A 57671-nucleotide genomic window follows, 5' to 3' on the forward strand; every position below is an offset into this window, starting at 1 on the left:
CTCAACGCGGACCGAGGGGTGCCGCTGGCGCTGCTCCTGCTGCTCGGCTTCGTGATCGGGTTCGACCTCGTGCTCCGGCGGACCCGGTTCGGGCGGTACGTCTTCGCGGTGGGCGGCAACGCGGAGGCGGCGCGGCGGGCGGGGATCCGCGTGGACGCGATCCGCGTGGCCGTGTTCACGCTGTGCGGGGCGCTGGCGGCCGCGGGGGGGATCCTGGCGACCTCGCGGCTGCTCGCGGTCCATCCGTCGTCCGGCGGTGGGGACGTGCTCCTCAACGCGATCGCCGCGGCCGTGATCGGGGACGAGCCTGTTCGGGGGCCGGGGGACCGTGTGGTCGGCCCTGACGGGGGCGCTGCTGATCGGGTCGATCTCGAACGGGATGGATCTGCGGGCGCTCCCGTCGTCGGTGAAGTTCATGGTGACGGGCGCGGCGCTGCTCGCGGCCGTGACGATCGACGCGCTCGCGAGGTCCGGCCGGCAGCCGGCTGGGCGGTCGTGAGGGCGGCTTGCCGGAGGGGCCGCGGGCGCGTCATGCGGCGCGCTCGGGCTGCGAGGCCTCGAGGCGCGCCTTTTCGGCGAGCAGCAGCTCGGTGAACGCTGCGGTGAACAAGCGCCCGGCGAGCGCGCCGAGGAAGTTGCCGACGAGCGGCACCGGGACCTCGAAGCGCGATGTCCAGTCGACCTCGGTGCCGTCGCCGCGCGGGGTGAAGCGGAGACGCGAGCCGTGGTGCCGGAGCGGCTGGCTGCTCTCGAGGATGTGGTAGTCGAACGAGGAGGGGCGCTCGAAGGCGGTGATCTCCTCGACGTAGCGGATGCGCTTCCCGACGCGCACCTCGCGGAGGGCGCCGAGGCCGTTGCGCTCGGTGAGCCCCGGCCGGACGAGCTTCGTGCGGGTGCCGTCCCCGGAGCGAAGGAAGCTTTCGTGGTCGGCCACCGCGTCGAAGACGCGCTCGAGCGGGGCGTGGATGTAGACGTTGACGTGGACCTCTGCCATGCGGCGACCATCGCACGGATCACGCGGAGCAAGCACGCAGGGAGGGCGGGCGGGAGGGGGCTGGGGAGAGGGAGAGAGAGCTTGCGAGGGGGGTGGCTCCGTCCTTGACGGGAGTTGGGGGGACGAGCTCGGACGGGCTCAACCTGGGACGGGCTCAACCTGGGACGGGCTCAACCTGGGACGGGCTCAACCTGGGACGGGCTCAACCTGGGACGGGCCCAACCTGGGACGGGCTCAACCTGGGACGGGCTCAACCGGGTCGGTCGGCAGGGTCGGTCGGCAGAGCTCAACCTGGGTCGGTCGGCAGAGCTCAACCTGGGTCGGCTGGCAGAGTGCAACCTGGGTCGGTGGGCAGAGCGCAACCTGGGTCGGTGGGCAGAGCGCAACCCGGGTCGGTCGGCAGGGTCGGTCGGCAGAGCGCAACCTGGGTCGGCCGGCAGACCTCAACCCGGGCAGCTCAACCCCGTCTGTCAGCGCCCCCGATGTGGCGACGGTCGCCTTGCCAACCCGCTCGCCCTGCCTTAAGTGAGTGAGTACTCACTCACCATTGGAGGCGCATCATGGCGGGAGCACTGGACGCGCTGGTGGTCGGCGGAGGGCCGACCGGGTTGACGATGGCCGGGGAGCTCGCCCGGCGGGGGCTCACCGTGCGGATCGTGGACAAGGCACCGGAGCCGCCCTCGGATCACTCGCGAGCGCTCGCAGTTCAGACACGGACGATGGAGCTCTTCCGCAGGATGGGGATCGTCGATCTCGCCATGGAGCGCGCCATGCGCGTGGGCGGCATCAACGTCCTCCTCTCCGACGGGCAGCGCGCCCGGCTGCCGATCTTCGACTTCCCGGAGCTGTCCACGCCGATCCCGGGCATCTTCATCCTGCAGCAGTTCGACACCGAGCGCGTCCTGGCCTCCCGGCTCTCCGGGCTGGGCGTGACGCTCGAGCGCGGCGTCGAGCTCGCCTCCTACACGCAGGACAGCGCCGGCGTCGCGTGCACGCTCCGCCGAGCCGACGGGAGCAGCGAAGAGGTGCGCGCCCGATGGCTGCTCGGCTGCGACGGCGCGCACAGCGCCGTTCGCAAGGGCGCCGACATCGCCTTCGAGGGCGATACCTACGACGATCACTGCATGCTCGGCGACCTCATCGTCGATTGGCCGCTGCCCGACGGCGACATCTACATCAGCCCCTCGCGCCGGGGCGTCGCCGCAGCGTTTCCTGTGCCCGGCAGCCACCGGTTCCGGGTCATCCTCATCCGCCCCGAACCGCCGCCGACGCACGGCGCACAGGTCTCGCTCGCGGAGTTCGAGGCCGCGATGCGCGAGATGATCCCGGTACCCTTCAGGGTCCAGCAAGCGATCGTCCTCTCGCGCTACCGGCTCCACCACCGCGTGGCCGCGCGGCTGCGCAAAGGACGCGTGTTCCTCGCCGGCGACGCGGCGCATATCCACAGCCCGGCCGGCGGGCAGGGCATGAACACCGGAATCCAGGACGCCTACAACCTGGCGTGGAAGCTCGCGGCCGTCGAGCAGGGCCGGATGCCCGCGTGGCTGCTGGACACCTACGAGGTGGAGCGGCTCCCCGTGGCGCGCAAGCTGATCGACTTCACAGACCGCCTCTTCGGCCTCATGGCCGGACACGGTCCGGTGGGCCGGACGCTGCGCGCGATCGCGCCGCGCCTCGCGTCCCGCGCCCTCGGCATCTCCGCCGTGCAGCGCCGGATCCTGGGATTCCTCTCGCAGATCAAGATCCGCTACCGGAAGAGCCCGCTGTCCGTGCAGATCGGGAACCCGCCGGAGCACGGGCCTCGCGCGGGGGATCGCGCGCCGGACGCCGTGGTCCGCAGCGCGGCGGGAGAGCAGGTCCACCTCTTCGACCTGATGCGCGACGCCGAGTTCTCGCTGCTGCTCTTCACCGGCCCGCAGGCGGACGGAGGGGCGCGCGAGCACGCCCGAAAGCTCGCAGCGCAGCTCGGCAGCCCAGACCTCAAGGTCCTGGTCATCGGCGCGCTCGAGGGCGGAGGCTTCGCGGATCCCGACGGGCACGCCCACGCGGCGTACGGCGTCGCGTCGTCGGCCGCCGTCCTCGTCCGGCCGGACGGCTACGTCGGCGTGCGCAGCGACCCGCTCGACGAGGGCGAGCTCCGGCAGGCCCTCAGCCGGCTCTTCACGCGCAGGGCCGAAGCCGCCTAGCGCGCCGGCCGCTCGCGGCGCGCCGGGCGCCAGGGCGACGCGACGAGGCGCGCGACGCTGGAGAGCGCAGCGCCTCGCGCGCGGCGGCGGGCGCCGCTCGCGGTCCGCCCCGCGGCGGCGGCCGAAATCCGTCGGGATCGCGGGCGGGCGGTACTAGAGGTGAGCCGAGGGAACGCCGATGAGCCGACGACCGCGCTCGAACGACACCTTGACCGAGGCGCAACGAAAGATCGTCGAGGCCGCGGTGGCTGCCTTCGCAGAGCATGGCTTCCGCGGGACCGCGACCAGGGACATCGCCCGGCGCGCAGGGGTCGCAGAGGCGACGATCTTCAAGTACTTCCCCACCAAGAGGGATCTCCTCCTCGGGGTGATCGGTCCCGTCATGGAGCAGCTCGTGGGGCCCGCGTTGACGCGCTCCATGGACCCGCTCTTCAACGCGACGTACCCGACCTTCGAGGCCTTCCTGCGGGCGCTCCTCGCCGAGCGCACCGCGTTCGTGCGCGCCCACCCGCAGCTCGTGCGCATCCTCGCGCAGGAGCTGCCGTTCGACGCCGAGCTGCGGATCGGCATCGCCGGCCGGGTGTTCGCGCCGTTCCTCGCGAAGGGGATCGCCCAGATCGAGCACTTCCAGCGCGAGGGGCAGATCGTCGGCTGGCCGCCCGCCCTCGTCCTCCGCTGCATCGCCTCGACGTTCGCGGGGTACATCCTCCACCGCGTGTTCGTCGCCCCGGACGCGGCGTGGGACGACGAGGCCGAGATCGAGCGGGTCATCGCCTTCGTGCACCGCGGCCTCTCGCCCGACCAGCCAGCGTGATCTCGCGCGGCCCGGCGCGCCGGCCGCGCGCCGCGGGCGGCGATCAGCTCGTCGTCAACAGCGAGCGGAGCTGCGACGGCGACACCTGGTAGTCCTTGCCGCAGTAGTCGCAGCGGATGTCGAGGACCTTCCCGTCCTCGACCATCTCCTCGATGTCGGTCCGCGGCAGGCTCGCCAGCGTGGTCATGACCCGGAGCTCGCTGCAGCGACAGCTGAAGCTGAGCGGCGAGTCGTCGAGCCGCGAGAACGGCATGCCGTAGAGCAGCTCCTCGAGCAGCAGGTCCGCCGAGGCGCCTTCATGCGCGAGCACGTCGTCGAGGCGCTCGAAATCCTTGAGCCGCTCGGTCATCACCATGAGCGGGCCGCGCTCGACCTCCGGGAGCAGCTGCACCAGATATCCGCCCGAGGCGCCGACGCCGTTCTCGTTGATCAGCGTGGCCACCGCGATCATCGAGACGACCTGCTCCGACTCCTGCATGTACGTCATCAGGCCGCCGGAGATGCCGCCCTCGGCCGGGACCTCGACGACGCCTTGGTGGAGCATGCCGCTCGGCAGCGTGCGCATGACCTGCAGCAGCGATCCTTCGCCGATCTCCACCGCGCTCTTCTCGGCGGCGCCCTTGCCGAGGTTGACCAGGCCGCGGCTCGTGCCGTCCGGGTGCGAGTCGGCCACGAGGGTGCCGTGGCCGGTCGCGCCCTTGACGATCGCCTGCACGCGCAGGTTCGGCGCCATCGCCTCGCGCACGAGGATGGCGCCGGTGATCAGCTCTCCCAGCCGCTGAGCGGTCGCGCCGGTGGCCGACTGCACCGCGATGGCTCCGCGCACGGTGTCGGTGGTCAGCGCCGTGATGACACGAAAAGCGCCATCCATCGTGATAGCGCGGACGACGGAATCAGAAGGTCGGAGCAAGATGGACTCTCCCGTGAGGAAATATCGTTAAGCCACGGACGGCAGATGGCAACCCGCGACGCATGCGACCCGGACGGGGAGGTGGCGATCGGACCTGCTGGCCCCGTCGGCAGCCTGCCGATCCGACGCAACATGGGTCGGGTCCGCGGGGGGCCGCGGGGCGGGCGGCCGCAACCTGGGTCGGGTCGCGGGGCGGGGCGCGCGGGCGGCCGCAACCTGGGTCGGGTCGCGGGGCGGGGCGCGCGGGCGGCCGCAACCTGGGTCGGGCGCGCGCGCGGCCGCGGCCGCAACCTGGGTGAGGTCGCGAGGTCGCGGATCAGGGGACGGGCGGGCGGGCGCGACATTGTTCGGGCGGGCTGGCGCAACCTGGGTCGGGCGCGCGGCCGCAACCTGGGTCGGTCCGCGGGCGGGGCGGCCGCAGCCTGGGTCGGGTCAGGTCAGGCGGGCAGCCGCAACCTGGGTTGGACGGGCTGGCGCAACCTGGGTCGGGGCGCGCGGCCGCAACCTGGGTCGGTCCGCGGGCGGGGCGGCCGCAGCCTGGGTCGGGACAGGTCAGGCGGGCAGCCGCAACCTGGGTCGGGGGGGTGGCCCGCAACCTGGGTCGGGGGGGTGGCCGCAACCTGAGTCGGGCCGGGGGGCGGGGTCGGGTCGGCGGGTCGGCGGTCGCAACCTGGGTCGGGTCGGGCGGGGGGGGGGGCGGGCAGCCCCAACCTGGGTTGGGTCGGCGCGGGCAGGTAGGCCGGGCCCGTCGTCACAACCTGGGTCAGGCCGGCCGCCGGCCGCCGCAACCTGGGTCGGATCCGCTCCACCTGCTCGGGCGGGCGCGCCGTCGCGGAGGGGCTCAGCCGCGCCGACGGCGTCGGTGCAGCGCGGCCGCGCAGGTGCCGACCGCGAGCAAGGCCCACGGCACCGAGGGGCTGCCGTGATCGTCCGCGCCTGCCGTGCAGGCGCAGCCGCCGCCTTGCACCACGATCCCGTCGCCGGGCGGCGCCGTGGGGCACGGAACGATGCTGTTGTCCTCGTTGCGGCAACCCGGGACGCACTGCTTCGTCGCCTCATCGCACACCATGCCGGCGCCGCAATCGCTGTCCTGCTCGCACGTCATGGGCCGGTCGTCCGCAGGATCGTTCGGATCGCGCTCGCCCGCGTCGACCACGCCGTCGCGATCCTCGTCCTCCTCGCCGTCGGTGGCGCCGCCGCCGTCGGTGTCCGCCTTCGTCGGATCCGTCGTCGTGTCCCCCTCGTCGCCATCGGGCACGCAGGTCTCCGCGTCGGCCTCGGTGTCCGCATGCGAGCAGTCCTTGCCCAGCTCGGTCCCATCAAAGAGCCCGTCGTCGTCGCTGTCGGGATCGAGCGCGTTGATCTTCCCGTCGTCGTCCGTGTCGGCGCCAGGCTCGCGCTCCTCGCCGTCGATCACCCCGTCGTCGTCGCTGTCCGCGTCGTCCGGATCGGTGCCGAGCGCCGTCTCCTCGGCGTTCGAGAGGCCGTCGCCGTCACGGTCGCCGCGGTCATCCCCGGAGTCGTTCGGATCGGTCTCGTCGCTCCCCTCGTCGACCATGCCGTTGTGGTTCCGGTCCTCCTCGCCATCGCTCGCGCCGCCCCGATCGGTGTCGGGATCCACCACGCTCGTCGTCGTGGCCCCGCCATCGGCGTCCGGCGTGCAAGTCCCGGCATCGCCGGCGGTGTCTTCGTCCGCGCAGTCCTTCCCCGCCTCGGTGCCGTCGAAGAGCCCGTCGCCGTCGCTGTCCGCATCCAGGACGCCCGGCTGCCCGTCGCCGTCGCCGTCGTCGCTGGGGTTCGGCTCCTCGCCGTCGAACAGACCGTCGTCGTCGCTGTCGCGATCTCCGGGATCCGATCCGAGGAACGCCTCGAGGTCGTCGCCCAGCCCATCGCCGTCGCTGTCGACGTTCTGGTCGTCGTCGTCGCCGTGGCCCGCGGTCGGGTCGGTCTCGCCGGCCTCGATCGCGCCGTTCAGGTTCGCGTCCTCGGAGCCGTCGCTCGCGCCACCCCGATCGCTGTCACGGCGCACCGCCGACGTCGTCGTCGCCCCGCCGTCGGCGTCCTCCGTGCAGTGCCCAGCCTCCGCGTCGGTGCCGAGTCCGTCGCAGGCGAGGCCGAGCTCCGTGCCGTCGAAGAGCCCGTCGTCGTCGCTGTCCACGTCGCGCACGTTGATGAGCCGGTCGCCGTCCGTGTCGTCCGAAGGGTTCGGCTCCCGCCCGTCCTGCACGCCGTCGTCGTCCGAGTCCGCGTCGCCAGGATCCGTGCCCAGCGTCTCCTCGAGATCGTCGCTCAGCCCGTCGTCGTCGGCGTCGTCGTTCTCGCTGTCGTCGTCGCCGTGCCCGCGGGTCGGGTTGCTCTCGCCGTTGTCCGCGACCCCGTTCAGGTTCGCGTCCTCGGAGCCATCGCTCACGCCGCCGTTGTCCGTGTCCGCGTCGAGCGGCGACGTCTTCGTCGCGCCGGCATCCGCGTCCGGGGTGCAGCGCCGCGACGGCGCGTCCGTGCCGGGGCCGTCGCAGTCGAGGCCGAGCTCGGTCCCGTCGAAGAGGCCGTCGTCGTCGCTGTCGACGTCGAGCGCGTTGATGAGCCCGTCGCCGTCGGTGTCGTCCGCCGGGTTCGGCTCGAGCCCGTCGCGCACGCCGTCGCCGTCGGTGTCGGCGTCGTCCGGATCGGTGCCGAGCGTCGCCTCGAGATCGTCGCTCAGCCCGTCGTCGTCGCCGTCGGTGTTCTGCCGATCGTCGGCTCCCTGGCCGGCCTGAGGAGCGGTCTCGCCCGCGTCGACCGCGCCGTCCAGATCCGCGTCCTCGGAGCCGTCGGTCACGCCGCCGCGATCGGTGTCCGCGTCGAGCGGCGACGTCCGGGTGGCGCCCGCGTCGCCGTCGGGGGTGCAGTTGCCCGCCGCCGCCTCGGTGCCGGGACCGTCGCAGCCGAGGCCGAGCTCGGTCCCGTCGAAGAGGCCGTCGTTGTCGCTGTCGATGTCGAGCGCGTTGATGAGCCCGTCGCCGTCGTGATCGTCCGTCGGGTTCGGCTCATGCCCGTCGCGCACGCCGTCGTCGTCCGAGTCGGCGTCGCCCGGATCGGTGCCGACATGCCCCTCGAGGGCGTCGCCGAGCCCGTCGCCGTCGGTGTCGGCGACCTGCCTGTCGTCCGCGCCGTGCCCCGTCGTGGGATCCGTCTCGCCCTCGTCGAGCACGCCGTCCAGATCCGCGTCCTCGGAGCCGTCGAGCGCGCCGCCGTTGTCGGTGTCGGCGTCCAGCGGATCGGTCGTCGTCGCCCCCGCGTCGCCGTCGGGCACGCAGTGCCCCGCGAGCGCGTCCGTCCCCGGGCCGTTGCACTCCGTCAGCCCGAGCTCCGTCGCGTCGAACAGGCCGTCGTTGTCGCTGTCGACGTCGCGCGCGTTGACGAGCCCGTCGCCGTCGGTGTCGCGATCCCAGAGCTCCTCGTCGCCGTCGCTGATGCCGTCGTCGTCGGTGTCGGCGTCGTTCGGGTCCGTGCCGGCGGCGATCTCGTCGCCGTCGCTCAGCCCGTCGCTGTCGCTGTCGACGAGGATCGACGTCGGCGGCGCGCCCGGCTGGTCCGTGCCGTTGCCGTCCGTCGGGTAGTTCTGGGCGGATCCGCCCGCCGGGCTCTGCGCGGCGACGATCGCCTGGTTCGCGATCTCGCCGTTCGTGCCCGGGTCGATGGTGACGCGGAACCGCACCGTCGTGGTCTCGTCGACGCCGAGCGACCCGCCCTGGGCCGCGTCGGCGTCGCTGCCGAGCCGGATGCGGACCGTCCTCGTGCCGGCGACGTACTCGCCCTCGTCGTCGCCGGCCGCGTCGGTCACGCCGCCCATGTTCGGGCCCGCGGTGATCTCGAGCGAGCCCGGCACGTAGGTGACCCCGGGCGGCAGCGGATCGCTCAGCACGACGTTCGCGGCGCTGTCGTCCCCGGTGTTCCTGACGATGATCGTGTATTCGAGCGTGTCGCCCGGCGCGACGCCGCCGCCGTTGAGGTCCAGGACCGACTTTGTCGACTCGGCCAGATCGGGCAGGCGCGTCGGCACCGACGTGATGAGGCCGCCGAGCAGGTAGCTGTCGTTGCCCAGGACCACCGCCCCGACCTCCGCCGACGTGTCGCCCGGCCTGAGCAGGGCGGACGGGACCTGGACCACGTCGATGTCGATGCCGCTCATGCTCATCGGCCCGCCGGTGAGCCGCGGCAGATCGCCCGCCGCCGACGCCGGCGCGCCGAGGAACGACCGGGAGCTGTTGAAGAAGTCGTCCACCGGGTTCACCGCGTCGAAGAGCCCGGTCCCGTTCCACTCGATGCCGTCGCCGGTCGTGCTGTCGCCGTCGTAGCCGATGACGCCGAGCTTCGCGAGGCCCGCGCCCGAGGGGACGACGAACCCCGAGATCGTCCACTCGACCGCCTCGCCGTCGAACACCATGTCGAGCCCGTCGAAGACGGCGAGGTTGCGGGCGGGCGCGGTGGTCAGCTCGTAGAGCACGACCATCCACCAGCCGGCGAACACGAAGGACTTGTTCACGTCGCTGAGGGCGATCGCGTTGGAGATGCCGCCCAGGCGGTAGGCGCCCGCGCCGCGCGCCCGCACGATCTCGGTGACGTCGGCCACCGCCTGGGCGTGGATGTCGCTGGAGGACAGCTCGCCGGAGAGCGTGCCGGTCACGCTGTTGCTGAAGGTGCCGGGCCGCTCCAGGGTCACGGTGAGATCGGCCGAGCCCGTGGCGCGGCTCGCCGCCCAGTAGAGATAGGCGTGGGTCACCCGCGCGCCCGCGGGGAGGTTGAGGACCGCGGTGGTTCGAGCCGCCGAGGGCGCTACCGTGGGGCTCGCCTCGGCCTGCCCCGCGAGCGGGCTGTCGGCCCGCCAGTAGACGTCGGGCGCCGAGTCCACGAGCGTCGCCTCCGCGCCGCAGTTCGCGGCGACCGTGCCCACCGTGGGCGTGACCTCGGACGGCCCGCACTCGTGCGCGAGCGTGTTGCCGATGAGGACGAAGTCGCCGCGCTGCGCCACCTGGATCCGGCGCACCGGATCCGCGCCCGCGGTCCCCGAGAGCGCCCCGAGCAGCGCGGCGCCGGTCAGCCCCGTGATTGCCAATCGCTTTGCCATCGACGCCTCCAGCCCTATGGCTGCTTCTTTGCCTTCTCGATGATGTTGAACTGGACGCGCCGGTTCTTCTGGCGCCCCGCCTCGGTCTTGTTGTCCGCGATCGGGACGTCGGGGCCGTAGCCCTTCGCCTGCATGCGGTCGGGCGCGATGCCGCGCTCGACGAGCGCCATCAGCACCGACTCCGCGCGCGCCTGGCTCAGCTTCGTGTTGAACTGGCGCGCTCCGCGGTCGTCCGTGTGGCCCTGGACCTCGATCTTGAGGATCTCCGGGTGGTCCTTGAGCACGCCGGCGACCTCCTCGAGCAGCTCGTGGCTGACCGGCCGGATGGTCGCCTTGCCGATGTCGAACTGCACCTGCTGCAGGATGACGATCTCGGTCTCGGTCACCCGGACCGCGGCCGGGCACCCGTGCTGCTTCGGATCCTCGTTCGGCTTGCCCTTCTCGTTCGGGCAGGCGTCCTGGTCGTCGCGGATGCCGTCCCCGTCGGTGTCGCCCGGGCAGCCGTTCGTCGCGGGGTCGGTCGTGGCGATGCCGGGCAGCTCCGGGCACGCGTCCGACGGATCGGGGATCTTGTCGCTGTCGCGATCGGGCGGCGGCGGGCAGCCGTGCTTCTTCGGGTCCTCGTTGCTCGGGCCGGCCTGGTCCGGACACGCGTCGACGTCGTCGGTGATGCCGTCCTTGTCGTGGTCCCCGGGCGGCGGGCAGCCGTTCTTCTTCGGGTCCGGCGAGGCGACGCCGGCCACGGCGGGGCAGGCGTCGACCGCGTCGAGGATGCCGTCGCGATCCGCGTCCTTGGGCGGCGGACACCCGTTCTTCGCGTGGTCCGCGCTCCCCACGCCGGCGACGTCCGGGCACGCGTCCGCGTCGTCGGGGATGCCGTCGCCGTCCCGGTCCTTCACGGGCGGCTTCACCTCGGGCGAGTAGGCGACCATGGCCACCGCGCGGAACGAGGGCGTGCCGACGCCGGCCGTGAGGCCGGGGCCCACGCCGAGCCCGGCCTCGAAGTCGCCGGCGAAGCGGTAGCGCCCGCCGAGCAGGGCCTCCAGGTTGGTCGTGCGCTGCTGGACGTCGGAGATCGTGATCGAGCCGGTGATCTCCGGTCCGATCTGCAGCCGCCGCTCGTCGTCGAGCAGCAGGCCGACGCCGGCGCCCCAGTGCACCATCATCCCCTGCTCGACGTTGGCGAACTGCCGGGTCGACCGGAACTCCGGCCCCGCGGCGAGCGACCACACCGCGCGATCCAGGTGGCCGCCGAGGATGAGCTGCGGGCTGCCGCGCACGTCGCCGTCGCCGGAGTACGCCTCGGGGTCGCCGGTCGGCAGCCACACGTAGCCGCCGAGGGCGATCTGGAACGGATCGAAGTAGTCGCCGAAGAGGGTCGCGCGCGCGCCGAGCCGGAGGTCCCCGAGCGCGCTCGTGGCCGGCTGCGGGAGCACGGCCCCCGAGGCGACCCCGCCGTCGCCGGACTGGAACGCGAGCGGCAGATCGACGTTCACCGTGAGGTGCTTCCAGAGCGAGAGCGAGGCGCTCAGGTGGAGCAGGAGCTGGCTGCCGACGACCTTGCCGTCGCCGATATCCTCGTTCCCCCGGAGCCTCCGCAACACGAGCGGGTCCTGGGCGTAATCGCCGAGGATCATGATGTGGGGCGACGCGTCGCCTGCTGCGTAGGCGGACTGGACACCGAACATCCGGTCGCCGGCCGGCGCGGGCTGGAACCTGTCGAGCGCGAAGCCCTCGGGTCTCGCGGGCTCCTGCGCTTCGGCGTGAGCCGCTGCCCCGAGCAGGCACAGCGCCGCCGCGAGCGCGGCCGTCGGATGGGTCCCCTGTGTACGAGCCGGCATGAACGAGGTCGCCTCCTTGCGCGAAGGAACAGCAAGCCCCCGGAGTATCGACCGAAACGCCCGCGGCGTTCAACGTTTCACGAGGTTTTTCCCGGCGCGGCGGGCCATCGGGCCGGCTCGAGGGAGGCGCTGTGCGCGCGGCGGCGCGGGCCTGGTCGCGGCGGTTCCGACGCGCATTCACGGTGCGCCTCGCGCGCCTGTACGGAGTTTCCTGCAAGGGCGGTCGGGTCTGGGGCAGGTCCGCTTGCGCCGTGACGTCGCGCCGTGGCGCCTCGAACGCCAGGGTTGCTACCGGAGGGCGGCAGCGGTAGAGCGGCGACCTGACCCCGCGGCACGCGTTGCTCGCGGCACTCGTTAGGAGGCACCATGGCCCGCGAACCGAAGAACTTCGACAATCTCCTCGGCGGCAACGCCAAGGGCTTGAGTGATTTGCAGCTCAAGGCGCATTTCACGCTGTACCAGGGCTACGTGAAGAAGCTCAACGAGATCTGGGAGCAGCTCGGTAAGGCGGATCGCAGCGCGCCCAACTACTCGTACAACGCGTACAGCGAGCTCAAGCGCCGCGAGCCTGTCGCGTTCAATGGCACGGTGCTGCACGAGCTGTACTTCGAGAACATCGGCAACGGCTCGACGCAGCCGAGCGCCCAGTCGAAGAAGATCATCGAGGCCTCCTTTGGCAGCTTCGACAACTGGCTGGCGGACGCCAAGGCGGCGCTCCTGAGCGCGCACGGCTGGACGGTGCTCGTGTACGACTATCAGGAGAAGAAGCTCTTCAACAACCTCATCCGGACCGAGCACGATGTCGGCCTGTTCGCGAACACGCATATCATGGTCGCGATCGACGCCTGGGAGCACGCGTACTTCGCGGACTACCAGACCAAGAAGGCGGACTACGTGGCCAACGTGCTCTCCGGCCTGAACTGGGACGTGATCAACGCGCGCCTCCAGCAGATCGGCCCGCAGGCCGGGGTGTAGTCCAAGGCCGAAGGCAGCCGCCTGCGGCCTCGCGGCGGGGGCAGCGCGCCCTCGCCGCCCCACCACCACGCGCGACGAACCCCCTCGCCTCGGGCCGGGCCCTTCTGCAGGCCCCCTCCCTCGCATCCCCGCGCTCACGCCCTCACCAGCCCTGCGCCCCCCGGAGGAGCGAACCTCGCGCTCGCCGCGATGTGCCCGCTCCGCGTTCGTCCTGTAGACTGGGCGCGACAATGACCAAGGCCGAGTCGAGCTCCCCCGGCGCCGGGGAGGAGAGCCTCATCTACGTCCGCCGGATCCACCGCCGCGACCTGAACCGAGTTTGGGAATTTCTCAAAAAGGTGTTCCGCGACGTGAACCGGGAAACGGTCGAGTACCAGCGTCCTCGCTCGAAGAAGCGGTTCCTGGAGGTCTACGAAGAGGAAGGCGTCGAGCAGCTCCTCTTCGAGGTCCGCCAGGGAGATGGGCAGGAGATCGTCGGCTACGCGGAGTGCGCGTTCGAGATCACCGGGACCGACAACTGGATGAACGAGCGGTACTTCACGAAGCACGACATGCGCCCGCTCTTCGTCGAGGAGCTCGCGGTCCACCCCGATTACCAGGGTCGCGGCGTCGGCGCCTTCATGCTCGAGCAGCTCGAGCACCTCGCGCGCATCCACGGCTGCACCCACCTCGTGCTGGAGGTGGCCGAGAACAACATCGGCGCCCTCAAGTTCTACCGGAAGCGCAGCTTTTACCGGCTCGACGCCGCGATCTTCATGGCGAAGAAGGTCGCTGTCGACTCGGAGCTCCTGCCGCCCCGGGCGCTCAAGAAGCCGCGCCCTCCGGAGGCGTCCGGCGCGCCCGCCAAGCCGAAGCGCTCGCCGCGGCGATCGCCGAAGGCGCGCGCCGCCGAGAAGCGGACGAGCGCCCCGCCGCCGGCGGAGCCGCTCCTGCCGGACGCCGCGGCCGACCGGGAGCGCGCGCCCCCCGCGCGGGCGGACGCCGACGGTGACGACGACCCGCTGTGAGCCCGGACCGAGGCGCGACCCGCCGCGAGCCCGGGCGCGGCGCGGCGGCGGCGCGCCGGGCTCGGCGGCGCGCGGTCAGAGCTCGGCCGTGCCGTGGTGGCGCAGGGTCGCCGGCAGCGACAGCGCGTGATCGATGCAGGCGCGGATGTCGTCGAAGCTGGACAGGCCGTACCAGAACACCGTCCAGTTCTCGTTGCGGTAGCTGCCCTCGGCCTGCTGGAAATACCAGGGGTTGATCTCGTTGCCGTTCCGGGCGCGCCAGAACAGCTTCGGGTTCTCGTTCTTCATCCGCGTCCAGAGCGAGCCGCCGATCCCCACGCCCTGCGCCTCCGTGGTCACCGCGAACTTGTCGAGGTACGGCGTCAAGGGCGCCTTGTCGCCCGAGTCGAGCGTGAGGATCGCCGTCGCCCGGTACGAGTCGGACAGGTAGATGCGGTAGAACGGCTTCTTGTCGAAGTAGTGCTCGTCGAGCTTCCGCTGGAAGCACGCCTCGAGCAGATCGCGCAGCCGGCCGCGATCGATGCCGTCGAGCGTGTCGTGCCGCAGGATGCGCTCGCCGCGTCGGACGAGCGTGCCAGACCCGGTGTGCGTGAACAGCTCCTTCGCCAGGTGATCCGGCGCCGTGATCGACACCGAGGAGGTCGGCGGCAGCCCGTCGAGCAGGAGCTTGATCTCCTGCAGCTTGAGCCGCATGCCCCCGGTCAGCCAGGGCTGGGCGATGAGGCCCGCGTAGTCCTCCTCGAGGTTGATGGCCGAGATGATGCGCCCGTGCTCGTCGAGGAGGCCGCCCGCGCTCGTGAGGAAGATCATCTTGAACGGCTGCGTCGCGAGCGCGAGCTCGCGCGCGGCCACGTCGGCGTTGATGTTGACGATCTGCCCGCCCGGCGTCTCGCCGAGGCAGGCGAGGATCGGCAGGTGCCCCGCGCGCAGGCTGGACCTCACCGCGTCGACGTGGACGCGCTCCACCCTGCCGACCAGCCCGAGGCGGCCCTCGTCCATCAGCGACGCCTCGAAGACGCCCGCGGTGATCGGCCGCGTGCGCGTGCCCATCTCCTCGAGCGCCTCGACGAGCCGCAGGTTCTCGCGCAGGAAGACGCGGCGGGCGATCTCCAGGACGCGGGGCGTCGTGACGCGCAGCCCGTTGACGCGCTCGGTCTGGATGCCCGCCTCGGCGAGCGCCCGATCGAGCTGCGGCCCGGCGCCGTGGATCACGATGGGATACAGGCCGACCTGGTTCAGGAACACGAGCGAGGTCGCGAGCGCCTCCAGGTCCTCGTCGAGGATGGCGCCGCCGACCTTGATGACGGCGAACTTCTGCTGATCGACGGCCGCGTACTGCTTCAGGTACTGCTCGACCTCCTTGCGGCTGCCGAGGTTCCTGAGCAGGCGGACGATGACGTCTTGTGTCGAGCCCATCGCGGTCACCACCCGTTGGCCAGCACGTCCATCACGGCCTTCTGAACATGCAACCGATTCTCGGCCTCGTCGATGACCATGGAGGCCGGCGAGTCGATCACCGCGTCCGTGACCTTCACGTTGCGCCGGACCGGCAGGCAGTGGGAGAAGAGCCCACCCGCGGTGAGCGCCATCTTCTGCTCGTCGACGATGAAGTGCTTGTGCCGGTCGCGGATGGGCTTCTCCTGCTCCCAGCGCCCGAAGTAGGGAATCGCGCCCCAGCTCTTCGCGTACACGACGTGGGCGCCCCGGTAGGCGGACTCGATGTCGTAGGTGATCGAGAGCTTCCGCCCGTTGTCGGCCGCGCTCTTCCTGGCGGCGTCGAGGTAGCGCTCGTCGAGGTGGTACTCCTCGTTGGGGCAGAGGAGGGTGACGTCCATGCCGAGCTTGGAGGCGATGAGAACGGCCGAGTTGGCGACCGCGGTGTTGAGCGGGCGCGGGTGGTACGTCCAGGTGAGCACGAACTTCTTGCCGTCGAGGCGGCCGAGGCGCTCCTTCATGGCGAGGGCGAGGGCGAGCTCCTGGCAAGGGTGGGTGATGGTCTCGAGGTTCACCACCGGCACGGTCGCGTGGCGGGCGAACCCCTGGAGCACCTTGTCCTGGCGATCCTCCTCCCAGCGCTGGAACTTGGGGAAGGCGCGCACGCCGATGAGGTCGGCGTAGCGCGAGAGCACGCGAGCGACCTCCTGGATGTGCTCCTCCGGCTCGCCGTCCATCACGGCGCCTTCCTCGAACTCGATGGGCCAGGCGCCCCGGCCGGGCTCCAGGACCACGGCGTGTCCGCCGAGCTCCCGGATGCCGACGTCGAAGGAGGTGCGCGTCCGCAGCGAGGGGTTGAAGAACACGAGCGCGATGGTGCGATCCTTGAGGCGCGGCTCGATCGGCCGGCGCTTGAAGCGCTGCGCGCGCTCGAGGAGGCCCTCGATCTCGGCGCGGGTATAGTCCATCGTGGTCAGAAAGTGCCGCATCGAATGCCTCCTCGTTGGATCAGCGCGGAGCGGGCGCTCGCATTGGAGCAATCCTGGCGGCGATGTCAACGATGCACGCAGGCCGGCGCGGCGCGCTCCGTCGGGCGGAGTCGAGCGGCCGCTCCGCGCGCGGCGGCCGCGCCCCCTGGCGCGGCGGCGACGGTGGCTGCCGCGGCGTCAAGCGACGTGGCCCCCCGTGGCCTCAAGCGACGTGGTTGCCGCGGCGTCAAGCGATGTGGTCCCCGCGGCCTCAAGCCGTGATGCGCGCGACCATCTGCTCGCGCCCGAGGAGGCGGCGGAGCCCGCCGTCGTCGAGCATCTCGCTCCGGTCGGCGGTCGGCGGCGTCAGGTGTGGCGCCGCACCGCCTCCATCGCCAGCAGCGACCGGAGGATGTCAGGATTGCACGCGCCGGTTTCAGGATCGAAAGGGGTACGCAGTCCCCTTAAGGAAAATGCGCGGAAAACCAGGGTACCGCGCTTGGTCCGCATCCTGCTAAACCTGGAGGCAGAGCGCCCGTGACGGTTTCCCCCCCCACCGTCGAATGGGCGCTCTTTTTTTTTGTGCTTCTGCGGCGGCGTGGCGTGGACGAGGGGACGTTCCGGTGACGCTGGTCGTGATCCTCACGGTGCGATGCGAGGCGCTCGACGCATTCCGCGCGTACGAGAGGAAGGCCGCGGCCGTGATGGCCCGGTACGGCGGCGCGATCGAGCGAACCGTGGTGACGGCGCCCGACAGCGCTGGGCTGAGCCTGAAGGAGATTCACATCGTCACCTTTCCCGACGAACACGCCTTCTCGGCGTACCGTGGCGACGGTGAGCTCGGAGCGGTGGCGCACCTGCGGGACGCATCGGTCGTTCAGACCGAGATCCTGCGCGGGGAAGAGGGGCCGGACTATCACGCCGTCTCCGGCTGACCCCTCTGTGGCGTCGATGGCTCGGTGAGGCCGATCTCGCCGGCCTCGCACCGGTCACGGGGCGAGGTCCTCGGCGCGCTCCGCCGGCTCGGGCGGCTCGGCGATGCACGCGGTGGCGACGCGCCGGAATCCGACCCGTTCGTAGACGCGCGCGACGTCGTCGTTCTGCGCAGACAGGAACACGGTGCGCATCCCGGCGTCCAGGGCGTGCCGGGCCAGGACCGCGGTGACGGCGGCGGCGAGGCCCCGGCGCCGGGCCGCAGGCAGCGTCCCGACGCCCACGATCTCGGCGACGTCCAGCGCGTGCTGGTAGCTGCCCACGCAGAGCGGCCCGGTGAGCGCGCCGCCGCGGCCCCGGGCAGCGGCGTGCACCATCGTTCCCTCGATCAGCGACGCGTGCCAGGCCGCCGCGAGCCCGGCCGGGAGCGTCGCTGCGGCGGCGTCGCGCTCCGCCGAGCCAGCAGGGCCCGCCGCGGTGCTGAGCGCGCCGAAGGCGACGTGCGCGACGGCCTGCACGGCGGCGAGATCCGGGTCGTGCGCGGCGACGATCGAGAGCGCGATGTCCTCGGGCAAGGCGGCCGGGACGGGCTCGCCGCGGAGCACGAGCAGCGGGCAGCGGCGGACGTGCAGGCCCGCCGCCTCGGCGACCGCGTCGAGCCCGGGGGTCGTCTCCAGCACCCACTCGAACGCCTCCGGGATCGAGAGCTGCCGCTGACGCGCGCGCACCGCGGCCACGTCCTCGGCCGACACGGGGCCTCGACCACGGAGGGTGGGGCGGGCGTAGTAGGGCCAGCCGTCGCCGCGGCGAACGAAGAGGGTCAGCGGTCCGTGGTCCTCGGCGTCGGCACGACGGCGAGGGACGGCGTCGTAGAACCGCTCGAGCTCGGCGAGGAGGGTGCTCATGGGCCGGAGGATCCTACCGCGGCTGCCGGGGTGGACGCCTCCGCGGCGGCACCTCTCGGCGGCGCGGCGCCGAGGGCGGCGAGCTTCGACGAGGGCGGGCGCGCCTCGTCCATGACGACGGCTGGGGCCGGCGCGGCGCCGGCCATGGAGGGCGGCGACGGTGTCGAGCGGGACATCGCGTTGCTCAGGGAGCCCCCGTCGGCGTCGGTGGGGCGCTGGATGCGTCGTCGGGGCCGCTGGCAGGGCTCGGACTGGCTGCGTGGCAGTCGCTCGGACAGTTGCAGTCGTTTTCGCCCGCGCCGCAGGCGCCGTCGCCGCACTTCGCGCAGAGGTGCGCGCCGAGCCCCATGGTCACGCACTTGCCATCGACGCGCTCCATCAGGGGAATGCGCGCGAGCTCCGGACAGCAGACGGTGAACGACTTGCTGGACGCCATCGCTCCCTCTCCCGAGCAGTGCGTGGCGAGCTCCGCGCACGAGCCATTGGCTTGCTGGACGTAGCCAGGCAGGCAATCGCACTGCGGCTGTCGCGGGCGCAGCACCGGCACGGTGCCGGCCGGACCTCTCGGCCCGAGCTCGACCCCGGTCTCCACCGGGGATCGCGCCGGCGCGGCGCCGCTCGGGGGTGCCGGTGCGGCGTCGCCCGGGCGCGTCGGCGGTGGGGGAGGGGACGCGATCTTGCCGTCGGGGGTCTGGGATTCGATCGGGATCCAGTCGATGACCTGTCCGCTCGGCGTGACCGTCGTGGCCACGATGTTCCGGCGGGGAGGCCGCGGCGTTCCGCCCGGCGCGCAGGGGTTGTCGGCCCCCGCGTGAGCGGGAGCCGCGGGGGCCGGCTCGCCGGCGACACAGCCCATCACGGAGAGCAGCAGCGGGCAGAGGAGCAGGGCAGGTGCGTTCATGGGGGCATGGACCACGGGAGGCCGCAGCATCTTACGGCGCCGCGCCGCTTGCCGTCATCCGTCCTGCCAGGTGTCGATGACGTGGGCGACGGCTCGTTCGACGCCCCTCGCGACATCGACCGGACAGACTGACGTACGCGCGCTGCATCACCTTGCGGGGGACCGGCGCTCCACGGTCCGGGGCGCCGGCGCGGCCGTGGCGTCGGCGCCCGCATCGGCGCTGCCGGCGCCGGACGGCATCGGCGCCCGCCGCGCTCCCTTCACGCCGGCAGCGGCGGCCGCCTCCGGCGCAGGCTCCGTCGCGTCCGCTTCCTGCTCGTCGGTCGCGCCGGGGAGCATCTCCACCCCCAGATCCAGCCCCTGCTCTGCAAGCTTCCCGGCCATGTCTTCGGTGGCGCTGCCGGGCTGCGCCTCGAGCACCTTCGGCGCGTGCGCGCCATCGCCCGCGTGCGCCGCGGCGCGCGCAGGATCGCCGAGGGGCGCCTTGCCCGCGCCGAGCAGGGCGTCGTCGCCGACGGCCGCCTTGCCCGCGCCGAGCAGGGCGTCGTCGCCGACGGCCGCCTTGCCCGCGCCGAGCAGGGCGTCGTCGCCGACGGCCGCCGCCTTGCCCGCGCCGAGCAGCGCATCCCCCGCGCCCACGGCCGCTGGCGCGGCATGCCCCGCCGCCCCGAGGCCCTTGAACCCAAGGCGCCCGCAGTCGTCGGCGCCGCGCGCCACCATCATTCCGATGGCCGCAATGGCGGTACCGATGACCCCCAGCTTCTTCCCACCCTCGTCGCTCGTCCCCATGCCGGCCTCCGCGCCAGCGCGCATCGTACCAGGGACGATCGCCTCCTCGCGGACATCGCCGCTTCTCGACGTCGCTCTGCCGAGGGCGCGGCGATGGCCATCGCTCCGCCGAGGGCGCGCGATGGCTCCTCCGGCGTGTCGCCGCCGAGCGCGCGCCTCGATGTCCCCGGGAGCAACCCAGGGGACGCCTCAGCTGTGGACGATCGAGATCCGGGGATCCGAGAGCAGCCAGAAGTACGTGCCCACCTGAGCCGCGGCGAAGGCGAGCGCCACCGCGAGCCCGATGGGCCCGACCTCCTTGAAGACGTCGCGCCCCACCGCGGCGATGAGCCCGATGCCGATCATGGAATAAGACTGAAATCGCTGCACTTTCTGCGCATGCTCGACGAGCGCGTCCCGGGCCAGGTAGGGGATCACGAACCCGAGCGCGACGCCGGGCACGGTGGGCCAGTAGGACTGCGCGTACGCGGTGAGTATCACGGCGCCCGTGAGCGCGAGGGCGAGCGCCACGACGGTGCGCACCACACCCCACTTCCCTGCGTTGGTACGGAATTGCCGCCATCGGTCGAGCATGGCGCCATCCTAGCGCAACGGCGCCGGAAGGACGTGTCCCGGCGCCCGCACCTGCTGCTCCGCGCGATGTGCCTGGCGCCGGCGGCGCCGCGTCACGTCGCCCGGCGTCACGCCGCCGTGTGGATGTCGAGCTCGAGCCGGGCTACCCAGTCGATCGTCTTGCTCGCCTCGCCCTGGACACGCAGCTCGAGGTTGTTGCCGCTGGGCGCCACGCCGAACGTGACGTCCCAGCCCGAGACGTCCTCCCCTTCCGCGCCGATCTTCTGCGATGCTCCCAGGAGCGCCGCAGGGTCGTCGTCGTGCCGCTTGGCGCCGACCGCGCACCGGTAGACGGCGCACTGGTCCGCCGCGGTGTTGCGCGCGACCACCACCGCGGTCGCGTGCACGACCGACTTCTCCGGGAGCGCGTAGCTGGCCACGATCGCCTCCGCGGCCGTGGTCGTCTGGACATGGCCGCCGAGCGAAGCCGTCCAGTTGTCCTTCGCCCACCCCTGGGTCTTCCGGTACACGGCGCCGTTCGACGTGTCCCGGTACACCGAGCCCGTCGGCGCATAGAGGAAGCCCGCCGGCGACCGCGGGTACGCGAGCTCGTAGTGGCCCGTCTGCGGGACGCTCTGCGGGACGCCCTGGTTGACGTTCAGATCGACGATCGGCGAGCTGGTGGTCGAGGTGTACCCGGTGAGATCGATCCCGAGCAGCTTGATGTCGGTCGATCTCCCGCCCGTGGACGTCGTGTCGAACGCGATGGCGATATTCTGAAGCCCGCTCGATGTGCGGGAGAACCTCGTGTTCTGGACCGTGACGTTGTTCACCGACCGCAGCCTCAGTCCGACGACTGTGTTGTCATAGATCGCGCTGTCGCTGATCGTGATCCGGTTGGTCTGATGGTCGACCGGCAGGTCGCCGGGCTTGTTTCCGGGAGTGACGTCCGTCAATTTGACCCCATCCCCGTTGCCGCGGAAGATGCACCCCTGCACGAGCACGTCCTCCGCGGAGGCCACGGAGAGGCCAACCGTATTCTTTTCGCAGAGCACCCCGGAGATCACGACGTCCCTGCCGATGGCTCCCGATTTCTTGGTTCCCAATGTGATCCCGGTCGGATTGCCCGCCGATGAGCCGCCGATGATCTTGACGTTTCGAAACGGCACGAAGTTGGCGTAAACGGTTCCGTTTCCTACGCTCCCACTCGGGTTGTGAACGGCGAGCGTCTGGTCCGGCGCCTTGCTCAGCGTCACGGACCACGAGGTGCCACCTCCGAGATCGGTCAGAGAGGCGACCTGGAGCGGCTCGATGCGCTTCTTGACTTCGTCCCAGGCGCCCAGGAGCTTCATGACCTGCTCGGTCCGTACCGTCGGCATCTGGACGGTGAAGCTGGTCTGCGATGCCACCGCCGTGATGGTGCCTGTATACGACTCGGGGAACCCTGATGTGCTGAGCTGGATGCCGTCGCCGGTACAGTTATACGCGTGACAATCGAGCAGGGTGAGGTCGTGACCGCCTGCGATGTTGAACCCGCCACCGTTGTCCGCGGCGCCTGACACGGTGCATTTGACGTTCTTCACCACGCACCCCACCACGGTGACGTGTTCGGCCCAGCCCAGGTAGATGCCAGGCTTGCTCACGCCGTCGACCACGCATCCGGAGATGATGCCGTCGCGCGAGCGGTAGGAGACGTTGATCCCGTTGGTCTTGGACCCGCTCATGCCGGCCCCATCCCCGACGACGGTGACCCGCTCGCAGAACCAGTCGACGCAGCCGTTGAAATGGAGCGCTCCATCGCTGTCCGGACCGCCCGCCTTGAATGCGATCGTGAGGTCTCGCACGCCCACGTTCCTCAGGTCCTCGAAGCCGTCGCCCTTCTGGAGGAGCACCGGCTTGAAGGAAGTGCTCCCGGCAGGCCAGTACAGGATGACGCTATGGCGCCCCTCGCCCTCCAGGATCACGCCGTCCGAGGAGACCTGGATCGGCGACTGGATCCGGTAGACGCCGCGGGGGAAGTAGACGACGCCGCCGCCCGCTGCCTCGGCGGCGGCGATGGCGTCATGAATCGCCTGCTTGTTGTCCGTATTGGCGATGTCCGGATAATCGTTGCCATATTCGTAGTTGTTGAGGTTGTCGCTGACGCGGGTGAGCGCGACTGCGCCATAGTCCAAAATATTGTAAATCGTGGGCTCTCCTCGGTTGCTCTATGCTCGGGCTGCCTGGTGCGCCCGCGCGCAAGGGGCGTTCTTCCCTGTGCTCCGTGCTCGCGAGAGCGGGCGGGTCATGGCCGAATCGATGCGTGGATGCTCGCATGGGGGCCATCGCTCGCCGCCTGCTTCGCCCTCGCGCCCAGAGTCAGTATCATCGCACGGGCTGGCTGTGCTTACCAGGCGAGTACATGCTCTCTGGATGAGAGGAGATCCGCGTGCGGCGTCACGCGCTGATCCCGCCGTCGACCCTCGCGCTCGCGGATCGAGGAGCGGTGATTCCATCGCTCGATCGACACGTCGTCCGCGAGGTGGCACGGCGCTGCGGGCGTGAGCCGGGCCGTGAAGCCGCGTCGATGTGCTCACGTCCGCGGCTCAGCGTGGCTGCTCGACTCGCATGCTCCCGCGCTCCGCGGCCATCCGGGGGCGCGGCGTCATACCGAGCCTCGCGCGCCGCCGGTCCTCGCTCGCTGGCTTTCCGAGCGGCGTCCGGCGGCGCCCTTCACACCCGGAGCACGACCCCTCTCGCCCGCTCGCCCGTCGCCTCGGCGATCGCCTGCACGTAGAGCCGCACCTGCGCCTCCTGGGCCGCGTGCGCCGTGCCCGCGTCCGAGCCGGTCTTGAAGTCGACCACGGTCCAGACGCCCACGTCGCCCACGCTCTCCCGGAACGAGAGATCGACCACGCCCTCGGCGATCGTCCCGTCCTCGAGCCGCAGCAGCAGCGGCGTCTCCCGCTCGCACGCGCCGCGCGCCGCGCTCTCCGCCGCGCGCCGGAGCAGCGGGTGCTCGAGCGCCGCGAGCGCCGCCGCGACCGCCGCGTCGACCTCCTCGGCCGGCGCTCCCAGGAGCCGCGCCTGCGCCGCGGCCACCGTCCTCACCTCGTCCTCGCCCGCCCGGAGATCCACCTCGGCGAGCACGGCGTGCACCAGCGTCCCGAACCGCTTGCCGTAGGGCCGGCCCTCGCGCGCGATCGCGGTCTGCTCGAACGAGATCACCGGCAACGCGTCCGCGCGCGGCGCGCCGGCCGCGCCGCTCCGCTGCTGGGCCGGCCCCGCCGCGCCGGCCGCCGCCGCTTCCGCCGCTGCCGCCGCCGCCTCATGGCTGATCTGCGTCGCCGTCTTCACGCGGATCGCCGCCACCGCGCCGTCCCGGATCGCCCGCTGCCGCGCCTCCAGCCACACCTCGTACCCGCGCTGCCCGATCTCCCCCGCCGCCGCGCCGGCGCCCGCGCCCGCCGTCGCGCCGACGTCCGCCGTCGCGCCCGCGCCCACGCCCGCCGCGGCGCCCGCGCCCACGCCCGCCGCGGCGCCCGCGCCCACCGCCGCGCCCGCCGTCGCGCCGGCCCCGCTCGCGTCCGCCTGCAGGATCCGCTGCTGCCGGAGCCCCGCCTCCGGCTCGCGATCCAGGTCGAGCGTGCTCGGATCCCACCACACCACCCGGTGCGACCCCGCCATCGGCGTGTGCTCCCCGGGCGCCACCGCGTCGCGCTCGTCGGCCTCGCAGCGCGCCGGGCGCTCCAGCACCGTGTCGGTCCCGAACGGCGGGCAACCGAGGTCCTCGCAGCGCCGCGCGCTGCGCCGGTCGCGCGGCGCCGGGTAGAGCACCGGGTGCAGCACGTCCAGCCAGCCGTCGCTCGATCCGTCCCCCGGGCGCGCGTCGCCCACCGCCGGCACCACGAGCAGCTCGCGCGCCCGCGTCGCCGCCACGTACGCGAGCCGCACCGCCTCCTCGCGATCGCGCCGCAGCACCTCGTCGCGGCGCTCGACGAGCTCCGCGGGCACGCAGCCCGCCAGCGGCTCCGCCCACAGCCCGAGCTCCGGATCCACGTGACGCGACGGGTGCTGGTGCACCGCCGGCGACGCCGGATCCGCCAGGATCACCACCGGGAACTCGAGCCCCTTGGCCCGGTGCACCGTCATGATCCGCACCCCCTCCGTCCCCTCCTCGACGACCGGCGCCTCCGCGACCTCGCCCCGCTCCGCGTCCGCCTCGAGCCGCTCCACGAACGCGCGGAACGACGTCGCGCCGCCCGCCTCGAACCGCCGCCCGAGATCCATCACCCGCAGCACGTTCGCGAGCGCCTGCTCCCCCGTCGGCCAGATCGCGATGCCGGCGTGCGCGCGCGTCTCGTCGAGCAGCCCGCCGATCGTGTCCGCGATCGGCCGCCGGTTGCGCTCGCGGTGCAGCCGCCCGAGCACCGCGAGCGCCTCCGCGACCTCCCAGAGCGGCCGCGCACCCCCCTCGACCGCGAGATCGAGCGCCCCGCCGTCGGGCTGAGCCAGCGGGTGCAGGCGCTGGAACCGGTCGCGGTACAGGAGGAGCACGTCGTCCGTCAGCGCGAAGAGCGGCCCGCGCAGCGTCGCGTAGACGCTGAGCTCGTCGTCCGGCCACTCGATCGCGAGCAGCGCGCTCCGCACCGCCATCACCTCCTCGCGATCGTGGAACGACCGCCCGCCCACGAGCACGTGCGGGATCCGCCGCGCCTCGAGCGCCCGCACGTAAGCGCGGGTCGCGTCCTCGCCGAACGTCTGGAACCGCTTGAACAAAAGGCAGATGTGCCGCGCCTCGAGCGGCACCCGCTGGCCCGGGCGCTCGCGCTCGGTCACCGTCCACCGCCGCCCGCCCGCCGCGCCCCGGCCGCCGTGGATGAGGTGGTGGACGAAGGCGCCCACCGCGTCCGGGATCGACTGCCGCACCCGGAAATCGGAGATCTTCCCGAAGTCGGCGTAAGGCCGCGGCACCGGCAGCGCGATCACCGTCGGCTGCCCGACGGGGTCGTCCCGGAACGGCTCGAGCGCGACGTACCGCGCCTGGCTCGCCGCGCCCTCGCCCGACCCCCCCTGCATCAGCGGCGCGAACGCCGCGTTGACGGCCTCCTGGATCGACGGGGCGCTGCGGAAGCTCGTCGACAGGTACAGCACGCTCGCGCCGCACGCGACGAGCCGGGCCTTCGTCGCCTCGTAGAGCGCGACCTCGGCGCGGCGGAAGCGGTAGATCGACTGCTTCGGATCGCCGACGACGAAGAGCTTGCCGGGCACCGGGCGCGCCCGCGTCCAGTCGATCTCGGCCGGGTCGTCGGCCGCGAGCAGGAGCAGGATCTCCGCCTGGAGCGGGTCGGTGTCCTGGAACTCGTCGACGAAGAGGTGCGAGAAGCGGAGGTTCAGCTCCTCGCGGACGGCGCGGCTCGAGCGGAGGAGGTTCCGGGCGCAGAGGAGCAGGTCGAGGAAGTCGAGCTTGCCGGCGCGCGCCTTGAGCGCGTCGTACGCCTCGATCGGCGGCCGGAGCTCGCGCGAGAGGCAGGCCGCGAGGTCGGCGCTCGCGGCCGTGAGCACCGCGTCGAGCTCGACCTTCACCCGGTCGCGCTGCGCGAGCACCTCGGCGCGCGAGAGGTCCGCGCCGAACGCCTTGCCCGAGCCCTTCCAGCGCCACTCCTTCCAGCGCGCGAGCTCGCCGAGCTCGGCCTCGAGCCCGTCGTGATCGCGCCCGCCCGTGACCTCCTCGCGGCGGCGGAGCTCCGCGAGGTACCGGTCGATGTTCCGGAGGCTCTGCGCGAGGTAGTCGCCCTCCCGGTCGGCCTCGGCGCCGAGGTCGGCGAGGGCCGCGAGGCGGTCCAGGAGCTCGTCGATGGCGCGCTCGCGATCGAACGGATCGCGGCGCCAGGGGCGCGTGAAGTCGCGGTGCTCGGCGAGCCGCCACGCCGCGCTCCGGAGCAGGTCGCGCGGGCCCTGGGCGCCGTCGCGCGGGCGCCGGCGGAGGATCCGGCGCACGCCCTCGGGCGGGTCGTTCAGGGTGCGCTGGAACCAGGCGTCGAAGGCCTGGTCGAAGAGCGCCTCGGCCTGGTCCGCGGCGGCGACCTGGAACAGCGGGTCGACGCGCGCCTCGACCGGCCACTCGCGCAGGAGGTCGGCGCAGAACGAGTGGATGGTGCCGATGCGCGCCGCCTCGAGGTGCGCGAGCGCCTCGTCGAGCCGCGCGCGCTCCGCCGGGCCGGACGCCGCGTCGCCGCGCGCCCGCTCGATCTCGGCGCGGAGGCGCAGCTTCATCTCGCCGGCCGCCTTCTCCGTGAAGGTCACCGCGACGATGCGGTCGAGCGTGCCGCCGCCCTCCTCGGGCGCCTTCCGCAGCACGGCGACGATCCGCGACACGAGCGCGGTCGTCTTGCCGGTGCCCGCGGCCGCCTCGACGACGAGCGTCGTCCGGAGGTCCTCGCGGATGCGGCGGCGGGCGGGCTCGTCCGCGAGCTCCCGCGCGCCGCGCGCCCGGGCCGCGTCGGCGCTCACGGGCGCCTCCGCCGGGGATCCGGGCGCTCGCCGGGGTCGCGCCGGAGGGGGGCGCCGGCCGGGATCGAGGAGGGGGGCGAGGGGGAGGCGACGCGCCGCGCGGCGGCGCCGCCCTCGGACCGGAGAGGTCGCCCATGAAAGCGGGAAAGCATGAAAATCATTGGACTTTCTTCGTGTCTTCCCGCCTTCGCGCCGATCGCCGCGCGAGGTCGTGCGGCGAGGCCGCCGGGGCATAAGGTGGCTCAGATCGGCGTGGAAGGAAACGCCGCACGGCGCGCGGCCGACACGCCGCGGCGTTGCCTCGGCGCGCCCGAGCGGCGAGCGTGCCGAACGCGCGCGATCTCGTGGGGCCCATGAGCGCGCATGTTCTTGTGCTAGCAGCAGAAAGAGCTGAGCCATGCGCGTCGAATCGATGAGCCCTGGAGCGCGGTGGTGGTACGCGCTCAAGCCCGCGAGCTGGCCCAAGGTGCTCGTCCCGGCCGTATGCGGGCAGGCCGTGGGCGCGGCCGTCGCGGGCCGGCTGTCGGCGGGCGCGCTCGCCTTCGGCGCGCTGTGGATGGTCGCGGACGTCGCGTTCGTCGTGCTCCTGAACGACTGGGGCGATCGCGAGGTCGACGCCCTCAAGCGGCGCATGTTCCCGGAGGGCTGCTCGCCGAAGACCATCCCGGACGGCATCCTCCCGGCGCGCGCCCTGCTCCTCGCCGGCCTCGGCGCCGGCGCCGCCGCGCTGCTCGTCGCCTGGGGGGCCGGCGACGCGCTCGATCGCCCGCTGCTGCTCCCCCTGGCCGCGCTCGGCCTGCTCGTCTTCGCCGCGTACACGCTGCCGCCGCTCCGGCTGAACTACCGCGGCGGCGGCGAGCTCCTGGAGATGATCGGCGTGGGCGGCGTGCTCCCCGTGATGCACGCGTATGCCCAGTGCGGCGCGTGGGCGCCGGCGTGGCTCGCGGCGCTCCTGCCGGGCCTGCTCGCGCTCGCGCTGGCGAGCGCCCTGGCCAGCGGGCTCTCCGACGAGCAGAGCGATCGCGCCGGCGGAAAGCGCACCGTGACCGCGCTGTTCGGCAACGCGATCACGCGTCGGGCCACGGAGGCCCTCGCCGGCCTCGGCCCGCTCCTCTGGCTCGCGGCGCCGCTCCTCGCCGCGGGCGCCCCGCCGATCGGGTCGGTCGCGCCGGCGGCGGCCGTCGCGCTCTACTTCCGGGCGCGGCTCGTCGAGAAGAGCGCGGGCGCGGTGACGAACGCCTTCGCCGCGCAGGCGGCCTACAAGCTCGAGCTGCACCGCGCGATCTGGTGGGGGACGGCCGTCCTGTCGGCGGGCGTGCTCGTCGCCGGGCTCTGCGCCGGCGGGGGGCCGAGGTGACCGACGACCCGGCCGCCTGCGCGATCCCCGCCGAGGCGCGCGACGAGCTCGCGCAGCTCACGCCGCTGCTCGGCGCGCGTGCCTCGGTCGCGCCGGGTCGGCCGAGCGCGCCCGCCCCGGTCGCGCTGGTCGAGCAGATCGTGGGCGGCAGCGAGGACGCCGAGCGCGCGCAGGCGTTCGCCCGCGGGCTCTGCGAGGTGATCCGCGCGATCGCGGACAACTTCCCCGACAACATCTTCTGGGACCTCGATTACCTGGCGTGCTGCCTGTGGCAGGCCGGGAGCGCGCCCGCGATCGATGGCTTCGCGGGCCGCGTGGTGTCGCTCTGCGTGGGCTTCGGCAACAAGTCGAAGCTGCGCTTCCGCTACGCGCACGACTTCCTCTACGGCTACGACTGGGCCCGCTGGGTGACGCGCAAGCCGGACGAGCGCTCGGGCGTCGGGCCGTTCGATCTCGCGTTCTTCGACTACCTCGACGGCCGGCAGAAGGCGCTCGTCGACCTCGTGGCCAGCAACGATCGCAAGTACTCGCAGCTGAACGGCCGGGAGTACCGCAACCCGTTCAGCTTCATCCGCGAGCCGCGGGAGGAGTCGCAGCTGCATTATCTGCTCGCCCAGGTGGACCTCATCCCGCTCAAGGCGTGGCGCCTCGACGGCGAGCGCCGCTGGGACCTCCCGTTCACCGACCTGCGCGCCAAGCTGGCCGAGCGCCTCGGCCTGTCGCGGGGCGGCGGGCGATGAGCGCCCGGCCGGGGGCGCTCCGGGCCTGGGTCGCGGCGTCGCGGCTCGCGTCGCAGCCGACGATCGCGCTCCCGCTGCTGCTCGGGCAGCTGCTCGGCGCGCGGGCGGCGGGCCGCCCGCTCGATCTCGGGGCGCTCGCGGCGGTCCAGCTCTTCGGCCTCCTCGACCAGCTCTTCATCGTCTACGCGAACGACGTCGCGGACCAGGAGACCGACCGCCGCAACCGGACCGCCACGCCGTTCTCGGGCGGCTCGCGCGTGCTTGTGGAGCGGCGCCTCTCGCCCCGGGCGCTCGGCGCCGCGGCCGTGGCCTGCGCCGCGGCGCTCGTGGCCGTCTCGGCGGCGCTCGCCGCGGCGGTCGGCGCGCCGCTCCTCGTGCTCCTCGCCATCGCGGCGCTCGCGCTCCTCTGGGCCTACAGCTACCCGCCGCTCCGCCTCTCGTACCGCGGGGGCGGGGCGCTGCTCCAGATGGTCGGGGTCGGCGTGGTCCTGCCGCTCTACGGGTATCTGGCGCAGGGGGGCGACCTGGGGCGGTTCCCCGTTGCGCTGCTCGCGTTCTTGCTGCCGAGCCACCTCGGCTGCGCGATCGCCACCGCGCTCCCCGACGAGCCGTCGGACCGGGAGAGCGAGAAGCGGACGCTGCCCGTGCGCGTGGGTGGAGAGCGGGCCGCGCTGTGCGTGGCGCTCCTGAACGGGCTCTCGCTGCTGCTCGCGCCGGTCGGCCTGGGCGCGGTGGGCCTGCGGCCGGCGCCGGGCCTGCTCGTGCCGGCGGCGGCGACGCTCGTCGTGCTGCTGGCGCGTCCAGCGCCGCCGGGCTCGCGCCTGCTCCTGGTCCGGGTCGCGGCCGCGGGGGCGGCGACGCTGTCGCTTGTGGCCGTAACCACCGTCGCGCTCGCCGCGCGCTGAGGAGGAGGGCGGGGCGGTGACCCACGAGTTCCTGCTGCTCTCGGTCCTCTTTCTCCTGCCGGGGATGGCCATCTGGGTGGCGCGCCCGGATCTGCGCGCGCTGATGAAGCGCGCGGCGGTCGCGTCGCTGCCGTTCGCGGCGACCGAGCGGCTGTTTTATCCGACGTACTGGACGCCCAAGTTCCTGTTCGACCTGGCCGATCGGGTCGGGTTCGGCGTCGAGGACTTGCTGTTCCTCGTCGGGCTCAGCGCCTTTTCGTCCACCGCGTACGCCGTGGTGTTCCGCCGCGCGCTGGTGCCCTGCGCCGCACGGACCCGATCGGGGTTGGCGGAGCGGACCCGACCGGGGTTGCGGGCGGTGCGGACCCGACCGGGGTTGGCGGCGCGGACCCGACCGGGGTTGCGGGCGGTGCGGACCCGACCGGGGTTGCGGGCGGTGCGGACCCGACCGGGGTTGCGGGTGGCGCGGACCCGACCGGGGTTGCGGGTGGCGCGGACCCGACCGTGGTTGGCGGTGCGGACCCGACCGGGGTTGCGGGTGGCGCGAACCCGACCGTGGTTGCGGGCGCGGACCCGACCGTGGTTGCGGGCGGCGGCGCGACCGTGGTTGCGGGTGGCGGCGCGACCGTGGTTGCGGGCGGCGGCGGGGGTCGCGCTCGCGCTCGCGACGGCCGGGGCGCTCCTCGCGGCCGGGGTGCCCGTCCTCTACGCCGCGGTGGCGGCGATGATCGCCGTCACCGCGGCGCTCGTCGGGGCGCGCCGCGATCTGCTCGTGCCGGGCTTGCTCGGAGCTCTCCTGTCGGCCGCCCTCTACCTCGGCCTGTGCCTCGTCTTCGCGGCGCTCGTGCCCGGCGTGTTCGAGCGCACCTGGCGGCCCAGCGTGCTGCTGCCGGGCCGGACACTCCTCGGCGTGCCGGTCGACGAGATCCTCTACGGGCTCGGCGCGGGCCTCGCGGCCACGGTATTCCCGGCGTGGGCCTTCGAGCTCAGGTACACAAAGGTGCCGCGCGCCGACCGACGCGCGGGCTGACCCGGAGACGCGCCCCTCCGCGCCGCGGGCGGCTCAATCGATGGCTTCGACGCACTCGATGTTGAGCGCGGTCTCCAGCAGGAAAACCGAGGCCTCGAAGTTTCGCTCGGCGTAGAAGACCTTGAGCTTGTGGGACGACCCGGGCTTCAGGTGGAGCGCATCGGCCCACGCGTCCAGACGGACGATTCCCCCGTTCACCCCGTCGCGCACGGAGTGCTTGGCCACGATCGTGTCGTCGACGGATATCCAGACGTCGTCGCTCGATTCGTAGGAGAACGAGCTCCCCTGCTCGTAGGTGAACGGCACCTCGAACTCGACGGTGAAGCCGAAGTTGTGCGCGTAACCCTCGTTGCCGAACCCGCGGCCGTCGACGTAATAGAAGCTCCGGTCGCCCAGCTGTCCGCGGCCGTTCCGGATATCGAGGTGGATGAGCTGGTGGAGCGTCCTGTTGACGGCCGGATCGTCCTGGAACCATTCGTCGAAGCTGTCGCCCGCGCTGGCGCCTTCCTCGGGCGGGCTCTCGACGACCGGTTTGCCGTTCTGGAGCTCGGTCTCGGGCTCGAATTTCTTCCCGCCGGTGGTCTGAGAAGGGCCGAAATCTTGATGTTTTTCGGAGAAGTCGCGCACGGTCATGGGAAAGCTCGCCGTGCAGAGGCTCGCGTCGGGGAGAGGAGGTTTGGCCGAGGCGCTGCCGCCGTCGGCGTCGTCGAGGAAGGCGTCGGCACCGGCGCTGCCGCCGCCGCCGCCGTCGTCGTCGTCGTCCTCGGGCGGACCTCCGCCGACGTTCGGTGTCTCGCTGCCGATCTCCTGGCCCGCTGGATCGGGCGCCTCGACGCGCGATGCCTCCTCGTTGCGACGGCCGATGGAGGCGGGCTGGAGGGGGCACCCCGCGAGCGGCAGCGCCGCGCACGAGAGGAGCACCAGGGCCAGAGGCCGTCGATAGGCCGGGCAGAAAGATGCTTCTGGGTGGGCCAGGGTCATGGAGCTGCCTCCTGCTCCCCTGGATGCGGTTGGGCCTGGTTGCCCTTCTCGAAATCGTACCGGCCGGCGTCATTCCAGGAGGGCGCGGCCGCGCCAGGCCGCCGCGGCGCCCTCTTGGACCGCTGATACGCCAAAAGCGTCGCAGGGGTGGAATCCCCCACGGCGCTGTTGGCGCTTTTCTTTCACCGGAGCGATGACGCTCCCGGGTAGCGGGCGATGCTGACGCGTTCCCGACATCCCCCGTGGCCGCGAGGGAGCGCTCGCGCTCGCCGCGTCACGGCAGCATCAGGACACACTCGGTCCGGCAGACCGGTGGTGAGCCGCCGTCGGCCGGCTCCTCGCAGATGGTCCGCTTGATCGCCTCGGGGGGGCAGATGGAGCCCTCCACGCACTCGGTCCAGCACTCGCCGGGGTACGCGGCATCGTCCATGCCTGCGCCGGTGCTGCCTGCGCCGGAGCAGATCTTCTGCTCGAGGGTGCCCGGCGGGCAGTAGGGCTCCACCGGGATGCATTCGGTCCGGCAGCCGCCGCCGGGGTACGGGCTGGCGCCGCCGCCGTAGCCGGTGCCGGTGCTGCCGTTCGTGCCGGGGACGCTGTCCTCGCAGACGGTCTGCGGGATGGTGTCCGGCGGGCAGTAGGGCTCCACGGGCACGCACTCGATGAAGCAGCCGCCCCAGGCGCCGCCGCTGCCGTAACCCGTGCCGGCGCTGACGGTCGTCTCGGGGATGCCGTCGTAGCAGATCTCCTGCGCCTGCGTGCCCGGCGGGCAGTAGGGCTCGACGGGCACGCACTCGGTCCTGCAATCGCCGGGGTTCGGCGGGGTTGTGACCCCGCCGGACCCGCCGGTGCCCGCCCACGCGCCAGCGCCGCCGGAGCCGCCGGCGCCGGAGCCAGCGTCGCCGCCGGAGCCGCCGACGCCGACGCTGCTGCTGACGGCGACGGTGGTGCCACCGCAGACGGTCTGCACCTTCGTGCCCGGCGGGCAGTAGGGCTCGACGGGCACGCATTCGGTCCAGCAGCCAGGAGGGGGCGGCGGGACCGCGACCCCGCCGGTCCCGCCGGTGCCCTCCCACGCGCCAGCGTCGCCGGAGCCGGCATAGCCGCCGGAGCCGCCGACGCCGACGCTGCTGCTGACGGCGACGGTGGTGCCACCGCAGACGGTCTGCGGCTTCGTGCCCGGCAGGCAGTGGGGCTCGACGGGCACGCACTCGGTCCAGCACTCACCGGGAGGCATCGGCATGGCGGCGCCGGCGTCCATGCCGCCGGCGCCGCCGACACCGACGCTGCTGCCGGTCCAGCCGCCGGAGCCGACGGTGGCGGTCGTGGTGGTGATGCCGCCGCTGCACGCGATCTGCTCGATGGTGCCCGGCGGGCAGAACGGCTGCGGCGGCACGCACTCGGTCCAGCACTCCTCGGGAGGCATCGGCATGGCGACGTCGCCGTCCATGCCGCCCTGGCCCGCGGAGGTGGTGACGCTGGTGCTGCTGCCGCCGCAGAAGGTCTGCTGGATCCATCCAGGAGAACAGACTTTATCGGGCACACACTGCTCTTCGCACATCTCGCCGATCTCGCACGGGGAACAGACCGTCTCCCAGTGGAAGCCAGGCCCACAGTCGGGCTCGGGCGTCGTCGTTGGCACGTCCGCGGAGCCACAGCCCTGCCCCTTGGCGCCGGTGAGCACCACGAGCGCGGAGAGCGCGACGAGCCCCTGGAGCGAGGAGCGAGCGGTCGACGAACGCAAGATAAGAGAAGAGAAGAATGCGAGTCGCATGGGGGTACTCCGTCCTGCGCGTCCGTGAGAGACACGCGATCAAGGAACGATGGCGCTGCGCCGCGGCATGCGGAGCGCTGCTGCTCCGCGCCTCCTCAGCGCCAGTCCGAGAGCTCGCGGGGAGACAAAGCACTGGATATGCCACGCCCGTTCGGCCGCTCGGCGACACCTCCTGCCGGCCAGCGCGCGGCGTGAGGCGGAGAGTTTTGGGGTGGGAGAGGGATGGGCTGGCTCGTGTGTCAACGGCGAGCGCGGAAGGGGCCACAGTGTGACGGACGAAGCTGGTCGCGTGCCAGGTTGGGCCATGTGCAGCGGCGACCCGACCCAGGTTGGGGCGACCCGACCCCGGGCGACCCGACCCGACCGGCGACCCGGCGACCCGACCCAGGTTGAGGCACGGCGGCGACCCGACCCAGGTTGAGGCACGGAGCAGCGACCCGACCCAGGTTGAGGCACGGAGCCGACAGCCGACCCAGGTTGAGGTGCCCGACCCAGGTTGAGGTGCCCGGCCCAGGTTGAGGTGCCCGGCCCAGGTTGAGGTGCCCGACCCAGGTTGAGGTGCCCGACCCAGGTTGAGGTGCCCGACCCAGGTTGAGGTGCCCGACCCAGGTTGAGGTGCCCGGCCCAGGTTGAGGTGCCCGACCCAGGTTGAGGTGCCCGGCCCAGGTTGAGGTGCCCGAGGGCGCTAGCAGCGACCAGCGACCCGACCCAGGTTGGGGCGACCCGACCCAGGTTGAGGCACGGAGCCGTCAGCCGACCCAGGTTGAGGTGCCCGACCCAGGTTGAGGTGCCCGACCCAGGTTGAGGTGCCCGGAGGTGCCCGAGGGCGCTAGCAGGGTGCCAATTTGAGCCAGTTGGCGCACCCGGGACGCCCAGAGATGGCCGACCCAGGTTGAGGTGCTCGACCCAGGTTGAGGTGCTCGACCTGCTTTCAGATGGAGGTGCTTTGCCGGCGAGCCGCCAGCGCGGCTACACCGGCCGAGCGCGGGCTACTGCGCGGTGGTGCGCTGCACGTACGGCAGCCGCGCCGCCACCTTCTGGACCTCCTCGGCCCCCTCGAGCAGCTGCGCGATCGGATCCCACGTGCCCCGCAGCAGCGACTCGCGCGCCCCCGGCTTGATGGTGAACGGCACCGCGAGATCGCTCCCCGCCCGCACGACCTGCTCCCGCAGGTCCACCGTGACGACCGTCGACGGATCGGCGTTCACGCGCGCCACGAGCGCGGCGCGGTGCTCGCGGCTCACCGACACACAGGGGATGCCCAGCGTCGTCGAGTTGCCGAAGAAGATCTCGGCGAAGCTCTCGGCGACGACCGCCTTGAACCCCGCCTTGGCGATCGACTGCGGCGCGTGCTCGCGCGACGACCCGCAGCCGAAGTTGCGATCCGCGATCAGGATCGTCGCCCCCGCGAACCGCGGGTCGTTCAGCGGGTGCTCCCGCTTCTCGCCGCGCTCGTCGAAGCGCACGTCCCGGAAGAGGTGCTCGCCGATGCCGTCGAAGGTGACGCACTTGAGAAAGCGCGCCGGGATGATGCGGTCCGTATCGATGTCGTCCCCCGGAACATGAACGGCGCGACCGGTGACGGTTTGGATCAAGTCGAGTGCCATGGAAATCTCCCTCGGGTGCGAGCGTCGTCAGATTCCGAACACGTCACGAGCATCCGCGATCTCGCCGCGGACCGCAGCGGCGGCCACCATCACCGGGCTCATGAGCACGGTGCGGCCCGTGGGGCTCCCCTGCCTGCCCTTGAAATTGCGGTTCGACGAGGACGCGCACAGCTCATCGCCGATGAGCTTGTCCGGGTTCATCGCCAGGCACATCGAGCAGCCCGGCTCGCGCCACTCGAAGCCCGCCTCGCGGAAGATCCGATCCAGCCCCTCGGCCTCGGCCGCCCGCGCCACATCCATCGACCCGGGGACCGCCAGCGCGCGCACGTGCGGCGCGACCTTGTGCCCCTTCAGGCGCTGCGCCACCTCCCGGAAATCCGAGAGCCGGCCGTTCGTGCAGCTGCCGATGAACGCCACGTTGATCTTCGTCCCCTCGATCGGCTTGCCCCCCTCGAGCCGCATGTACTCGAGCGCCTCGCGGATCAACGCCCGCTCCGACTCGTTCGCCACGTCCTCCGCCGCCGGCACCTTCTCCTTCACCGAGATCGCCTGGCCCGGCGTGATGCCCCACGTGACCGTCGGCGCGATCGCGCTCGCGTCGATCCGCACGACATCGTCGTACCGCGCGTCCTCGTCCGACGCGATCGAGCGCCAGTACTCGAGCGCCTCCTCCCACGCCTCGCCCTTCGGCGCGTACGGACGGCCCTTGATGTAATCGAACGTCGTCTGGTCCGGGTTGACGTACCCGACCCGGGCGCCGCCCTCGATCGACATGTTGCACAGGGTCATCCGCTCCTCCATCGAGAACCCCTCGATGGTCGAGCCGCCGTACTCATACGCGTAGCCCGTGCCGCCCGACACGCCGAGCCGGCGGATGATCTCGAGGATGATGTCCTTGGCGTAGACGCCCGGGCCGAGCTTGCCCTCGACCTGGATGCGCCGGACCTTCAGCCGCTGGAGGCTCAGCGTCTGCGTGGCGAGGACGTCGCGCACCTGCGTCGTCCCGATCCCGAACGCGATCGCGCCGAACGCGCCGTGCGTCGACGTGTGCGAGTCGCCGCACGCGATCGTCATGCCAGGCTGGGTCAGGCCGAGCTCGGGGCCGATGATGTGCACGATGCCCTGCCGCCCGGACTCGAGATCGAAGAAGGTGACCCCCTGCTCGGTGCACGCCTTCTTGAGCGCGTCGACCATCCCCTCGGCCAGCGAGTCCTTGAACGGCCGCTTGCGGTTGTCGGTGGGGACGATGTGATCGAGCGTCGCGAACGTCCGATCGGGCATGCGCACGCGCAGGCCAAGATCGCGGAGCATCCCGAACGCCTGCGGGCTCGTCACCTCGTGGATCAGGTGAAGGCCGATGAAGAGCTGATCCTCGCCGTTCGGCAACGTGCGGACTTTGTGGAGGTCCCAAACCTTGTCATAGAGACTCTTACCCATGATGGCCTCTCGCGGTGCAACTGAACGCGGCTGAAGGGGACGGCGTGCGAAGCGGACCGGCCCGAGCGCCGGGGCGCGACAGCTGGCTCCAGGGAGGCGGCCGGCGCGCCCCCGATCCGGCGGTCCGGCGTCGGGCGGGCGTCATGACTATGCGGGCCCGCGAGCATTAAGTCGAATGAAACTTTTTTCACGATGGGTTAAGTAACGCTACATGGATGCGTCGCTCCTCCCCGCGCTCGAGGATGTCCTCCTGGTGGCCCGGTCGGGCTCGGTCGCCGAGGCGGCGCGGCGGCTGCACAAGACGCCGTCGGCGATCAGCCAGCAGGTGCGCCGGGTGGAGGAGCACTTCGGCGTGGCGCTGTTCGAGCGCGACGGGCGCGGCGTGCGGCTCAGCCCGGCCGGCGAGGCGGCGCTCGGCGCGATCACGCGGCTGTTCGACCAGGCGGAAGGGGTGTTCGAGCTGCTCTCGGAGCTGGCGGGGGAGCCGTCGACGACGCTGCGCCTCGCGGCGAGCGACTACCTCGGCAAGGGGCTGCTCGTGCCGGTCATCCGGCAGATGCTCGAGCAGCGCGCGCCGGTGCGGTTCGCGATCACGACGGCGAACTCGATCGACGCCGCGCGGTGGGTCGAGCGCGGGGAGGTGGACCTGGGCCTCGCGTCGGCGTCCTCGGCGGGCGGCGACCTCGTGAAGCAGCCGCTGTTCGTGCAGCCGTTCCTCTGGGTGGGGCCGCGGCTCAAGGGCAAGGCGCCGGCGCTGCGCGAGCGGCTCCGGCACGAGCCGCTGCTCCGGCTGGCGCCCGGCAGCGTGGGGCGGCGGCTGCTCGACGCCTACCTGGATCGCGAGCGGATCCGGCCGATCTCGACGATCGACGTGTCGAGCGTGTCGCTCCTCGTCTCGTACGTCTCGGGTGGGCTCGGCATCGGCCTCGCGCCGGCGCTCGCGCTGACCGAGGTCGCGCGCTCGCGGCTGGACGTCGAGGTCGCCGAGGAGGTCGAGCCGCTGCCCGTCGAGCTGATGATGCGCGAGAACTTCCGACGCAATCCGATCATCGAGCGCTTCATCGAGCGCCTGGCCGCCGAGGGGCGCCGCGCGGAGCAGCGGACGCGGGCGCTCCTCCGGGCGTAGTATCTTCCTCGGAGAGGCCGGCGCGGCCGGCCTCCGGGGCTCAGGCCTCGCGCGGGTTGCTGCGCGTGTCCTTCAGCATCACGTCGTGGACGCCGCCCTCGTGGATGCTGACCGCCGAGGCGACGGTCAGGCGCGCGCGCATGTACAGGTCGCGCAGCGAGATGGCGCCGCAGTTGCACATCGTCGAGCGCACCTTGGCGAGCGTGATGTCGAGGTTGTCCTTGAGCTTGCCGGCATACGGAACGTAGCTGTCGACCCCCTCCTCGAACTCGAGCTGGTCCTTCTTCTTGCTGGCGTCGCCGTGATCGTAGCGTTGCCAGTTGCGGGCGCGGTTGCTCCCTTCGCCCCAGTACTCCTTCATGAACTGGTTGTTCACGCGGACCTTGCGCCCGGGCGCCTCGTCGAAGCGCGCGAAGTAGCGGCCCATCATCACGAAGTCGGCGCCCATCGCGAGCGCGATCGTGATGTGGTAGTCCTGGCTGATGCCGCCGTCGGAGCAGATCGGCACGTAGACGCCGGTGCGCTGGAAGTACTCGTCGCGCGCCTTGGCCACCTCGATCACGGCGGACGCCTGGCCCCGGCCGATCCCCTTCTGCTCGCGCGTGATGCAGATCGAGCCGCCGCCGATGCCGACCTTGACGAAGTCGGCGCCGGACTCGACGAGGTAGAGGAACCCCTCGCGATCGACGACGTTGCCGGCGCCGATGTAGAGCGGCCTGCCCTGCGACTTCACGAAGGCGATGGTGTCGCGCTGCCACTCCGAGTAGCCGTCCGACGAGTCGATGCAGAGCACGTCGGCGCCCGCCTCCACCAGCGCCGGCACGCGGTCCCGGAAGTCGCGCGAGTTGATGCCGGCCCCGACGATCAGCCGCTTCTCGTGGTCGACGTTCTCGAGCGGGTGCGCCTGGTGCGACTCGTAGTCCTTCCGAAACACCAGGTATTGCAGGTGCTGCCGCTCGTCGATGACCGGGAGGGTGTTGAGCTTGTGGCGCCAGATGAGCTCGTTCGCCTCCTGGAGATCGATGCCGACCTTGCCGCAGTGGATCGACTTGAACGGCGTCATGATCTCGCGGACCGGCGTGCTGAGCGGCGTCTTGCCGAGCCGGTAGTCGCGGCTCGTGATGATGCCGACGAACCGACCCGTGGGGGTGCCGTCCTCGGTGATCGCGATCGTGGAGTGGCCCGTGCGATCGGTCAGCGCGAGGACGTCGCCCAGCGTGGCCTCGGGGCGCAGGTTCGAGTCGCTCACGACGAACCCGGCCTTGTAGTTCTTCACGCGCCGCACCATGGCGGCTTCCTCCTCGATGCCCTGCGAGCCGTACACGAACGACAGGCCGCCGCAGCGCGCGAGCGCGATCGCGAGCTCGGCGCCCGAGACCGACTGCATCATCGCGCTGGTGATGGGCACGTTGATCGTGAGCGGCGCGAGCCTCGGGTCCGGCGGCCCCGCGCTCCGGTCGGCCTTGAACCGGGCAACGGGGGCCGTGAGGTCGACGTTCGCAGGGACGCAGTCCTTCGTCGTCAGATTCGGGACGAGCAGGTACTCGCCAAAGGTCCTGCTCGGCTCATCGTAGATGAATGCCATGTCGGCTCGTAGTGCACGCGTTTCGCGCTGTCAAATGCGGCCGGGGCGGGGACTGAGGGAAATGTGAGCAAAGTCGGGTAGTTATGGGTGCGCGGAGGGGGCGGCGGGGCCCCGACCGGGCAGAGCCGGGGGCGCCCGCGCCCGGCGCGTGGCGCGGCGCAGAGGTCCGGCCAGGGGGCGCCGGGCGTCGGGCGAGCACAGCTAGAGCGGGCGCACGGGCAGGCAGAGCTCGCAGCGGTAGGTGTTGGTCTTGGGATCGTGGAACTCGCCCTGGTAGAGCTCGAAGCAGGGCCGGTGGTCGGGCTGATAGCCGCTCTGCGGGAGCCACTCGGCGAAGAGACGGTCCCACGCGGCGCCGATCGTGTGCGCCTCGTCGACGAACAGGCTCGCAGCGTACTTTCCGCCGGCGATGTCGGTCACGTTGACCTCGCCGTCCGCCTGGAAGCCGTCCGGGATCACGATCGAGGCGTCGTGGCGGCACTTGGACGGGTCGGTGACCTTGGGGTTGTCGTGCGCGATGCCGAGGCAGATGCGGTCCGGGGTCCACAGATCGCGCGCGCTCGCCCAGCGGATGAGGCGCTGCCAGGCCTCGGCGACGCTCCTTCCGGGGCCGTAGGGGCCGACGCTCCTGACGTAGGCCACGTGGTAGCTCGGCAGCGTCTTCACGGTCACGTTCATGATCTTCTCCTCGTCTTGGCGGGCGTCCGTGCCCGACGAGGCGTCATCTTGGGCGACCGCGCACGCCGCTGCTTTGCCGGGGTTGCGATCGACTTCACCCGGCTTGCGATCCGCTTGCCGCGCCTTGCGCGCGGCCGCGGCGCCGCCGTTGCGCCAGGCGGAGGCGCTCATGCCGAAGCGCTCCTTGAACGCGCGGGCGAAGGCGCTCGCCGAGCTGAAGCCGTTCTCGAGCGCGATCTCGAGGACGTCGGCGCGCGGCCGCAACGTGAGATGGTTGGCGGCGGTCTCGAGGCGTGTCCGCTGGATGAACTCGCGGAGGTTCTCGCCGGTCATGGACTTGAAGACGCGGTGGAAGTGAAACGGCGAGAACGCCGCCACGGCGGCCAACGTCTCGAGGGAGAGCTCCTCGCCGGGGTGGGCCTGGATGTAGTCGATGACGCGGTTGACCCGCTTCTGGTACTCGGCTCGGCTCCTGTCGCTGGTCGCCACAGGGGGAGGTTACCTGACGCCTGGCTTGAGAAAAACCGCGACCGGACCCAGGTTGAGACCGGAACCTGTGAGACCGGAACCTGAGACTGAGACCGACCCAGGTTCGCGACGGACCAGGTTCGCGACCGGACCCGGGTTGGCATGCCGATGCCGGACCCAGGTTGAACGCGACCGGACCCAGGTTGCCGACCCCGACCGGACCCACGTTGGGCGCGGCGACCGGACCCAGGTTGGACGTCCCGACCCAAGCTGCCACCGACCGGGATCCAAGTGGTCACCGACCCGATCCGGCTCGGCGTCCCGCAGGTCGGCGACTCGACCCAGGTTCAGGTGGATTTGGATTAGAGGACCCGACCCAGGTTGGGGTGGATTCAGGTTGGGGTGGATTGCCGCCGCTCTCGCCCAACCCAGGTCGGGAGAGGAAGGAGAACCCAGGTTGGGGATGGGTGGGGGAGGGGCAGCCCAGGCCAGAGGAGCCGCCGCAGGTTGGGCGAGCCGCAAGGACTGTCCAGGTGGCGGACCACCGGGCGCCCTGGCGGCGCCACCCAAAGGGGCGAGCCAAGGCCCTGAAATCATTCGCCCCAGCCGCCGGCACGGCGTTTGTCATTGCACGCCAGCCATGAGCCAGCCCCGCGAGATTGCCGCAGGCGCCACCTACCTCATCACCCGTCGTGTCCTGCGCAGGCATCTGCTCTTCCGCCCCGACGCCGCCATCACCCAGCTCTTGGTCTACACCCTCGCCGTCTCGACGCGCCGCTTCGGCATCGAGGTCCACGCGCTCTGCGCGATGTCGACGCACCTGCACCTCGTCGTGACCGATACGATGGGCGTCCTGCCGCGTTTTTTGCAATTCTTCCATCGCATCGTCGCGCTCGGGACCAAGGTGCTCCGCACGTGGGAAGGGCCAGTGTGGGACCACGAGGCGACGAGCGTGGTGCGGCTGCTGACGCGGACGGCGGTGGTGGAGAAGATCGCCTACGTGCTCGCGAATCCCGTGGCCGCCGGCCTGGTCCGACATGCGCGCGAGTGGCCGGGCGCCAAGGTGGACGTGAACGAGCTCGGCTGCGGCGTGCTGCGCGCGATGCGACCCGCGGCATATCTCGATCCGAAAAATCCGCAGTGGCCAGAAGAAGTGACGCTCGCGCTCGCGCTGCCGCCTGCCATAGAACAGGACGGCGGCGACGGCTTTCGCGGCGAGGTCGCCGCCGAGCTGGAGCGACAGGAAGCGCAGGCCCGTGAGGAGGTGGAGCGGCGAGGGCAACACGTCCTTGGCGCCGAGGGCGCCATCCGGGTGTCCCCCTATGAGCGTGCCACGAGCTTCGAGCCGCTGCGCGACTGCAGTCCGACGTTTGCGGTCGGCCGCGAGCAGGGTGATGCATGGCGAATCGCTGCTGCCGCCGTGCGCGCGTTTCGCGCGTCGTACCGCGCGGCGCTCGAACGGTGGCGCAGCGGGGTGCGCAGCGCCGTATTCCCCGCGGGGACGTGGTGGATGCGCGCGTTTCACGGGGTCGCCGTGACGGACGTCGTGCTCACGGTGTAGTTGCTGCGCCGGCGGGGCACAGTGAGGCGGTGAGAGGCGACGGGGGGCGACACGTCGCCGGAGGGCACGTGCGTCTGAAGATGGCGGGGCGAGGCGACTCAAGACGCAGGTTGGTGTAGGCTCGGCTTGACCGAACAGGGGCGTACATATGGGTGGCTGGGTCCAATCGACAGGTCGACCGGGATTGGGCCGTTCCGCCAACCAGGGATCAGCTCGACGCGCGTGAAGTGGCGCGGATGGGGGGGCGCTCGGCCAACCCGGGTCGGGTCCCCTGGTCCGCAGTCAACCCGGTCTTGTCGTCTTGCCGGTCAACCCGGGTCGGGTCGTTCGCGGGTCAGGTCGTTCCGGTCAACCCGGGTCGGGTCGTCGTCGTCGTTGGGTCGCGGGTCGTCCCGGTCAACCCGGGTCAGGTCGTTGTCAGGGTCAAGGTCGTCCCGTCCATGGCCAGGCTCGTCTCACTCGAGCTCTAGCTCCACGAGTCGGAGCTCTCCTTCCAAGAAACCCGTCTCCCGGAAATAGGTCACGTACTCAACCCGGCCTCCTTCCTGAGCGAGCTCCGCGTGCCCCAGGCCGGCGTATGGCCATGCCTCCGGGGTTGAGGGCGCCTCGGCGGTGAACGCCACCTCACTGTCCGACCACGGGCCCTCGGGCGCGGGGGCCGTCCGCACGGAGACCTCCGACGACACCGGTTCGCTGTAGATCGCGACGTACCTGCTGGCGTGCTCGTTCCAGTGCACCGACATCATCGGCGCTCCCGCCATGACCGGCTCCGCCTCGTCATAACCCTCCACCCAGCTGCCGTCCGAGAAGAACCGCCACGCCCCCCGCTCCGTCGCTCGCGCGAGCGGGACGCGCGCGATGAGGCACGGGCACGTGAGCCCCGAGCACGCGCAGGCATACGCGTAGAGCAGCCCCTCGCGGACGAGCGCCGCCGCCGTGAACGACGGCTCGTCCGCGCCGAAGATCAGCGTGGGATCCGCGGCGCCCGGGCGCACCGCCGGACGCACGATCGGCGCGTCAAGGCCCTCCCAGACCGCGATGGACGAGCCCAGCGCGTCGACGTTGAACCCCCCGGCACGCCCCATCAGCTTGCTGTAGAAGACCAGCGCGCGGCCCGTCGCCTCATCGACGACGATCGGCCCCGGCCACAGCGCGTAGCGCGCCCCGCAGTCCTCCTTGCACGTCTCCTCCGCCTCAGGGCCAAAGTGCGCGGCGTTGAACTCGAGCTCCTCCGCCGTGAACGGCAGGAACTCCCCAGGCGCGCCGGCCGCGTCGAGCGGCTCGGTCAGCGACGAGAGCCCGTCCGACGCGTCCAGGTCGTCGGTCGAGCAGAAGGTGCTCGATCTCCAGAGCGAGCTGTCGGCCCCCGGCGCCTCCAGGGTCGTATCGCCGAACACCCACACCGAGCGGTCACCCCACCGCGCGCTGTACCCGCCGTCCCGCCCTCGAATCGATGGCTCGAACGTCAGCGCGCCCAGGTCGCGCACCGCGCTCACCCGAACCTCGGGCGCGTCCGCGCCGCACCCGACGCACAGGAGCGCGACCCCGGCCGCCCCCTTCGTCCTTCGATAACGCATGCGCGCGAGGATATCACGGCAGCCGATGGCCGACGCCACATGCGTCGCGCTCCGCGGCCGGACCGCGCGCGACCGCGAGCGCGGTCCGGCCGCCGCGCGCAGAGGCCGCGTGCGCAAGGGATGGGGCGATGAGGAACGACAGGGGCCGCAGGAAGGCGAGGAAGCGACGACGCTGCTCGGCTCAAGCGAAGAATCGCCAGGGCGAAAAGAGCATCCAGCAACCTGCTTCGTCGAAGCGCTCCGGTGGCCAGAGCCGTAAGTCAATCCAGGCACAGCACCAAGAAGCTCGATGGTATCCGCTGGCCGCCCCGCTTTTCCCGACAGCGCATCGCTCGAGCGCGCACGAGCCGGGAGGCGCGATGCGCGCGGGTCGGAGCGAACGGACGCGCCGACGACTCAGATCTGCCGGCACGCAGCGGCGCAGCGGCGGCACTCGTCCGCGCACGTCTTCATCTGCGTGTCGCCGGTGAACTTGTCGCAGCTCGCCGCGCACAGGTCGCAGAGGCTCGCGCACGCGCTCGTGATCTGGGCGCGCTGCGGCGAGCTGCGCAGGAGGAGCTTCGAGGCCGCCTCGCAGATGTCAGCGCAGTCCTGGAGCAGCCGCACATGCGTGGCGTCGGCGTGCCCGCCTCCCATCTCGAGGCAGTACTGGCTTGCATGGGTGCAGATCGAGCCACAATCCTGGGTGAACCGAGCCACCTCCCGGAACGATCTGTCCCCCGGAAACCTGCTCATGACAATCCCCCTCGGTCAACTGGGCCGCTCCTCGCCTCGAGGACATCTCGCGACAACGAGGCAACCTTGGTATCCAGAGGTTGAATGGATTGGGCGATCTTCGCACGTCGGGCCATCCCGCATATAGGCCTCGGAGCAGCGACCGACGCGCTCGAGCCCTCGTGTCCCGAACGCGTCGCGCGAGCGGCTCGGACGCCCGGGGACGCATGCGAGCGCGCGACCGAACGGCCGCACCCGCCCTGGTCGACCGCTCCGCGCGATGGCTGGACGCGGTGGCGCTCGAGCGACGTCCCGGCGTCGACCGGGAGAGCCTGGGCCCACCCCCGCGTCCGCGAGTTCGCCGCGGGCGGCGAGAGCGTCGCGGGCTGGGCGGCTAGCACCCGGGCGCGCGGCAGATACCCATCTTGATGCGCGCGATCTCCTGGAGCTCCTCGGCGATCTCGAGCGTGCGCATCGCGGCGGCGCGCGCGAGCGCCTGGGCCTCCTCGGTGGTCGCGAGGCGCGCCAGGAGCCGCCGGCCCATCTCGTGGTGATGGCCCTCGTCGGGCTGGATGACGTCGCGGTAGAGGCGCGCCGTCTCGGCGTCCCCCTGCGACTCGCAGTACTCGATGAAGGCCTGGTTGTGCACCTGGGCGAGCGCCTCCCGCGTGAACTGGCCCGCTGCGACGCGCTCGACCGTCGAGCCGAGCCCCTTCAGGTACCCGAACATCGGCGTGGGCGGCCCGAACCTGGCAGGGATCGACGCCGGATCGACGCCGAGCGCGCGGAGGCGCTCGGCGATGAGACGGTAGTGCCTCGCCTCATCGCCGCACTGGCGGGCGAGGGCGAGCTTCACCTCGACGTCCGTCTCGGTGGTGAGCCAGAGCGCGGCCTCCTCGGTCGCCTCGAGCTCCTTCTTGAGCGCGGTCGCGAGCAGCTCCGGGACGCCGATCCCGCTCCCTGGCTCCGCCGCGCCGGCCGCGGCCCCGATGCGGGCGAGGCGCTCTCCCACCCTGCGGTCGAGCTCGCCCAGGAATTCCTCTGGCTTCATGGGTGGCATGATGGGCGCGCCCCGGGCGGCGGGTCAATAGGCCGCCCTCCCAGGGGCGCGATGGGTGTACCCTCCCCGAATGGCCTGGCGCTTCCTGCCCCCGTGGCTCGATCTCGAGTCGGTCTCGATCTCGTTCGACCTCCCCGCGCGCACCGTCCTGAAGCGCACCGGGATAGCCGCGCTCGCCACGTCGAGCGCCACGGCGCTGCGCTTGACGCTCGCGCCGACGCTCCTGCGCGTCACCTTCGAGCCCTACCTCGTCATCGACCTGCCGCCGCCGCTCGGCGACATGGGTTTGCAGCAAGTCGAGTACGACTTCCGCTCAGGCGCAATGACGCCCAACGTCTTCTACACGGGAGGGCTCGTCCGGGTCGGGAAGGACTCGGCCGAGGGCGAGGCCCGCGCCTTCATGCGCGGGCTCGTCACCTCGACGCCCATGGCCATACCCCCGTACGACCCGACGAGCGATCCCGATCTCGTCGTGACCGTGCGTCAGGTGCTCCTGAACCTCGAGTCCGACGGCGGCGGCCGCGCCGTCCGCGGCGCCCGCGTGTCCGCGCGGCTGACGCTGCGCGAGGCGCTCGCGGGCGCGGTGGGCTCGGACGGGTTCCGTATCCCGGCGGGCGCCACCGTCGCGGCCAGCGTCGACGTCGAGGGCACCCGGCAGGAGATCGAGACGGCGCCGCGCGTGCAGCGCATCGAGGTCGACTGCTCCTCGGCGGTGCTGCTCAAGCGCGGCGTCGAGCAGGCCGACCTCCGCCGCTTCGTCGTGAAGCGCGGCGGCGAGATCGCCGTCGAGCGGGTCGAGCCGCTCGGCGCGGCCGGCCAGGCGGCGGGCGTCGAGTCGCTCGTGCGCCTGTTCAGCGCCCTGGCCGCGGGCGGCGGCGTCACGTTCGACCCGAAGCACCTCGGACCCAGCGCCGTCGAAGGGCTCGTCAAGGAAGAGGTCGCGCGCGCCCTGCGCCCGGCGCTCGTCGACTGGGTGCGGCAGAACGCCGAGATCATCGTGGGGATGGACCTGCGGCAGGTGCTCGGGATCCCGGAGGACGGCGGCGTCGCGTGAGGGGGAGCGGCGGCGGGAGCCGCTCCCGACGCGCGGTCGCCGCGGAGGGGTGCCTTTCCAGCGCTTCCGCGTGTTCTCAACGCTCGTCATGGGATCTCTTCTGCGCGCGTTGACTCGCGGGTAAGCACTCCCCCGTTCGCCATCGTGCAGTCCTCGGCCGCGCTTGCGCGAAGGCTCCGCCGCTACACGATCCCCGCTGTCCTCTGCATCGATGAGGTCGGCTATCTGTCCTACGATAGCCGCTACGCCGACCCGCTCTTCGAGGTCGTCACCCGTCGCTACGACGCGCAGAAGCCGCTCTTGCTCAGCACGAACAACGCCTTCGCCGACTGGGGCCAGGTCTTCCCGCACGCCGCGTGCGTCGTGACGCTCGTCGACCGGCTCGTGCACCGCGCCGAGGTGATCGAGATCGAGGCCGAGAGCTACCGGCTCAAGGAAGCCAAGGAGCTCAACGCCACCCGCAGCAGGCAGCGCCGCAGCAAGAAGCACTGCGCCGCCTCTTCACCGGTGAACTTCACCGGCATAGGGGGTGAACCTCACCGGCATCCGGTGCGGACTTCACCGGTCAACTTCACCGAATTCCAGCCGGTTGCCGCGATCATCGGCAGCTTGAGGTCCTCGTGGCCGGCGTCGAGCCCGAGCTCGACCAGGTGGACGGCGGCCGCGCCGAGCTCGCCGACGCCTCCACGGCGCGTACGTCGACATCGGCGATCTCCGCGGCGCCCGCGACGCCATGGCCCGCGGGATCGCCCCCTTGCTCCGCCGCCTCAAGAGCCTCGAGGGCACCCCTTATTCGCGGAGCTTCCTGCTCGGGCTGCCTCACAACGCCGCCTTGCTCGCCGCCGCCGAAGGCTACGACTGCATCCCGCCGGAGATCGACAAGCTGATCCGGCAGGCGTAGGCGAGGCGCGGCGCGTCGAGGAGAAAGGGTCAGCGGGCGGCTCGGGCGTACGCCCCCGGCGTCACCCCGGCGATGCGCTTGAAATGCCGGTGGAGCTGGCTCTGGTCGTAGAGCCCCACGCGCGCAGCGACCTCCGCCTGAGGGACTCCCCGGGCGAGCAGCGCCCCTGCGAGTCCGACGCGCCGGTAGGTCACGTACGCGTGCGGGGGAAGCCCGACCTCCTCGCGGAAGGCACGACAGAGGCGGAACTTGTCGAGTCGCGCGTGGGCGGCGAGCTCGTCGAGCGCGATCGATTCGGTGAACCGCGCATCGAGGAGCTCGCGCGCGCGCGTCACCGCGCGAGCCCACGCGCTGCGCGGACGGGGCGGATCTCGGCGCATGGTGGTGAGCTCGCACAGGGCGGCGAGCGCCTCGGACGACACACCCGCGAGCTCGAGAGGCGTCGCGTCGCCGCGAAGCAGCGAGCGATGCAGCGCCGCCAACGGTGCAGCGCGCGGGTCGTGCGCGCAGAGCGCGTTCTCCGTCGGGGGCGACGCGGGAGAGTCCAGCGTCGCGCGCGCCTCGTCGACCATGCGCGCGTCGAAGATCACGACTTGAAACCGCCGCTGGCCTTGGCGGGCGTGCTCTGCGAAGACCTCTCCGGGGACCTTCACGTCGATCGTGCCCGGGCCGCTCGACCAGCGCGCGCCTCGAAGCGACCACTCGGAGCGGCCACTGAAGTGGAGCGCGGTGGCGTAGCGGTCCGTCACGCAGGTGAACAGGGGCCCGTCGCTCCGGAACTGCCCGACGGTGAGGCCGGGGAGCGCAGCCGGGCGTGAGAATGCGATCCGGCTCCGCCCGCGCTGCGCCGCCGAGAGGTCCACGCCGAGGACGATACCGCGCGGCCCTTCTCGGCGCTAGGGCGTTGTCGGGCTGCTCCCCAAGGACGCGCGTCGAGCCAAGATCGCCCAATCTCCTCTGGACGCTCGGTCGTAGATGGAGGGCATGAATGTCCAGCGAACAGCGCTCGTCACGGGCGCGAACAAGGGGATCGGCCTCGAGACCGCCCGCCAGCTCGGCCGCGCGAGCATGACGGTGATCGTCGGAGCACGCGACGAGGAGCGCGGCGCGCGAGCCGCTGCGGCGCTGCGCCGAGAAGGCATCGACGCGCGCTTCATCGCGCTCGACGTGACGGACGCCGCGAGCGTCGCCGAAGCGCCTCGCACGATCGAGCGCGACCTCGGGCGGCTGGATGTCCTCGTGAACAACGCGGGCATCCTCCTCGGCCGCTCCACGCCGAGCGCGACGCGACTCGACGAGGTGCGCCACGTGTTCGAGGTCAACGTCTTCGCTGCCATCGCCGTGACGAATGCGATGCTCCCGCTGCTCCGACGAGCGTCGCCCGCGGCGCGCATCGTCATGGTGTCGAGCGGGCTCGGCGGGCTCGCGAACCACGGCGACCCAGCGTGGGAGTACGCGTCGTTCAACGCCATCGCGTACCCCGCCTCCAAGGCGGCGCTCAACATGGTGACGGTGCAGTATGCGAAGGAGCTCGCCCCGACGGGCATCAAGGTCAACGCCGCGGACCCCGGTTACACCGCGACCGACCTGAATTGCCACCGCGGCACGCAGACCGTCGAGGAAGGCGCCCGCGCGTCCGTGAGGCTCGCGCTCCTCGACGACGCCGGCCCGACCGGCGGGTTCTTCGACGCGCGCGGCCCCGTGCCCTGGTGAAGAGAAGTGAGTGACGAAAGGAGCAGGACAACATGACGACGATGGTGACGTTTTCGTTGGGGAACGCGGGGCAGATGAAGGGCGCCCTCTCCGAGCCGCCTGGCTCGGGCAAGGTCGGGGGGCTCGTCGTGGTCCACGAGTGGCACGGCCTCAACGAGGTGATGCGAGCGCACTGCCAGCAGTTCGCGCAGGCGGGCTTCCTCGCGCTCGCCCCCGACCTCTATCACGGCAAGCTCGCCGAGAACGACGAGGAGGCGGCGAAGCTGATCGGCGCCTTCGACTTCCAGAAGGCCGTAGGTGAGCTCGGCCACGCGGTCGGATACCTGCGCTCGCATCCCCGGTGCAACGGGAGGGTCGCGGTCGCGGGCTTCTGCTTGGGTGGCGCGCTCACGCTCGCTGCGGCACGTTACGTGCGGCCGGCCCTGGAGGCGGCGGTCCCGTTCTACGGTCTTCCGCGGATCGCACCGGAGGAGTTCGCCGAGGTGAGGACGCCCATCTGCGGGCACTACGCCAAGGTGGACGACTGGGCGAACCCTTCCGTAGCCGAGAAGATCCAGAAGGCGGCGCGCTCCGGTGGAGGCGCGATGGATCTCTACGTCTACGACGCCGGCCACGCGTTCATGCGCTCGACCGATTCGTCCAAGTTCGAGCCGAAGAGCGCCGCGCTCGCGTGGCAGCGCACGGTCGAGTTCCTCCACACGCACATTGGCTGACGCGTCAGGCGGTGCCGGGCCAGGGCTGCGCCGGGTCGGAGCGGCCGGCATCGGGAAGAGCACGCTCATCATCCCGCGCTCGGGCCGACGCGTCGCACAGGTCGCACATCACTTCGGGGACCGCCGCTGGTTGGTCCGGCTCGAGGTCCTCCACGGATCTCAGGTCGCCCCGCACTGAGCGCCCCCCGGCGGAGGTCTTCACCAGTTTTCCGCGCATCTTCGCGATCGCTAACAGCGTCGAGGGTACGGTGGTGATACGCTGCTCATTGAGGCGGAGGTCTGCTGTCAGGCGGCGCCCTGCGTTCGACGCGAGACCTGTAGGGAACCAAGGCGGCCGCGACGCGATGAAGCGACTCGAGCATTTCTTTGTAGAATGCGAGCACCAGGCCGATCAGCACTGGTAGCGCAGATACGACCCTCATTGCTCCGTCGAACGTCCGTTTGACCGCCATGAACGGATCATCCTTGATCACGATGTCAGTCAAGCGCACACCATCGGATTCGAGCCGAAGCTCGTATCGCCCATCGAGAGAGTGAAGCAGCTCGACCGACGCTTCTGCGGTATTGCAGTCGCTGCCCGCTGCGCACGTCATGATGTCGGCCTTTCCACCAAGATTGTTGTTGACCTTGGCTACCGTGCCAAGCGCGGCGACCAAGCTGATCGGGTTAGGGCTCGTCCCCGTGCAGCTGCGCGACACGTACACGGGTATGACGTCCTTGGCGGCACCTCGCTCAAGGTGCCGTGCCTGGTACTCGCAGCCGCGATGCGCAGTGCGCCCTGTCGACGCGACCTTCGTCCTGAATGCCGAGAAGTAGAAGCCGAACAATATCGCAGTGAGCGAGGCACCCACCGCGATGAAGTGACCTCGCCTCCGCGCCGCGCGATGAAGCTCGCTCGGGGCGAACTCCAAATGACAGCTCACCCATCTCTCCAACAGCGGAATCGACACCCGCTCCCGCCCGTCTCGACGCTCCACGAAGCCAACCTCGTGCAAGCGATTGATCGACGCCGCGCACTCCTCCGGCGTGCACTCATCGCGCAGCAGTCGCATGACTGCGCGCGTCGTACGAGGGTGTTTCATGGCGATGGCGTGAAGGACGAGGCGATCGATCCGATGAAGCCAAGGGAGGAAGCTGTCGCCGAACGTGGTCCCTACATTGCAAAGATCTTCGGTGGTCTCTCTGATGGCGCCGGCGTTTATCGTGCATTCCCTGAGCGGGTGCCATTCGTTCTGTTTTCTCGCTCGAGAGAGTGACCACCCGCATATCTTCTTGATTACATCCACGTTGCCGCCGGACACAGAGTAGACCTCGCGCACCGCGTCCGCCTCGAAATGTACGTTCATGTCTGCGCCGAGCTCGCTGACGAGTCGTTCGGCGGCGTCGTGGTCCATGGGTCTGAGCTTTATAATATTCGCATAAGCTGCCACCGGATTCTCCCAGCCCAGGATGACGCGACTCTTCAAGGTAAACCCGTAGAAACTGGTGACCACGACGCTGATCGAGCAGAGCCTGACCTGCTCTGCCAGGGCAGTCCAGAACTCGCGCGTCGCGGAGCGCTCTTCCTCGCCAGAATGGCTGTCTACCAGGGAGCCCAGGAGCCAATCAGCGTCCTCGAGGACCAGGACCAAGCGCTCGTTCTGGTGAGCGTTGCAGATTGCTGACCGTATCGCGGCCGCTATGCGCTGACGAATTGGTTGGCTGCTGTCGATGTGCTCGTGGGCTCCATTGCTCATCAGGGCATCGACGAGCTCTTGGACGAACGAGTCTATTCTTCGATTGCAGGACTCGCTGCATCGTAATGTATGGAATCGATGCGAGCTCAGCCCGTAGCGCGCCATGCTCACCAGGGCGGTCTTCCCGGAGCCAGGAGGGCCACATATCGATACGAACGACGAGCTCTCCGATAGTGCCATCAAAAGCGCGTTGAGCTCAGCCTTCATACCGTAGAACCGAAGCGGATCGACGTTCGTGCCGCGGCTCTCGTACTGGTCCGGGGCAGCGTGGTAATCTGCTATCCGGTCTTTGAACAACGCCTCGAGCGTGCCGTCATTGACAGCGCGCTGGACTTCGCCCAGATATAACGGCACGACCATCGCGGTGTACCGCTTTCTGTACTCCAGAATTCGATTTCGGGCGCCGGCGCCGAAGTTCATGGAGTCAACTATTGCAATGACGACCTTCTGGATCGATGGGTCAGCCTCACCCAGGTACCTCTCGAGCGGAGTGGATAGTTGCGCAAACGTGGACGTATTCAGCGGCGAGCCCCCTTGCCCGATGAACGCCGCGAGAAGCTGGCGTCTCGCGTCGACGTCGATGCGAATTCCGCTCAGCCTGATGACGCCTTCAGCCACAGGTTCGTAGCCATTGGCCAGGATACGCATGAACTGCTTGATCGGCTCCGCTTGCATCCTCATGTTCGGCGGCAACGAATGGTGCAGCGTCGACCAGACGTCATCGTGAAGCGTCGTCGGCGGCGCGAGGGGGGCCAGGCTCAAGCTCGTGCCCGTGTGGATGCGCCTCGCCTGGCTCTGATTGTCGCTGTCGAGCGGGAGGACGCCGGCGTACGATATCGGCGTCGGAGTGGAGGCATCGCTGGCGCCTGCCCGGTAGGCCGTCGCCACGATCGAGCTCGCATTGAGCGCGTGGTTGCCATGCTGCCTGGATGTACGCGGGCTGACGCTGTAATGTACTCCGCTGCCTGACTCGCCGTCGAGGACGACGGAATCTGAGCGATCTCTCCTGGCGTCTGAAGACACCGCGCCGTGAACTCCCAGTCGTACGGCGACAGCCTGGCGCGCTGCGGTGGAGGTCCCGCCGAGCGCGAAGGGAAGCAGGCGCGCCGCCAGCTCAGACGCGGAGTCGAGCCTCCTCTCTCGATCCGGCTCAAGACAGCTCGAGACGAGCGTGACCAACCCGGGCGCGAGATGCCGAACATAGTGCGATATGGGGGGGATCTCTGCTTGGGTGATCATCGAGGTAAGATGGCTTGGACCGCCAGTGAAGGGGCTCTTGCCCGTGATCATCTCGAACAGAATCACCCCGAGAGACCAGATGTCCGTGCGGACGTCGAGCCTTCCAGGGTCGATGGCCTCCTCCAGGCTCAGGTGTGCGTGTGGCTCTGCTGCAGCGCTCGTGCTGGCGCTCGAGTCGTTCAGGGCCGCGACGGTCTTGCTGGACCCGAAGCCAAGGACCTTGACGATAGCGTCGCTGGTGTGTGACTCGTCGGAGTTGAGGAAGATGTTGGAGGGCTTGAGATCACCGTGAATGATACCGGCCATGTGAGCCGCAGCAAGCGCCTTCGCAACATCATGACCGATCTGCGCAGCTTCGTGCGGCTCGATCCGGGGCGGGCGATCAAGGCGGTCCTTGAGGCTCTCCCCGAGCAACAGCTGCATGACCAAGAAGGGATCCCCCTCCTCGGTCTCCCCGAGGTCATATACATCGATGATGTTTCGGTGCTGGAGCCTCCCGCATATGCGTGCCTCGCGCAGAATTTTCTGTCGAAGACCATCGGTCGACTCATGGACCAGCTTGAGCGCGACATCGCGAGAGGTCGTCTCATTCACTGCGGCCCACACGGTCCCCCTGGTTCCCTCGTGAATCAGCCTCTCAACGCGGTATTTGCCTCCGATGAGCGTGCCGGGTTTCATGAGCCACATCGAGGCTAACAATGCCGAGAGAGTGGGGCAAGGCGCGTCCTTGAAGTTGCGAGCGTGAGTCAATCAGGCCCTGACAGCGTTCGCTCAGGGCTGCACATCCCTTCCACGCCGCTCGCTGAGCCCTAGCAGGATGAACGCCGTTTCATGTGGGTGAATGTGCGACGTGGCGATGCTCTGACCAAGCATCGTCGAAGTGAAGATCAACGCCCGCGCTGAACGGCACGACGACTGGCCCCGCATGGCGCGTGCTTCGCCCGCGCTCGCGGGGCGCGCAGACGGCCGTCTCAAGATCACCATGATTTGGTGAGATGATCGGCGGCAGGATACTTGCTATACATCCGCGATGCGCCTCTCCGCCATCCACATCTATCCCGTCAAAGGCTGCCGTGGCCTCGCGCTCGACGCGGCGACCGTCGACGAGCTCGGCCTCGCCGGCGACCGGCGGTTCATGATCATCGACCCCGAGGGCAAACCCCTCACCCAGCGCCCGCTGCCGCGCATGGCGCTCATCGAGGCGCAGCTCTCCGAGGGCGAGCTCACGCTCGGCGCCGCGGGCCGCTCGCCGGTCTCCGTGCCGCGCGCGTCGCAGTCGGCGCAGGGCGCGCGCCTGCTCACCGTCGAGGTCTGGAGCAGCACCGGCCTTCTGGCCGAGGACTGCGGCGATGAGGTCGCCGCGTGGCTCAGCGACTTCCTGGAACACCCGGCGCGGCTCGTCCGGGCCGGCGAGGCGTTCCGGCGGCCCGTCCTCAAGGATTCGGTGGCACGCCCGGAAGATGTGGTGTCGTTCGCCGACGAGTTCCCGTTGCTCGTGATCTCGGAGGCCTCCCTCGCCGACCTGAACGCTCACCTCGAGGGCCGGGGCGCCGCGGCGTTGCCGATGGATCGCTTCCGTCCCAGCCTCGTCGTGAGCGGCTGCGCCGCCTTCGACGAGGACCGGTGGGGCCGCGTCCGCATCGGCGAGCTCGTGCTCCGCGCCGGCGGCCCGTGCGCCCGATGCGTCGTCACCACCACCGATCAGCGCACCGCGGAGCGCGGCCCGGAGCCGCTCCGCACGCTCGCCACGTACCGGCGCGATCCCCAGAAGCCCGGCGACGTGAACTTCGGTCAGAACTACATCCACGAGACGAAGTCCGGCGCCTTGCGGGTGGGGGACGAGGTGACGCTCGTGTGACGGGGAGCGTGGGCCGCTCGCGCGCGCCCGCGCCACGGGCGGTCCGGGGGATCGAGCGACGGGAGGCGGCGGGCTCGCCGGGGCGACGCGGACCGCGGCGCGTCCGTGATAGACATGGATCATGAGAAAGCACGCGCCTCGTTCCTGGATCGTCTCGCTCGCCTTCGTGACCCTGTTCTCCCTCGTGTCGCTCGGCGACGCCCACGCCGGTGAGGCCGAGAAGAAGCTCGCCCTGGAGCTCACGCACCTCGTCATGCCGAAGGAGGTCTACAACGCCCTCATCGATCAGCTGATGACCAACATGGGGGCGTCGATGCAGCAAGCGGGCGCGAAGATCTCGGCCAAGGACACCGGCAAGCTGAAGGCGGTCGTCGCCGAGGTCCTGCCGTACGACGAGCTGGTCCAGTGGAACGTCGAGATCTACGCGGGGAAGTTCACCGCCGATGAGCTGAAGGAGCTCATCAAGTTCTACGGCACGCCGGTCGGCAAGAAGGCCGCGAAGCTCCTCCCCGAGATCAGCGGGGAGGTGGGAAAGAAGGTCGGGTCGGTCATCATGCAGCGCATGCCCGCGGCGATGAAGAAGGCCGGGATCCAGTAGCGCGCGCGCCGCGCTCGGCGCCAGAGCCTGCGCTACCGCCTGTAGACCAGGAAGCCGGCGATGGCGTCGAGCAGCGCCCGCGGCTCGTCGGCGCGCACCGAGTGGCCGCTGCGCTCGAAGATACGTAGATCGGCGCCCGGGATGAGGCGCGCGATCTCCTCCGACAGATCGGGCGGGCAGATCCAGTCGTGCCGGCCGGCGATGACGAGGGTAGGGACCTCGATCTCGGGGAGGCGCGGCGTGAAGTCGAATGTCCGCATGAACCGCTCCAGGGCCACATTCCACGCCTCGACGTTGTAGATGGCGCGCGCGCTGACCTCCGCCGCCTTGTGCGGGTCGAACGTGGTCGAGTAGAGCGGCCCCATGATCCGGAGGAACTCGGCGAACTGCTCGTCGCTCTCGAGCTTGCCGGCCCAGAGGCGCTCGCATGCGTCTTTCTGCGGGTCGGTGCCGCGGCTCGCCACGATCTGTTTCGATCGGTCGATGAGGCGGTGGCTGGCCGCCGTGGCCACGAGGATGAGATGCGAGATGTGCTGCTGGTACCGGAGCGCATAGGCCATGGCCACCATGCCGCCATAGGAGGTGCCCATCACCACGATGCGATCGAGGCCGAGGTGCTGGCGAAGCGCCTCCATGTCCTCGACGTTGTTCTCGAGGGTATATGTCTCCTTCGGGCCGCGCGCCGAGCGCCCCTGGCCGCGGTGATCGAAGTAAACGAGCTGCGCCCGGTCGGAGAGCGGCGTCATCCCGCCCTTGTGCGAGGAGTGATCGGCGCCCGGCCCGCCGTGCACGACGAACATCACCGGCCGTTCGCGCATCTCGGGGCCGTCGGGGACGAGGCCCATTCCCTCGACGTCGAAGTAGATCTCGGTGTCTCGGATCCTCGCGCGCACGGCGTCAGGGTAGCCGATCGGCGGGGCGCCGGGGGCGCGGGGCGCTCGGAGCGAGGGAGCTCGGGTGCGTGCGGAGGAACAGCGGAGGCGCAGCGTGGTGCCGGGGCAGCAGCGGCCGCGGAGGCGCGGTCGCGTCTGGCGCGCGGTCAGGCGACGCCGTGTCGGGTCAGCCAGTCGAGCTGGCGCTCCCAGGCGTCGGCGGCGGCCTCGGGCCGGTAGCTCGGCCGGTAGTCGGCGTAGAAGGCGTGCGGGGCGTCGGGGTAGACGCGGATCTCGGAGCGCGCGGCGCCGGGCGCGCCGCCGGCTTCTTGGGCCGCGCGGAGCGCTTGCTGCTGCTCGGTGACCGTCGACAGGGGGATGCCCTGGTCCTGCCCGGCATAGAGGCCCAGGACGGGGACCTGCAGCGCGCTCACGACGTCGATCGGGTGCTTCGGCTGCGCGTCGGTCCGGTCGCCGGTGAGGCGGCCGTACCAGGCGACCGCCGCCTTGAGCGCGGGGTTGTGCGCGGCGTAGAGCCACGTGATGCGCCCGCCCCAGCAGAAGCCCACCGCGGCGGCCTTGGTGGGGTCGGCTTTGCCGGAGGCGCGCGCGAAGGCGATGCTGGCGTCGAGGTCCGAGAGCACCTGCCGGTCGGGGACGCGCCCGGCCAGCGCCCGGAACTCGTCGATGGTGCTGAGGCGGCTCGGGTCGCCTTGGCGGACGAACAGATCCGGGGCGAGGGCGTAGTAGCCGCGCTTCGCGAGGCGGCGGACCACGTCGCGGATGTGCTCGTGGACGCCGAAGATTTCCTGGATGACGAGCACCAGCGGGAACGGTCCGCCGGAGGCGGGGTGGGCGCGGTAGCCGGGGAGGTCGCCGGCCGGCGCGGGAACGGTGACGGCGCCCGCGATGAGGCCGGCGTCGTCGGTGTGGATGGGGCTCGGAGCGTTGCTCTCGGCGATGGGCGTGGAGGCGGTCATGGCCTGGGCCTGAGCAGCGGCCGTGCCAGAGAGGTGGGAGCGGACCGACCGGGGTTGAGGTGACCGACCGGGGTTGAGGTGACCGACCCGGGTTGAGGTGACCGACCTGAGGTGACCGACCCGGGTTGAGGAGTGACCGACCCAGGTTGAGGTGACCGACCCAGGTTGAGGTGACTACCCAGGTTGAGGTGACCGACCCAGGTTGAGGTGACTGACCGACCCCGACCCAGGTTGAGGTAGCCCCCCAGAGGAGTGACCGACCCAGGTTGAGGTGACCGACCCAGGTTGAGGTGACTGACCGACCCCGACCCAGGTTGAGGTAGCCCCTTATGTCCTAGGCGGCATGCGCCCGCGGCCGCGCTCCCGTGCGGCTACCCCGCTGCCCGGACGCTCTCGCCGGCGAGCGCAAGCGGCCGCGGCTGCGCGACGACGCCGCCGCCGATGCGCTCGGCGAAGAACTCCCGCGTGCGCCGCCACGAGAGCTGCGCCGCATCCGCGTGGTACGCCGGCCGCGTCTCGTTGAAGAACCCGTGCCGCGTCCCCGGGTACACGAACGAGATCAGCTCCCGCCCCGCAGCCCGGAACGCCTCTTGCACCGCGCG

Annotated in this window: 44 protein-coding genes and 2 pseudogenes (2 of these 46 running past the window's edge); 20 read left to right on the forward strand and 26 right to left on the reverse strand. The window is 71.2% G+C overall.

Annotated elements, in window-relative coordinates; all coding sequences use genetic code 11:
- Together WME83_RS00400 and WME83_RS00405 are read left to right on the forward strand one after the other, a co-directional pair.
- Positions 1–240, forward strand: a pseudogene (locus WME83_RS00400) (ABC transporter permease subunit) (its annotated part extends 129 nt beyond the left edge of the window); the annotation flags it as partial.
- 88 nt (positions 241–328) lie between these two features.
- On the forward strand, positions 329–499 hold the full coding sequence (locus WME83_RS00405; RefSeq protein WP_437322154.1) for a hypothetical protein: 171 nt from the start codon (positions 329–331) through the stop codon (positions 497–499).
- Positions 500–529: 30 nt separating this feature from the next.
- On the opposite strand, the gene WME83_RS00410 is transcribed toward WME83_RS00405, so the two are convergent.
- On the reverse strand, positions 530–994 hold the full coding sequence (locus WME83_RS00410; RefSeq protein ID WP_437317273.1) for an SRPBCC family protein: 465 nt from the start codon (positions 992–994) through the stop codon (positions 530–532).
- A 560-nt stretch (positions 995–1554) separates the two neighbouring features.
- On the opposite strand from WME83_RS00410, the gene WME83_RS00415 reads away from it, so the two are divergent.
- Together WME83_RS00415 and WME83_RS00420 are read left to right on the forward strand one after the other, a co-directional pair.
- Positions 1555–3180, forward strand: coding sequence for an FAD-dependent monooxygenase (locus WME83_RS00415; protein WP_437317274.1), 1626 nt, complete (start codon positions 1555–1557; stop codon positions 3178–3180).
- A gap of 178 nt (positions 3181–3358) precedes the next feature.
- A complete protein-coding gene (locus WME83_RS00420; protein ID WP_437317275.1) occupies positions 3359–3994 on the forward strand; it encodes a TetR/AcrR family transcriptional regulator in 636 nt (211 codons plus the stop codon).
- A gap of 43 nt (positions 3995–4037) precedes the next feature.
- Here the strand turns inward: WME83_RS00420 and WME83_RS00425 are convergent, their stop codons facing one another.
- The 3 genes from WME83_RS00425 to WME83_RS00435 form a co-directional block, all read right to left on the reverse strand.
- Positions 4038–4904, reverse strand: a complete 867-nt coding sequence (locus tag WME83_RS00425) for an Hsp33 family molecular chaperone HslO (protein ID WP_437317276.1) — start codon at positions 4902–4904, stop codon at positions 4038–4040.
- An 841-nt stretch (positions 4905–5745) separates the two neighbouring features.
- Complete coding sequence (locus WME83_RS00430; RefSeq protein ID WP_437317277.1) at positions 5746–10011, reverse strand: hypothetical protein; 4266 nt, start codon at positions 10009–10011, stop codon at positions 5746–5748.
- A gap of 14 nt (positions 10012–10025) precedes the next feature.
- A complete protein-coding gene (locus WME83_RS00435) occupies positions 10026–11852 on the reverse strand; it encodes an OmpA family protein (RefSeq protein WP_437317278.1) in 1827 nt (608 codons plus the stop codon).
- A gap of 366 nt (positions 11853–12218) precedes the next feature.
- On the opposite strand from WME83_RS00435, the gene WME83_RS00440 reads away from it, so the two are divergent.
- Together WME83_RS00440 and WME83_RS00445 are read left to right on the forward strand one after the other, a co-directional pair.
- The gene (locus WME83_RS00440; RefSeq protein ID WP_437317279.1) at positions 12219–12827 is read left to right on the forward strand and encodes a superoxide dismutase; all 609 of its coding nucleotides are present in this window, start codon (positions 12219–12221) and stop codon (positions 12825–12827) included.
- A 230-nt stretch (positions 12828–13057) separates the two neighbouring features.
- Positions 13058–13834, forward strand: a complete 777-nt coding sequence (locus tag WME83_RS00445) for a GNAT family N-acetyltransferase (RefSeq protein ID WP_437317280.1) — start codon at positions 13058–13060, stop codon at positions 13832–13834.
- Positions 13835–13909: 75 nt separating this feature from the next.
- Here the strand turns inward: WME83_RS00445 and WME83_RS00450 are convergent, their stop codons facing one another.
- Positions 13910–15250, reverse strand: a complete 1341-nt coding sequence (locus tag WME83_RS00450; protein ID WP_437317281.1) for an acetylglutamate kinase — start codon at positions 15248–15250, stop codon at positions 13910–13912.
- Positions 15251–15255: 5 nt separating this feature from the next.
- Positions 15256–16257: an N-acetylornithine carbamoyltransferase gene (locus tag WME83_RS00455; RefSeq protein ID WP_437317282.1), complete on the reverse strand. Its 1002-nt coding sequence runs from the start codon at positions 16255–16257 to the stop codon at positions 15256–15258.
- 602 nt (positions 16258–16859) lie between these two features.
- Here WME83_RS00455 and WME83_RS00460 point away from each other — a divergent pair.
- On the forward strand, positions 16860–17171 hold the full coding sequence (locus tag WME83_RS00460; RefSeq protein WP_437317283.1) for a hypothetical protein: 312 nt from the start codon (positions 16860–16862) through the stop codon (positions 17169–17171).
- A gap of 54 nt (positions 17172–17225) precedes the next feature.
- Here the strand turns inward: WME83_RS00460 and WME83_RS00465 are convergent, their stop codons facing one another.
- The 6 genes from WME83_RS00465 to WME83_RS00490 form a co-directional block, all read right to left on the reverse strand.
- On the reverse strand, positions 17226–18074 hold the full coding sequence (locus WME83_RS00465) for a GNAT family N-acetyltransferase (RefSeq protein ID WP_437317284.1): 849 nt from the start codon (positions 18072–18074) through the stop codon (positions 17226–17228).
- A 184-nt stretch (positions 18075–18258) separates the two neighbouring features.
- Positions 18259–18975 carry a hypothetical protein gene (locus tag WME83_RS00470; RefSeq protein WP_437317285.1) on the reverse strand — a complete coding sequence of 239 codons (717 nt, stop codon included), beginning with the start codon at positions 18973–18975 and terminating at the stop codon, positions 18259–18261.
- Positions 18976–19122: 147 nt separating this feature from the next.
- The gene (locus WME83_RS00475) at positions 19123–19764 is read right to left on the reverse strand and encodes a hypothetical protein (protein WP_437317286.1); all 642 of its coding nucleotides are present in this window, start codon (positions 19762–19764) and stop codon (positions 19123–19125) included.
- Positions 19765–19953: 189 nt separating this feature from the next.
- Positions 19954–20337, reverse strand: coding sequence for a hypothetical protein (locus WME83_RS00480; protein WP_437317287.1), 384 nt, complete (start codon positions 20335–20337; stop codon positions 19954–19956).
- A 107-nt stretch (positions 20338–20444) separates the two neighbouring features.
- Positions 20445–22490, reverse strand: a complete 2046-nt coding sequence (locus WME83_RS00485) for a glycosyl hydrolase family 28-related protein (RefSeq protein WP_437317288.1) — start codon at positions 22488–22490, stop codon at positions 20445–20447.
- Positions 22491–23028: 538 nt separating this feature from the next.
- Positions 23029–26808, reverse strand: coding sequence for a UvrD-helicase domain-containing protein (locus WME83_RS00490; RefSeq protein WP_437317289.1), 3780 nt, complete (start codon positions 26806–26808; stop codon positions 23029–23031).
- Between the two features lie 397 nt (positions 26809–27205).
- Here WME83_RS00490 and WME83_RS00495 point away from each other — a divergent pair, with 397 nt between their 5' ends.
- Genes WME83_RS00495 through WME83_RS00510 form a run of 4 tightly spaced genes read left to right on the forward strand, consistent with a single transcriptional unit; the run spans position 27206 to position 30840 of the window.
- A complete protein-coding gene (locus WME83_RS00495; protein WP_437317290.1) occupies positions 27206–28165 on the forward strand; it encodes a UbiA family prenyltransferase in 960 nt (319 codons plus the stop codon).
- Positions 28162–28905, forward strand: coding sequence for a ferrochelatase (locus WME83_RS00500; RefSeq protein ID WP_437317291.1), 744 nt, complete (start codon positions 28162–28164; stop codon positions 28903–28905). The genes WME83_RS00495 and WME83_RS00500 overlap by 4 nt, the downstream gene beginning before the upstream one ends.
- Complete coding sequence (locus WME83_RS00505; protein WP_437317292.1) at positions 28902–29810, forward strand: prenyltransferase; 909 nt, start codon at positions 28902–28904, stop codon at positions 29808–29810. Before WME83_RS00500 ends, WME83_RS00505 begins: the two co-directional genes overlap by 4 nt.
- A 16-nt stretch (positions 29811–29826) precedes the next feature.
- Positions 29827–30840, forward strand: a complete 1014-nt coding sequence (locus WME83_RS00510) for a lycopene cyclase domain-containing protein (protein WP_437317293.1) — start codon at positions 29827–29829, stop codon at positions 30838–30840.
- A 33-nt stretch (positions 30841–30873) separates the two neighbouring features.
- Here WME83_RS00510 and WME83_RS00515 read toward each other — a convergent pair whose 3' ends face one another.
- The 4 genes from WME83_RS00515 to leuC all read right to left on the reverse strand — a co-directional run bounded on the left by WME83_RS00515 (position 30874) and on the right by leuC (position 36636).
- A complete protein-coding gene (locus tag WME83_RS00515) occupies positions 30874–31821 on the reverse strand; it encodes a fibro-slime domain-containing protein (RefSeq protein ID WP_437317294.1) in 948 nt (315 codons plus the stop codon).
- A gap of 274 nt (positions 31822–32095) precedes the next feature.
- Positions 32096–33592, reverse strand: coding sequence for a hypothetical protein (locus WME83_RS00520; RefSeq protein ID WP_437317295.1), 1497 nt, complete (start codon positions 33590–33592; stop codon positions 32096–32098).
- Between the two features lie 989 nt (positions 33593–34581).
- Positions 34582–35199, reverse strand: a complete 618-nt coding sequence (leuD, locus tag WME83_RS00525) for a 3-isopropylmalate dehydratase small subunit (protein ID WP_437317296.1) — start codon at positions 35197–35199, stop codon at positions 34582–34584.
- Positions 35200–35226: 27 nt separating this feature from the next.
- The gene (gene leuC / locus WME83_RS00530) at positions 35227–36636 is read right to left on the reverse strand and encodes a 3-isopropylmalate dehydratase large subunit (protein WP_061628751.1); all 1410 of its coding nucleotides are present in this window, start codon (positions 36634–36636) and stop codon (positions 35227–35229) included.
- Between the two features lie 211 nt (positions 36637–36847).
- Here leuC and WME83_RS00535 point away from each other — a divergent pair, with 211 nt between their 5' ends.
- Positions 36848–37762, forward strand: coding sequence for a LysR family transcriptional regulator (locus WME83_RS00535; protein ID WP_437317297.1), 915 nt, complete (start codon positions 36848–36850; stop codon positions 37760–37762).
- A gap of 40 nt (positions 37763–37802) precedes the next feature.
- Here the strand turns inward: WME83_RS00535 and WME83_RS00540 are convergent, their stop codons facing one another.
- Complete coding sequence (locus WME83_RS00540; RefSeq protein WP_437317298.1) at positions 37803–39347, reverse strand: IMP dehydrogenase; 1545 nt, start codon at positions 39345–39347, stop codon at positions 37803–37805.
- A 201-nt stretch (positions 39348–39548) separates the two neighbouring features.
- Positions 39549–40514 (reverse strand): AraC family transcriptional regulator, encoded by a 966-nt coding sequence (locus WME83_RS00545; RefSeq protein ID WP_437317299.1) that lies wholly within the window; start codon positions 40512–40514, stop codon positions 39549–39551.
- Between the two features lie 619 nt (positions 40515–41133).
- Between WME83_RS00545 and WME83_RS00550 the strand changes: the two genes are divergently transcribed.
- A complete protein-coding gene (locus WME83_RS00550) occupies positions 41134–42054 on the forward strand; it encodes a transposase (protein ID WP_437317300.1) in 921 nt (306 codons plus the stop codon).
- A 455-nt stretch (positions 42055–42509) separates the two neighbouring features.
- Here the strand turns inward: WME83_RS00550 and WME83_RS00555 are convergent, their stop codons facing one another.
- The 3 genes from WME83_RS00555 to WME83_RS00565 form a co-directional block, all read right to left on the reverse strand.
- Positions 42510–43631 (reverse strand): DUF4185 domain-containing protein, encoded by a 1122-nt coding sequence (locus WME83_RS00555; protein WP_437317301.1) that lies wholly within the window; start codon positions 43629–43631, stop codon positions 42510–42512.
- 396 nt (positions 43632–44027) lie between these two features.
- Complete coding sequence (locus WME83_RS00560) at positions 44028–44366, reverse strand: four-helix bundle copper-binding protein (protein ID WP_437317302.1); 339 nt, start codon at positions 44364–44366, stop codon at positions 44028–44030.
- Between the two features lie 373 nt (positions 44367–44739).
- Positions 44740–45396 carry a ferritin-like domain-containing protein gene (locus WME83_RS00565; RefSeq protein ID WP_437317303.1) on the reverse strand — a complete coding sequence of 219 codons (657 nt, stop codon included), beginning with the start codon at positions 45394–45396 and terminating at the stop codon, positions 44740–44742.
- A 79-nt stretch (positions 45397–45475) separates the two neighbouring features.
- On the opposite strand from WME83_RS00565, the gene WME83_RS00570 reads away from it, so the two are divergent.
- The 3 genes and pseudogenes from WME83_RS00570 (at position 45476) to WME83_RS00580 (ending at position 47360) form a co-directional block, all read left to right on the forward strand.
- Complete coding sequence (locus WME83_RS00570; protein ID WP_437317304.1) at positions 45476–46459, forward strand: hypothetical protein; 984 nt, start codon at positions 45476–45478, stop codon at positions 46457–46459.
- Between the two features lie 144 nt (positions 46460–46603).
- Positions 46604–46891: pseudogene (locus tag WME83_RS00575) on the forward strand (ATP-binding protein); the annotation flags it as partial.
- Positions 46892–47192: 301 nt separating this feature from the next.
- A complete protein-coding gene (locus WME83_RS00580) occupies positions 47193–47360 on the forward strand; it encodes a hypothetical protein (RefSeq protein WP_437317305.1) in 168 nt (55 codons plus the stop codon).
- 29 nt (positions 47361–47389) lie between these two features.
- Here the strand turns inward: WME83_RS00580 and WME83_RS00585 are convergent, their stop codons facing one another.
- The gene (locus WME83_RS00585; RefSeq protein WP_437317306.1) at positions 47390–48223 is read right to left on the reverse strand and encodes a helix-turn-helix transcriptional regulator; all 834 of its coding nucleotides are present in this window, start codon (positions 48221–48223) and stop codon (positions 47390–47392) included.
- A gap of 121 nt (positions 48224–48344) precedes the next feature.
- Here WME83_RS00585 and WME83_RS00590 point away from each other — a divergent pair, with 121 nt between their 5' ends.
- Together WME83_RS00590 and WME83_RS00595 are read left to right on the forward strand one after the other, a co-directional pair.
- Entirely contained in the window at positions 48345–49073 is a 729-nt protein-coding gene (locus WME83_RS00590; protein WP_437317307.1) for an SDR family oxidoreductase, read from the forward strand.
- 32 nt (positions 49074–49105) lie between these two features.
- The gene (locus tag WME83_RS00595) at positions 49106–49786 is read left to right on the forward strand and encodes a dienelactone hydrolase family protein (RefSeq protein ID WP_437317308.1); all 681 of its coding nucleotides are present in this window, start codon (positions 49106–49108) and stop codon (positions 49784–49786) included.
- Between the two features lie 263 nt (positions 49787–50049).
- On the opposite strand, the gene WME83_RS00600 is transcribed toward WME83_RS00595, so the two are convergent.
- Entirely contained in the window at positions 50050–53439 is a 3390-nt protein-coding gene (locus WME83_RS00600; RefSeq protein ID WP_437317309.1) for a protein kinase domain-containing protein, read from the reverse strand.
- A 352-nt stretch (positions 53440–53791) separates the two neighbouring features.
- Between WME83_RS00600 and WME83_RS00605 the strand changes: the two genes are divergently transcribed.
- Together WME83_RS00605 and WME83_RS00610 are read left to right on the forward strand one after the other, a co-directional pair.
- Positions 53792–54619 carry an MOSC domain-containing protein gene (locus WME83_RS00605; protein WP_437317310.1) on the forward strand — a complete coding sequence of 276 codons (828 nt, stop codon included), beginning with the start codon at positions 53792–53794 and terminating at the stop codon, positions 54617–54619.
- Positions 54620–54740: 121 nt separating this feature from the next.
- The gene (locus WME83_RS00610) at positions 54741–55217 is read left to right on the forward strand and encodes a DUF2059 domain-containing protein (RefSeq protein WP_020464822.1); all 477 of its coding nucleotides are present in this window, start codon (positions 54741–54743) and stop codon (positions 55215–55217) included.
- Between the two features lie 32 nt (positions 55218–55249).
- On the opposite strand, the gene WME83_RS00615 is transcribed toward WME83_RS00610, so the two are convergent.
- The 3 genes from WME83_RS00615 to WME83_RS00625 form a co-directional block, all read right to left on the reverse strand.
- Positions 55250–56110 carry an alpha/beta fold hydrolase gene (locus WME83_RS00615; RefSeq protein ID WP_437317311.1) on the reverse strand — a complete coding sequence of 287 codons (861 nt, stop codon included), beginning with the start codon at positions 56108–56110 and terminating at the stop codon, positions 55250–55252.
- Between the two features lie 146 nt (positions 56111–56256).
- Complete coding sequence (locus tag WME83_RS00620) at positions 56257–57069, reverse strand: dienelactone hydrolase family protein (RefSeq protein ID WP_437317312.1); 813 nt, start codon at positions 57067–57069, stop codon at positions 56257–56259.
- Between the two features lie 371 nt (positions 57070–57440).
- Positions 57441–57671: the final stretch of a dienelactone hydrolase family protein gene (locus WME83_RS00625; RefSeq protein ID WP_437317313.1), read on the reverse strand. It continues 627 nt past the right edge of the window; 231 of the gene's 858 nt are visible here — the last part of the coding sequence; the start codon falls outside the window, past its right edge; the stop codon is at positions 57441–57443.

Origin of the sequence: Sorangium sp. So ce385 (genome assembly GCF_051474135.1) — a bacterium.
Taxonomy (GTDB): domain Bacteria; phylum Myxococcota_A; class Polyangia; order Polyangiales; family Polyangiaceae; genus Sorangium; species Sorangium cellulosum_D.

What these genes read in the sequence shown, in the direction of transcription:
- WME83_RS00540 (WP_437317298.1), bottom strand. Translation starts at nt 39,347, where the DNA reads ATGGCATTCATCTACGATGAGCCGAGCAGGACCTTTGGCGAGTACCTG.
- WME83_RS00610 (WP_020464822.1), top strand. Translation starts at nt 54,741, where the DNA reads ATGAGAAAGCACGCGCCTCGTTCCTGGATCGTCTCGCTCGCCTTCGTG.
- WME83_RS00520 (WP_437317295.1), bottom strand. Translation starts at nt 33,592, where the DNA reads ATGCGACTCGCATTCTTCTCTTCTCTTATCTTGCGTTCGTCGACCGCT.
- WME83_RS00620 (WP_437317312.1), bottom strand. Translation starts at nt 57,069, where the DNA reads ATGACCGCCTCCACGCCCATCGCCGAGAGCAACGCTCCGAGCCCCATC.
- WME83_RS00495 (WP_437317290.1), top strand. Translation starts at nt 27,206, where the DNA reads ATGCGCGTCGAATCGATGAGCCCTGGAGCGCGGTGGTGGTACGCGCTC.
- WME83_RS00600 (WP_437317309.1), bottom strand. Translation starts at nt 53,439, where the DNA reads ATGAAACCCGGCACGCTCATCGGAGGCAAATACCGCGTTGAGAGGCTG.
- WME83_RS00440 (WP_437317279.1), top strand. Translation starts at nt 12,219, where the DNA reads ATGGCCCGCGAACCGAAGAACTTCGACAATCTCCTCGGCGGCAACGCC.
- leuC (WP_061628751.1), bottom strand. Translation starts at nt 36,636, where the DNA reads ATGGGTAAGAGTCTCTATGACAAGGTTTGGGACCTCCACAAAGTCCGC.
- WME83_RS00445 (WP_437317280.1), top strand. Translation starts at nt 13,058, where the DNA reads ATGACCAAGGCCGAGTCGAGCTCCCCCGGCGCCGGGGAGGAGAGCCTC.
- WME83_RS00450 (WP_437317281.1), bottom strand. Translation starts at nt 15,250, where the DNA reads ATGGGCTCGACACAAGACGTCATCGTCCGCCTGCTCAGGAACCTCGGC.
- WME83_RS00605 (WP_437317310.1), top strand. Translation starts at nt 53,792, where the DNA reads ATGCGCCTCTCCGCCATCCACATCTATCCCGTCAAAGGCTGCCGTGGC.
- WME83_RS00455 (WP_437317282.1), bottom strand. Translation starts at nt 16,257, where the DNA reads ATGCGGCACTTTCTGACCACGATGGACTATACCCGCGCCGAGATCGAG.
- WME83_RS00560 (WP_437317302.1), bottom strand. Translation starts at nt 44,366, where the DNA reads ATGAGCAGGTTTCCGGGGGACAGATCGTTCCGGGAGGTGGCTCGGTTC.
- WME83_RS00515 (WP_437317294.1), bottom strand. Translation starts at nt 31,821, where the DNA reads ATGACCCTGGCCCACCCAGAAGCATCTTTCTGCCCGGCCTATCGACGG.
- WME83_RS00410 (WP_437317273.1), bottom strand. Translation starts at nt 994, where the DNA reads ATGGCAGAGGTCCACGTCAACGTCTACATCCACGCCCCGCTCGAGCGC.
- WME83_RS00480 (WP_437317287.1), bottom strand. Translation starts at nt 20,337, where the DNA reads ATGCTCGACCGATGGCGGCAATTCCGTACCAACGCAGGGAAGTGGGGT.
- WME83_RS00590 (WP_437317307.1), top strand. Translation starts at nt 48,345, where the DNA reads ATGAATGTCCAGCGAACAGCGCTCGTCACGGGCGCGAACAAGGGGATC.
- WME83_RS00465 (WP_437317284.1), bottom strand. Translation starts at nt 18,074, where the DNA reads ATGAGCACCCTCCTCGCCGAGCTCGAGCGGTTCTACGACGCCGTCCCT.
- WME83_RS00475 (WP_437317286.1), bottom strand. Translation starts at nt 19,764, where the DNA reads ATGGGGACGAGCGACGAGGGTGGGAAGAAGCTGGGGGTCATCGGTACC.
- WME83_RS00430 (WP_437317277.1), bottom strand. Translation starts at nt 10,011, where the DNA reads ATGGCAAAGCGATTGGCAATCACGGGGCTGACCGGCGCCGCGCTGCTC.
- WME83_RS00415 (WP_437317274.1), top strand. Translation starts at nt 1,555, where the DNA reads ATGGCGGGAGCACTGGACGCGCTGGTGGTCGGCGGAGGGCCGACCGGG.
- WME83_RS00570 (WP_437317304.1), top strand. Translation starts at nt 45,476, where the DNA reads ATGGCCTGGCGCTTCCTGCCCCCGTGGCTCGATCTCGAGTCGGTCTCG.
- leuD (WP_437317296.1), bottom strand. Translation starts at nt 35,199, where the DNA reads ATGGCACTCGACTTGATCCAAACCGTCACCGGTCGCGCCGTTCATGTT.
- WME83_RS00505 (WP_437317292.1), top strand. Translation starts at nt 28,902, where the DNA reads ATGAGCGCCCGGCCGGGGGCGCTCCGGGCCTGGGTCGCGGCGTCGCGG.
- WME83_RS00595 (WP_437317308.1), top strand. Translation starts at nt 49,106, where the DNA reads ATGACGACGATGGTGACGTTTTCGTTGGGGAACGCGGGGCAGATGAAG.
- WME83_RS00565 (WP_437317303.1), bottom strand. Translation starts at nt 45,396, where the DNA reads ATGAAGCCAGAGGAATTCCTGGGCGAGCTCGACCGCAGGGTGGGAGAG.
- WME83_RS00535 (WP_437317297.1), top strand. Translation starts at nt 36,848, where the DNA reads ATGGATGCGTCGCTCCTCCCCGCGCTCGAGGATGTCCTCCTGGTGGCC.
- WME83_RS00435 (WP_437317278.1), bottom strand. Translation starts at nt 11,852, where the DNA reads ATGCCGGCTCGTACACAGGGGACCCATCCGACGGCCGCGCTCGCGGCG.
- WME83_RS00550 (WP_437317300.1), top strand. Translation starts at nt 41,134, where the DNA reads ATGAGCCAGCCCCGCGAGATTGCCGCAGGCGCCACCTACCTCATCACC.
- WME83_RS00470 (WP_437317285.1), bottom strand. Translation starts at nt 18,975, where the DNA reads ATGAACGCACCTGCCCTGCTCCTCTGCCCGCTGCTGCTCTCCGTGATG.
- WME83_RS00580 (WP_437317305.1), top strand. Translation starts at nt 47,193, where the DNA reads ATGGCCCGCGGGATCGCCCCCTTGCTCCGCCGCCTCAAGAGCCTCGAG.
- WME83_RS00555 (WP_437317301.1), bottom strand. Translation starts at nt 43,631, where the DNA reads ATGCGTTATCGAAGGACGAAGGGGGCGGCCGGGGTCGCGCTCCTGTGC.
- WME83_RS00420 (WP_437317275.1), top strand. Translation starts at nt 3,359, where the DNA reads ATGAGCCGACGACCGCGCTCGAACGACACCTTGACCGAGGCGCAACGA.